This window comes from Pseudomonas sp. MWU12-2345, from assembly GCF_023242385.1.
GTDB classification, from domain to species: Bacteria; Pseudomonadota; Gammaproteobacteria; order Pseudomonadales; family Pseudomonadaceae; genus Aquipseudomonas; species Aquipseudomonas gingeri_D.
This window is the reverse complement of sequence record NZ_JALLJA010000023.1, coordinates 1-57,671: the sequence shown is the minus strand read 5'-3', so window position 1 is coordinate 57,671 and position 57,671 is coordinate 1. Positions and strand designations below refer to the sequence as shown.

The following is a 57,671-nucleotide window of genomic DNA, read 5'->3' as shown; positions in this document are numbered from 1 at the left end:
GCGGCTGGTGAGCATGATCACCGGCGGCGGTACTTCCATGTGCTCACGGGTCCAGCGCAACAGCGCCAGGCCGCTGAGGTCCGGCACCTGCCAGTCGAGAATCAGCAGGTCGAAGGTTTCCCGGCGCAACTGACGCAACAGGTCCTCGCCGCGCTCGAAACCGTGCAGGGTCCAGGGGGCTTCCCCGACACCGGCCATCTGGCCCAGGGTCTGTTCGACCCGGCGCAGTTCGGCGGGTTCGTCGTCGAGTATGGCGACACGCATGTCTGGAGCGTTCTCCTGGCTTAACGGCGGATGTGTCTCTCAAAAGGGGACTCTACAGGCTATTTCCTACGCGAAGGTCTGTAAGTCGGCTGTCAAATCTGAACAATTCTGGCGATTTCCTCAAGGACCGGTGACGGCTGGCTAGGCTGATGTCAAATGGCTTTTACCCGGCGTACCGCGGCCTTTGTGGGGGCAGGCGCAGGGTAACGATTTGCACGGTCAAGGAGAAGGATCCATGGGCAGTCCCTTTCGTTTCAGCGCTTTGCCATCCTGGGCGGCGCTCGGGCTGTTATCCGGTTTGAGCCTGTGTCTTGGTTTCGGTTTTGTCGTCGGGCTGTTCCATTACGGGGCTGCCCGTCCCTCGCTGGTTGCCGACCGTTTACCCGTGGTGCCCGAGGGCAGCTGGATAGCGCCATTCTCCGCACCGACGCTATGGACCACCGGTGAGGTCATCACCCCACGGGAGCAGCCGCGCTGGGTGTTCTGACCGGCAAGGGCAATTCTGAACAAATCTGACAGATTCGCCGAGCACCGCCGTTTTACCCATAGAGTAGCTCCAGCACTGAAAGGGGCACTTTGGAGCAAGTCCGACCCACGGACGGGTGGCGGTTCGGATCCACACGGACCGCCGCCAAGGGAAGCCAGGATGCCTTCCCTTGGCCATTTTTCCGTCACGCCCCGGTGTGCATTCATACAAAGCAACACAGTGTGGCCCGGCCAATTGGGGGCGCTGTGGCATGATGGGCCCGGATGGTTGTGTGCCGTCGTTCCTTTACTTCGATCCTGCTCCCTCCAGAGCCTGAGCGGCCAAGCCCATGAGCGAACGCTTTCTTTCGCACCCGTATTTTCCTGCTCTCCCGTCCCGTCCGAGCCTGCTGCTCGGCATTGTCTTATGCCTGTTCGGCCACGCTGCCCTGGCGGCCACACCGGCCCTGCGCGCGCCTTACCTTGATCGCGAACAACAATGCCGTCCGCAGCCTTTTCCGGCGGTGGTGCTGCACCTGGCGGGCGAGGCCTGGAAGCTGGATGCCAAGGGCAAGCCGCTGGCGCTGGAAGAAGGGATGAGCCTGGAGGAACACGAAGGGGTGAGAACCTCGGGCGATGCCTTTGTCAGCCTGGTGCTGGGCGACGGTTCGCGGATCGTCCTGCCGTCCAACTCGCAGGTGCGTTTGCAGCTGGACGAGACGCAGTCGATCCCGCAGATACAGCTCGAACAGGGTCAGGTCGAGTCCTATGTGATCAAGCGCATCAGCGAACATGATCGCTTCCAGATTCGCACCTCGGTCGGCGTGCTCGGGGTGCGCGGTACGCACTTTCGCACCCGTAGCGAAGAGGGGCAGTCTCTGGTTGAAGTGCTCGACGGCCAGGTCGCGGTGAGTCGCGCCGAAGCGTCGCCGGCACCCGGCAACAAGGCGCGGGACAAACTGCCCGTTGCGGCTGAGCCCGCGGTCAGGGTCAACGCCCGACAGGGCCTGAAGATCCAGGACCAGGGCGAGCTCAAGCCGGTCGACCTGCTGGCGGCTCCACGCCTGCTCGGGCAGGACGGCCAGCGTGGCGACAAGCCGATCTGGCAACTTTTTCTCCAGCCCCTCGACGGCGCCCGGCGCTATCGCGCGCAGGTCGCTACCGACGCGGCGTTTCTCAATATCAAGCAGGAACGTTTTTCCAGCACCCCGGATATCCGTTTCAGTGGTTTGCAGGCGGCGTTCTACCATGTGCGGCTGTCGGCATTCGACGAGCAGGGACTTGAGGGCCAGACTGGGGTCTACGATATTTACTACTGGCCCAGGACGGTTCATGAGCAATAGCTGCGGTATCCGGCGTCCATGAGGTTGTGGCGACGGCACGAGGGACGCGAGCCGACGCAGGCACAACGGCTGTTTCGTGGTTTGTTGCGCGAATGGCTGCTGGTGGGCCTGTTGTTGCTGCCGCTGACCGCCGTGCTCTCCTTGAGCCAGAACCTGGCGTTCAGCCATTTTCTCTATGACCGGTTGAGCCGCCTGAGCCCCTTGCCGGTCGATCCACGGATCCTCCTGGTTACCATCGATGACCGCAGTCTTGAGGCCCTGGGGCGCTGGCCCTGGCCGCGCAGCGTGCATGCCGAGCTGCTCGAGCGCTTGAGCGCCGTGCAGCCCCGGGGTGTGCTGTTCGATGTGATTTTCAGCGAGCCGGAGGCTGCGGGCAGCGGCGACGAGCGCCTGGCCCAGGCCCTGTGCCGCGCCGGCAATGTGGTCTTGCCGCTGTTGCGCGAAGGCGTGCCGCGCTTTGCCACGGCGCTGGGCGAAGTCGGGCCGATCGAACCGCTGCGACGTTGCGCCAGGGCGGTCGGCCATATCAATGTCGAAGCGGATAACGACGGCGTGGTGCGCGGGGTATTCCTGCGCGAAGGTCCGGTCCACCAGCCCCGTGAGCAGTTGGCCTGGCTGGCCTATCAGATGGCGCTGCCGGAGGCTGAGCGGCAACCGATGCCCGGTGCCGGAAGTGTTTCCGAGCTCCACGGATGGCAACGGCAGAACGCCATCTTGGTGCCCTTTATCGCGGCGGCTGGCGGCTTCCCCAGCGTGCCCTATATCAGCGTGCTGCGCGGTGAGGTGCCGGCGACGCTGTTGCGTGATCGGCTGATCCTGGTGGGCGCGACCGCACCGGGCCTGGGGGATCGCTATGTCACGCCGGTGTCCGAGCAGGCCGGCACCACCGCCGGGGTGGAGATCCAGGCGAACCTGCTCAATGGCCTGTTGCAGCAGCGCAGCATTGTCGAGCTGGCGCCACTGCCGGGCATGCTGTTGTCGGTGTTGGCGGTGGCCCTCCTGCTGGGCGGGCTGTTGTTGCGTGCGCGTTATGCGTTGTGGCTGACGCTCGGCAGCATGGCCGCGGTGCTGCTGGCAGCCTGGGGGTTGTTGCGGTTCGGCCTGTGGTGGTCGCCGGCCGCCAGCCTGAGCGGTTTTTTGCTGGCTTACCTGATCTGGAACTGGCGGCGCCTGAGTGCGGTACTGGCTTACTTTGGCTGGGAATTGGCCCGTCTGAACGACGAGCCCAGGGTGCTGCCCGAACGGCGCCGGGTCGTGGTGCCCAAGGGTGATGTGTTGCAAGGTCGCATCGCGGCGTTGGAACAGGCCCTCGGGCGTACTCGCGATACCCGGCGGTTTATGGCCGATGGCCTGGAATGCCTGCCCGTGGCAACGTTGATCACCGACACCCAGGGCCAGGTGCTGCTCGCCAACCGCAGCGCGCGTGACCTGCTGGGACCCATGCTGGTCGGTGAGGACTGGCTCGATTGCCTGGCGGGCCTTGGCTTTCCCGGTGTTGGCGGGCCAGTGCGGCCAGCATTGACCGAACTGCCGAGCCAGGAATTTCGCGACAGTCGCCAGCGCACCCTGCACCTGGACCTGGCACCGCTGCGGTCAACGGAAGATGAAGTCACCGTCGGCTGGCTGTTCAGCCTGGCGGACCTGAGTCTTGCACGTGAGGCCGAGCAGCAACGGGCGACCTTGTTGCGCTTTCTGTCCCATGACCTGCGGGCGCCGCACTCGGCGATCCTGGCACTGCTGGAAGTGCAGCGCGCGCAGCACGACGATGCGCCGCTCTATCACCAGATCGAACAGCAAGTGCGCCGGGCCCTGGGTCTGACCGAGGCTTTTGTGCAGTTGGCCAAGGCCGAGTCGGAGGCTTACACCTTCGAGCCGGTGCTGTTCGCCATGCTGGTGCTGGACGCCTTCGACCAGGTGGCCCCTTTGGCCCAGCTCAAGGGCATCGAGCTGCGCCATCGGCTCGACGAGGTCGATGAAAGCCTGGTGCGGGCCGATGCCTCGCTGCTGACCCGGGCGCTGTTCAACCTGCTGGAAAACGCCATCAAGTACAGCCCTTCCGGCACCTTCGTCAGCCTCGATGTAACGGTAGCGGAGCATGAACTGACCTGCAGCGTTGGCGATCAGGGGCGGGGCATCGGCGCACAGGCATTGCCGCAGCTTTTTGAACCGTACAAACGCTTTGCCGGCCCTGACAACACCGAAGGCCTGGGGCTGGGACTGTCGATGGTCAAGGCGGTGATCGACCGGCATGAGGGGCGTATTCACTGCGCCAGCGTCGAGGGCCAGGGCACGACGTTCACGCTGTGCCTGCCTCTCTGGCAGGACTGACCGCGCGTTGCCCCAGGTCTTTTTAGTGAGCACCGACTGAATACGTATTGAGCTTGTTTTTTTGGTCTACCCTTCGAGAACGACAGGCGGGCGACGTTTTCGACTGCTGTCGCTAGGCTCCCCTGTGTGTCTGCATCAGGCAGGAGCATTGAACTCCGGCTGTCATTGGGGAAATGGACGATATGCCGCGTAATGCTCAACTCTGCCTCGGGGGCAGATTGCACACGTTGCTGGGAGTGGCGTTGTGCAGCCAGTTGCTCTGGCCCCTCAATGCCTTCGCCGATACCGCCTACGACCAGCTTATCCGGCAGGCCCGTGACGGCAGCTACACCCCGGCGCTGGTGCTCTTGCGTCAATTGCCGGCCGCGCAACAATCCGCCGGCCAGATCAGCGATCACTTGCAGATCGCCAGCTGGGCCGGGCTGGATGCCGAAGTGGTCAGTGTCTATGAAACCCAGGGTGCCCAGCGGACCTTGCCGACCCAGGCCCTGACCGCCGTCGCCCGCGCCTATCGCAACCTGAAACGCTGGGATGAGGCCGAGCGCCTGTATCGCCAGGCCCTGGAGCGTGAGCCGCAGAATGCCGACCTGCAACTGGGCCTGGCGATTACCGAGGCCGATGGCGGTGACCCCCAGGACGCGGTGCGCCGGGCGCGCGAACAGGTCGACAAACAACCCAACGACCCGGCCCGCCGCATGGCCCTGGGGTATGCGCTGACCCGCTCGGGCGCTAACAGTGATGCTTTGTTCGAGTACGACCAGGCTTTTATCCGGGCTTCGGATAAACCCGAAGTGATGCGTGAATACCTGTTCGCCCTGGAGCGCGCGCGCCTGCCGGAGCCGGCCCTGCGCCTGGCCCAGCGGCATCCCGGGCTGATCGACGCGGCCGCGACCCGGCGCCTCGAAGGCGAGCTGGCGGCCGAGCGGGTCCGCCTGGCCGAGCTGCCGACCCGAACCGAACAGGAACGTTTTGTCGTCGCCGATCGTGCCCTGGCCGACTACGACCGCTTGCTCGCGGCCTGGTCCGCGGACCCGCAGGCCCATGATGATGTGGTGCACTGGCGCATCGATCGCCTGGGTGCGCTCAAGGCCCGCTCGCGCAATGCCGAGGTGCTGAGCGAGGCGCAAAAACTGATCGATGAAGGGGTGACGATCCCACCCTATGCCCAGCGCTGGATTGCCTCGGCTTACCTCGCGGTGCGCGAACCGGAGAAGGCCGTGGCGTTGTATCGGCAGATTCTCGCGGCACCCAGCGCGGACCCCATCGACCAGGCGGGCGATACCTCGGCGCTGGTCTATGCCCTGGTTGAAAGCGACCAGCCGGAAGAAGCCCGCGTGTTGGCGGATGCCCTGGCGCTCACCGTACCGCCGCGATTGCAGCTCAAGGGCGTGCCGGGCGGTGTTCCCAACGATGCCTGGCTGGATGCCCAGCAGTTGGCGGCGCAGATGGGGCAGCACAACGGCGATCTGCCCGCCAGCGAGCAAGGTCTGGAGGCGCTGGTGGCACAGGCGCCAGGCGAGGTCGGCTTGCGGGTGGCCCAGGCCGATATGTACCTGGCCCGTGAGTGGCCACGGCGTGCCGAGGCCTTGAACAAGGAAACCGAAAGCGAGGCGCCGCGTGACCTGGGGTTGGAAGTGGCGCAGGCCAACACCGCCCTGGCATTGCAGGAGTGGCGCCAGCTCGATGTGCTCACCGACGACGTTGCCGCACGGTTTGCCGAGAGCCTGCAGGTCCAGCGCCTGGAGCGTCTGCGCGAAGTCCATGACATGGCCGAGTTGCGGGTCGAGGCCTATACCGGCAAGAGTTTCGGTGGCGGCGCCGCCGGTGCCGGTGCGGTGACCGGCAGTCGCGACTACGGCATTGAAAGCACGCTCTACAGTCCGCCGATCAATGAGGACTGGCGGTTGTTCGCCGGGGCCGGTTACGCCTTTGGCCGCTTCACCGAAGGAGACGCCCGACGGCGCTGGCAGCGGCTTGGCATCGAAGATCGGACCCGTGACATGACCCTGCAGGCCGAGGTCTCCAACCAGTCCTACGGCTATGGCGACAAACTCGGCGCGCGCCTGGCGGCGGCTTTCGATATCAATGATCACTGGCAATACGGCGGCAGCCTCGAACGGCTGTCGGCAGCGACGCCGTTGCGCGCCTTGAACAGCGACATCAGCGCCAATTCGGCGAGTGCATTCCTGCGTTGGCGCGCCGACGAAAGCCGCGAGTGGAAGCTGGCGGTCACGCCTTCGCATTTCAGCGACGGCAACAATCGCACCGAGGCCCTGCTTACCGGACGCGAAGGTATCTACAGCACGGCCCATGTGCAGGTGGACCTGGGCCTGGAGGTCGGCACCAGCCACAACAGCAAGAGCGAAGACGTGCCGTACTTCAACCCCAAGTCCGACTTCAGCGTGCTGCCGACGGTGAACGTCAATCATGTGCTTTATAGCCGCTACGAAACCCAGTGGAGCCAGCAATTCCAGGTCGGTGCCGGGACCTACAGCCAGCGCGATTATTCGACAGGCGCCGTTGCGCTGCTGGGGTATGGCCAGCGGGTGAGCTGGAACGATGTGCTGGAGGCCGGAGCCAACCTGAGTTGGATCAGTCGGCCCTATGACGGTGACCGCGAACGCGACGTGCGGCTGACCGTCGATCTGACCTACCGTTTCTAGAAGGGGATGATGATGCCTTGGATCACGCGTTGCATCCTGTTGCTGGGAGCCTTGCTGATCGGTGCCTGTGCCCAGAAGCCGGTCGAATTTGTCGCGCCCGCGCAGCGTAGCGTGCCGATCAATGAAGCGCCCTGGCCGAAAAATCATTTTCTCAGCCTGACCTACCATGACATTGAGGACCGCGACCCGGACCAGGCGGTGGTTGCCGTGCGCACCGAACGCTTGCTCGAGCAACTGGCGTGGCTCAGGGAGAATGGCTATCGGCCGGTGACCGTGGACCAGATCCTGGCGGCGCGCAAGGGTGGGCCCGAGTTACCGCCAAGGGCGATTCTGCTGACCTTCGATGACGGTTACGCGAGTTTCTACACCCGCGTGATGCCGCTGCTCAGGAGCTATCAATGGCCGGCCTTGCTGGCCCCGGTCGGCGTCTGGATGGATACCCCGGCGGATAAACCGGTGGATTTTGCCGGTGACATGCGCCCGCGCTCCATGTTTCTGAACTGGGCGCAGATCAAGGAAGTAGCATCCTCGGGACTGGTGGAAATCGTTGCGCACACCAACGCCAACCACCACGGCATGCTCGCCAATCCCCAGGGCAACCTGCAACCGGCGGCGGCGACCCGGCGTTACGATACGGCGACCGGTCGTTATGAAAGCGAGGCCGATTTCGAGGCTCGCACGCGCGCGGATGTGCTGGCCATCTCGGCGAAGATTCGTGCGGCCACCGGTTATTCGCCGCGGGTCTGGATCTGGCCTTACGGCACCGCCGATGGCACTGCGTTGAAAGTCATCAAGGAGCAGGGCTACCAGATCGCGCTGACCCTGGACGACGGTATCGACAGCCTCGACCAACTGATGAACAGCCCGCGCCTGCTGGTGGCGGCGGACCCGGATGGGGCGCACTACGCCAGCGCTGTTGTCGCGGTGCAGAACCGTTTGCCAATGCGCGTGGTGCATGTCGACCTGGATAATGTCTACGACCCGAACCCGGCCCAGCAGGAAGCCAACCTCGGCATGCTGGTCCAGCACGTGGCGGATATGGGCGCCAATACCGTGTTTCTGCAAGCGTTCGCCGATCCGGCGGGGGACGGCCTGGCGCGTTCGCTGTACTTCCCCAACCGCCATCTGCCGATGCGCGCCGACCTGTTCAATCGCGTTGCCTGGCAACTGCACACCCGGGCCCACGTCAAGGTCTTCGCCTGGATGCCGGTGCTGAGTTTTGCCCTGGATGAAAAGCTCCCCCGGGTGACGCGTTGGGACCCGGCCAGCGGGCAGGTCTCGGTGGACCCGAAACAATACAAGCGCCTGTCGCCGTTCGACCCGAACGTACGGCGGATCATTGGTGAGATCTACGAAGACGTGGCCCGGCTGACCTCGGTCGACGGCATTCTCTACCACGACGATGCCGTGTTGTCCGACTTCGAGGATGCCAGCCCGCAAGCACTACGGACCTACGCCGCCAACGGCCTGCCGGGCACCCTCGGCGCCCTGCGCGGCGATCCGGCGACACTGCAACGCTGGACGCGGTTCAAGAGCCGTTACCTGATCGATTTCACCGCCGAACTCACCGCGAGGGTCCGCGCCATTCGCGGCCCGCAGGTACAGACCGCGCGCAACCTGTTCACGGAACCGGTGATCGATCCTCAGAGTGAAACCTGGTTCGCCCAGAACCTCGACGACTTCCTCGCCAGCTACGACTGGACCGTGCCCATGGCCATGCCGCTGATGGAAGGGCAGAGCGAGAAACAGGCGGGCGACTGGCTGGAGGGCCTGGTCGGCAGGGTCAAGCAACGCCCGGGCGCGCTGGATCGCACGGTGTTCGAGTTGCAGGCCCGGGACTGGCGGCAGAAGCCGGCGACGGACCTCGACGGTGAACTCCTGGCTGAGTGGATGGGACGACTCAAGCGCCAGGGCGCCAGCAGTTTTGGTTATTACCCGGACAACTTCCTGGATGGCCGCCCGGCTGTGCAGGCCGTGCGCCCGGCACTTTCCAACAAGTGGAATCCCTAGATCATGATGGATCGAATCCTGGCTCTGGTCGTCCTGGCGCTCGTCCTGGGGTTTCCCCTCGGCGTGATTTTTCTGGTCACCGGGCAATTCCTGATGGACTTCGTATTTTTCTACCCGTTGTTCATGTCGGGTTTGTGGATGGCCGGCGGTTTGTACTTCTGGCTGCACTGGGAACGCCACTGGCCCTGGGAAGCCGATACCTTGCCCCCGGCGCTGGCGGGTGAGCCGCTGATCTCGATCCTGATCCCTTGCTTCAACGAAGGGGACAATGTTGCCGAGACCATCGAGGCCGCGCTGGCCCAGCATTACCCGAACATCGAAGTGATCGCCATCAATGATGGTTCCAGCGACAACACCGGCCCGTTGCTCGACAGCCTGGCACTGCTCGACTCACGTTTGCGGGTGATTCATCTGGCGCAGAACCAGGGCAAGGCGGTGGCCCTGCGCATGGGCGCCGTGGCGGCCCGCAGCGAGTACCTGGTGTGCATCGACGGCGACGCCTTGCTGGCACCGCACACGGCGGCCTACCTGGTGGCGCCGCTGTTGCAGAACGTGCGCCTCGGCGCCGTCACCGGCAATCCGCGGATCCGCACCCGCTCGACCCTGGTCGGACTGGTCCAGGTCGGTGAATTTTCCTCGATCATCGGTTTGATCAAGCGCACGCAGCGGGTCTTCGGGCGGATTTTCACCATCTCCGGGGTGATCTGCGCCTTCCGCCGTACGGCGCTGGACCGGGTGGGCTACTGGAGCCCGGACATGATCACCGAAGACATCGATATCAGCTGGAAGCTGCAACTGGATCACTGGAGCATTTTCTACGAGCCGCGGGCGCTGTGCTGGATCCTCATGCCGGAGACCCTGCGTGGGCTGTGGAAACAGCGGTTGCGCTGGGCCCGGGGCGGCGCGGAGGTCCTGTTCAAGAACATCCGGGGCATCTGGCAGTGGAACCATCGTTACCTGTGGCCGCTGTTGTTCGAGTACTGTCTGTCGACCGGCTGGGCCTTCACCCTGCTGTTGTCGATTGTCTTCTACTGCATGGGGCTGTTTATCGAAATGCCGGCCTCGATTGCCGTGCACCGCATCGTGCCGCCGGCCTTTACCGGGTTGCTGCTGGCAATGGTCTGCCTGGGGCAGTTCGCGGTCAGCGTGCTGATCGACCGCCGCTACGAAAAAGACCTGTGGAAAATCATGTTCTGGGTGGTCTGGTATCCACTGGTGTTCTGGTTCATCAGCTTCTTCACCACCCTGGTCAGCTTTCCCCAGGTGCTGTTCCGCCAGAGCGGCAAGCGGGCGCGCTGGGTCAGTCCGGACCGGGGGATCAAGCCCGTCGATGACGACAAGCAGAAGGTGCGGTCATGAAAATCATCAGAACCCGCCAGCGGCCGTTCATGGTGCTGGTGGATGTGGTCCTGACCGTGCTGGCCTGGGTCGGGCTGTGGTACCTGTTGATCCAGGGGTTGATACCATTGTTCGACGGGCATACGGGGCCGCGGATCGATATCTCGTTCTTCGACGCCGTCAATACCCTGGAGGTTTATCTGTGGGTCGGCCTCTTGAATGCGGCGGTATTGATTGCCTGGGCGCGTTATCAGCAGCGCAAGAGCCGTGGTTTCAGTCGGCGCCGTTTGCCCGCGCCGGTGGTCGGGGATGAGGGCTTGAGCCGCAGTTTCAAGCTCAGCGAGGACAACTTCGCGCGGATGCGCCAGTCGGCGACGATGATCGTGCATCACGATGAGCATGGTGGGGTGCTTGAAGTGATTACGCCGCTGTATCGCGTTGAGCCGCAGGAACAGCCGCTGGCCGCGCCTGCGATCATCCAGCTGCCATCGGAGGATGACGGCAGTCGCCCGTCGCTGTAGCGCCGGTTCGCGGTGAGGCCCGAACCTTAACTATCTAGTGCACGGGGACGTCGTTTCGCGCTCTACGCTTTTCCCTTTTTCCATGGAACAAGGGAAATCCTATGAAAACCTCCGTAGCGGACCCTCCCGGGGAGGCCGTCGAGCCGGTAGCGGTTTTACCCGATCCCCGTGGCGCCACCCTGGAGCGCCTCGCTGAAAAACTCGGCGAACGTATCGCGACCGCGCAACGCCCCAGCCTGTTGCTCAATCGGCTCCAGGCGGCGCTGGTGCGTGGGCACGATAGCCAGCACCAGCTCTGGAAGCTCTTCGCGCAAGCGCCGCGGATCGGTGCGTTGCTCAAGCAGATCCTGACCGAGGCCTTCGGACACGATCCGCACCAACTGGTGTTCGCCCCGCCGTTGCATTCCGGCGACGGCCAAACGGCGCGGACCCTGGCGCAGGTGGCCATGTCGCTGTTGCGCAATCCGTTCCTGTCCCTGGTACCGGGTCATGCCGTGCGCCTGAGTCTGGCTGACGAACCGGAGAGGCTTTTGGCACTGGACCCGGAGCAGGTGCTGGCACGTCTGAAGCGCTTGGGGTTGTCTTCCCGTTTCGACACGGCCCTGCGCGGCTATTGGCATGAGCCGGCGTGCGATAGCCCTCTGTCACGACGCGAGCGCCTGATCGAGCTGCACAAGCTGCAGTTTCACGACAAGGCCCTGTTGGCCTATGGCACTGATGCCTTGTCCGCTGCCGGATTCAACATGCTGATGGGCCTGCTGGACGCACCGACCCCGCAAGCGCGGGCGCTTGCCGGCGGTCGCTGGGGGCGACTCAGGGTGTCGGAGCTGGTCTGGCCGGGAAAGGGGGCGGCAACGGTGGTCTTGAGCGGCGCTTTGCACCTGAGGGGTTCCGGTAGCGCCGAGCGGGGGAGGCAGCTGATTTTCGTGCCTGGGGTGTTGGAGGAGTTTTTCGAGTTTGCCAGCCACGCCGAGATGCAACACCGGCTCGCGGCGCTGTTCAACGAGCCGGGGAATTATCGGCCCTGGCAGTTGCTTGCGCTGCAAGAGCGCCATCAGTTGTTCCCCCAACCGGATGGCCCAGCCCTGGCTTACCGTTTCCAGGAGGGGGCCGAGCTTGGCGGCGATGCCCTGGCCCACAGCGCCCTGAGCCGGCTGGATACCCAGTTGGCCAACGAGTGGGCCGCCGCGTTGTTGCTCAACAGGGCGTATATGCTGCCCGATGGGGTGGTCGATGTCGGGCGCCTGACGCCGCTGCAGGCGGTGGACGCCATGCAGGAGTCGCGCACGGCGCTGACCGGCTTGCCGCCCCTGAGGACGATGCTTGCACAAAGGCTTCGACATGATGAGCGTCGTCGGAGGCTGGAAATCAGCTTCGGCAGCCTGGACGCTGATCTTCCCGTGCACCTGCGCCAGGGCAAGGTTCGGCAGCAGGAGCTTGGTCTCCTCAAGCTGCTCGATGAACAGGACCCCGGACGCGACACGCTGGCCTATAGCGAGTTGTTGACACGCCACGCCCTTTGGCGACAACAGCTGGTTTATGTCCAGGGCCTGTTTCAGGGCAGGGACCGATACGGCCAGTCCGAATTCTGGAACACCCGGGATCGGGCGGGGGACGATCTTCCAGACAAGTTGCTCAAGGGGCGCTGGCAGGGACTGTTGCACGAGGCGAAGATGCAGCATCAGCTCGGGATGATTGATCAGGAGGAACTGGCGCGGGTGCTTGATGTGCTGCCACAGGCGTTGGCGGACGTGCATATGGGCAATGAGACAGAAGTCGTCGCGATCAGCCTGGGGCCGCTTGACTCAGGGTGGTCGCTGACGGGCGCTTGCGTCATCAGTACCCGAGCGGCGCTGGCCGATCCGCGCTCGAGCGTATCGGCACTGCTGTTTGTGCCGGGGCGGCTGGGCGGACTGCAACGCTTCCTGACCCTAGACGGCCTTTCGCAACAGTTGGACGTCAGCTTGCGTAGTCCGGAGTGCGAAAGTCTCTGGCCGTTGATTGCCCGGGACCGGCGTGGCGAGGCACGTCGCTGGGTGCGAGGGAGGCCCGGCGGTGAGCGGATTCCCATCCACTATCAAGCGATTGAAGGGGATGCCCTGCAACAGGGACTCCAGCAACAGATCCAGGATCACCTGCGGGTCTGCCGGTTGATCGAGGACGGCTTGCGGCCGTTCTCGGAAATCGGCGACGCCCGCAGTTCCCTGCAACTGCTGGCCCATGAGCTGGAGGAGAATCTGGGCGTGCCGGACCACGATGCCCGCGAGCGCGCGTTGGACAATATTGCGCTGCTGCGGCTCGGTGCGAAGCAGGCGCAAGGCCTTCCCGACTGGCTGCCCACGGCGACCCGCGCGATCCGCCAGCAGTACGCGCGACTGTTGGCCCGCTATCAGAGAAATATGCATGCCCTGGAGCTCAAGCTGAAACGCCAGCTACCGGACCTGGACGACTTTGCCCGGGAGAGCATCATCGAACAGCTCAAGCGCGATGGTTTTTACCCGGAACTGGATATCGACAAGCCGCTGTTCGACCTTCCCGACAGCGTCGAGCGGGTGTGGGCCGGGCATCCTGAACGCACGGTGGGCGAGGCGGGTCCGAAGACGGTGGTCAGCGAGGGGCGCACGACCTACAGCTTCTTGCGCCTGGCCCTGGAAAACCTCGATCCGCAAGCGCCCGCGACCAAACGTCGGTTGCAGCATGGACGAATACTGGATCGCACCTGGCAACAGCGACTGACGCCGGATTATCTGATGGCGACGATTTCGGCACTCGATCTTGGCGGCCACTACGACACCCTGATCCAGCGGGCTTTTTACGGCGTCGATAATCCCGGGGTCGAACCGCTACGGGCGTTCGATCAGGTGCTGTTGTATCGGCTGGTCAGGCAGCGGGCCCGAATGGAATTGTTCAGCGCTCGGCAACAGGGGCTCAGCGACTGGGCCGCCGAGACTTTCGAGAGGGCCCTGAATGCGGAGTCTGCCGCCGACCTGCGCACCGAGTACCTTGAACTCGAATTGCACTTTGTCACCTTCGCCGGCCGGGGTTTTGCCTGGGCTCGGCATGTGGGCAATGCCGTGGCCATCCACGACAAGGTTTCTGCAAGAACGCTCATCTATTTGCCGGGCGCTCCCCATGAGCAGGTACTGACCGAGTACACCGACCTGGCGACGGCGCAACGGGCACTGGTCAATATCGAGCGGGCGCCGCAGCGGGTGGCGGATATTGTGCAAAGGCTGGCGGCCGGTTGGGAGGCAGAAGTCATCGAGGCTTATCCCGCCGAGCAAGACCCGGAGGCGCTGCGCTCAAGGCTCCTGGCGCCTGCGCGCGATGATCGGCGGCCAATCGGCCTGACGCCTTTGGGGGCAGGTCCGATTGCCATGGTCAAACCCACTTTGCTGTTCAAGGCCATCAAGAGCTGGTGGACGAGCGAGCCGGAGCAACCCGTGCCGGATTCCGCGGCGTTGGAAAAGGAGATCAGGCGCGAAATCGCCGAAAATCCCGGACGCTGGTTGCGGCTCAGGAAAACCCAACGCTGGGACCTGTCGTTGGTGCTGGCGCATGCCTTTGTCCTGCGGGCGCAGCAACGGGCCCGGACAGTCTCGAACTCGGCTCGACAATTATCCCAGCTGCGCGAGTTGCATGAACGCGAACAGCGCTCGGCCTACTGGCTCAGGGTGTTGTCGGTGGTGCCCGTCGTCAGTATTGGGGTCAATGTCCGGGAGACGGCCGTGGCGTTGCGTCGATTTCACCGCAGCGGTGATCCGCGCGATGCCCTCGAGCTTTTCAAGGCGGCACATATGACGTTGGTCGATGCCGTGCTGACCTTCTACCCGTTGAGCAAGGGCGCCGGCGTGGCTTCCCGGCCGTTACGGGTCGGTCATGGGGGCTGGTCGCGTGCGGCCTTACGGACCCTTGATCGTCGGCAGAGCCTGTCTCACAAAGGCGCGATAGCCCTGAAAACGAAGGTTGCCCCAAAACCCAAGCCCCTGCTCCCCGGCTATGACGCGAAGATGCCCCCCGACGATGCGGTGGCCCTGCACGGTCCGGCCAATGCCGGCAGCTATGCGAAAAACGGGGTGCAGTTCATCACCGACGGCAGCACCAGCTATGAGGTCTACCGGCCGAAGGGCGAGAGTGCCTTGCGCTTGAAGAAAACCGCCGTACAGGACAATGAGCTGATTCTGTATATCCGCGAGCCGGGCGAACACCTGTTGCGCGCCGATGCGCCCGAGCCGCAGCCGGGTCCCAGTCGCGCGATGTGGCAACCCTGGACGCGGCCTGCGTTGCCGGAGTCCGCCGGTGCGCCCGTGCTGCAACTGGAATGGATGACCCGCCGGCCGGCCGTGTTGCCCGTGGATTGGAAGACCCGGGGATTGGTCCTGGAAAGCGACCAGGTCGTGGAGTTGTCGGCGAGCCGGGGGCTGTATGCACGGCGGGGGGCTGAACACGTTCGACTGCTGAAGATCGATGATCGTTATTTCGAACTGCTTCCCGATGGTTCCGGGGTTCACCCCGATATTGTTTTTCTGAAACGTCCCGTTCCGTTGTCTGCCCATGCCGAGGCCGACTTCAACCTTTGGTGGACGCGCCTGGACGAACAGCCGGTACCGGCTACTTTTGATCCGCGCAGCCAGAGCTGGACAGTACGTTCCGCCTTGTTCAACGAGCCTCTGGAGCAGTCCCTGGCGCAACCCCTGGCGGGCATGACGCCGGTGAGCCTGCGCAAGACGGCCCGTCGGTTGATCGAGCGAACCGATATGGAGTATTCGTCGGCCACGGCGACCCGGATGGTCGCGCTCAAACGCACGCAGGAAGCCTGGAGCTCGCGGGGCGTGCGCATGGATGTGCTGCTGCGCGAACTCGATGCCCGGCCCCTGGGACAGACTTACCTGCGCATCGGTGGTGCGGCCGATACAGGGGGCTTTTCCCGGTTGGACTTCGATCCGCCCCAGGCCGTTAATCCCCGGCTTTTCGACGCCAGGGGGGCGGCCCGTATTGCCGAGTTGGCCTCGAACAGCGAGAACGCCGTGATCGACATCTTGCATCGTCATGGCTTTGTCGTGACCGAGGTCCCGAAATCCCAGTCCTTCAATACGGTCAACCTGTTCTGTACTCACCCGAACTCGGAGCATCTCTACTACATCATGCTCAAATGGACCGACAAGCGTTCGATACCCATGACCCGCTACCAAGGGGGCCCCCGACAGTTGACGGATGGCTGGTTCAACCGACATTTCGATTTGAGGCCGCTGGGTCAGCGCGCGCTGCTCAAGCCGGTCAAGGAGGCCATGGAGCAGGGGCGCCTGGTGAAGCTGATCGCGGGGCTGCAGCGCTCGGGGGATACCGGGCAGGTCACGGTGTATTTTACTCGGGTGGTCTAGGGGGTCAGAGGGCTGCGGCCATGGTTGTTGCCGGGAGGGCTTTAGCCTTTATAATCGTCCTTAACACGGCCCCTCTCGGTTGATGCGCTTTGGTGCTGAGACTGCTCAGGGGTTTTTTATTGCCTGGATTTTTCTGCTTACCGGCATGCCGCTGCCAGTAGTGGTCGACCCCCATACCCTCCAGGTTAAGTTCGAGGTGGGACAAGCTTGGGAAGTCCTTTGACGGCCATTTGACTGAAGTGCCCAGAGTCACCGAGGAAAGCCTTAAAACCCAGTAGATTCAGGGAGCTGGGAAAAAGCGCTCATTTGACCGGAAGGTATGTCTTTAGACGAACAGCCCGAGGGAGCGGGCCTGCGGCGGACTATCAGTAAGGTTTGATTTCCGACTGTGCTTCGGTGCGATATCGGAGGGCCTGATTTAGTGGCTGCCTCGGTCAGAACCGGACCTGCAAACAAAAATGCCCCGAATCAACGATTCGAGGCATTTTTGTTTGCAGATGGTGCACCAGGCGGGATTCGAACCCACGACCCCTGCCTTCGGAGGGCAGTACTCTATCCAGCTGAGCTACTGGTGCTTATGCGGGCGACATCATACCCATGTCGGCTCGGGGCGTCCATTCAGGTTTTGTCGGGAAATTCTCTTCTTCGGTTTTCCGCGCTCATGGCCCCGGCCCGCCTCGGTTCGAGCAGTCCGTCTGGTAATCGCCGCCTTCGCGATTTCCAGGGACATCGCGAAGGCCCTGACTTCACGTTGATCAGAAAAACCCGGCAAAAGCGCCATTTTCGTTCTTTTTTTCGAACAGACTATTGTCCTTTACCCCCATTGATCCTAGGATTCGTTTGAGATTTCAAACGCTCTTGTCTGGGTGCTGAACCGCACGGCAATCTCATGTGCGCTATTTATGTGCTTCGGCCCGGTGAATGAATTTCCTGACGGCAGCCTCCAAGGCGCCTTTCTACAATCAATAATTCGCTGCGCATCAGCGCGGTGCTGTTAAGGAAAGCCTACATGCAGCTCAAAGACACCCAGTTGTTCCGCCAGCAAGCCTATATCGACGGGGCTTGGGTCGATGCGGACAATGGTCAGACGATCAAGGTCAACAACCCGGCCACGGGCGAAATCCTGGGGACCGTGCCGAAGATGGGCGCCGCCGAAACCCGTCGCGCCATCGAAGCCGCTGACAAGGCCCTGCCGGCCTGGCGTGCCCTGACCGCCAAAGAGCGTGCGAACAAACTGCGTCGCTGGTACGAGCTGATCATCGAGAACCAGGACGACCTGGCCCGCCTGATGACCCTCGAACAAGGCAAGCCATTGGCCGAAGCCAAGGGCGAAATCGTCTACGCCGCTTCCTTCATCGAATGGTTCGCCGAAGAAGCCAAGCGCATCTACGGTGATGTGATTCCCGGCCACCAGCCGGACAAGCGCCTGATCGTGATCAAGCAGCCGATCGGTGTCACCGCCGCCATCACCCCGTGGAACTTCCCGGCCGCGATGATCACCCGTAAAGCCGGCCCGGCCCTGGCCGCCGGTTGCACCATGGTGCTCAAGCCCGCTTCGCAAACCCCGTTCTCGGCCTTCGCCCTGGCCGAACTGGCCCAGCGTGCCGGTATCCCGAAAGGCGTGTTCAGCGTGGTTTCCGGCAGTGCCGGCGATATCGGCAGCGAGCTGACCAGCAACCCGATCGTGCGCAAACTGTCCTTCACCGGCTCGACCGAGATCGGTCGCCAACTGATGGCCGAATGCGCCAAGGACATCAAGAAGGTTTCCCTGGAACTGGGCGGCAACGCGCCATTTATCGTGTTCGACGACGCGGACCTGGATAAGGCCGTCGAAGGCGCGATCATTTCCAAGTACCGCAACAACGGCCAGACCTGCGTCTGCGCCAACCGCTTGTACATCCAGGATTCGGTCTACGACGCGTTCGCCGAGAAGCTGAAAGTGGCGGTCGCCAAACTCAAGATCGGCAACGGTCTGGACGAAGGCACCACCACCGGCCCGCTGATCGACGAGAAGGCGGTGGCCAAGGTCCAGGAACACATCGCCGACGCCCTGAGCAAAGGCGCGACCCTGCTGGCCGGCGGCAAGTCCATCGAAGGCAACTTCTTTGAGCCGACCATCCTGGTCAACGTCTCCAAGGACGCCGCCGTGGCCAAGGAAGAAACCTTCGGTCCATTGGCGCCGCTGTTCCGCTTCAAGGACGAAGCCGAAGTGATCGCGATGTCCAACGACACCGAGTTCGGCCTGGCTTCCTACTTCTACGCCCGTGACCTGGGCCGTGTGTTCCGTGTGGCCGAGGCCCTGGAATACGGCATGGTCGGTGTCAACACCGGGCTGATCTCCAACGAAGTCGCGCCGTTCGGCGGCATCAAGGCCTCGGGCCTGGGCCGTGAAGGCTCCAAGTACGGCATCGAAGACTACCTGGAAATCAAATATCTCTGCCTGGGCATCTAACCCGGTCAGGTGGTTCAGCGAGAGGGGCACGAGAGCGCTGCTCCTGTCGCGTTTCAAACGACACTTCAGTGTGGCCGGAACGCTGTACCAGTCGATCATCGTATGCTGGTGCAGTGCCTCCCTGCCGCGTCATCCTTGAACCACGCCGCCCGATGAGCGGTGAATGAGGACACCATGAGCAAGACCAACGCATCCCTGATGAAACGCCGCGAAGCCGCTGTACCCCGCGGCGTCGGCCAGATCCATCCGATCTTCGCCGACCACGCGAAGAACGCCACCGTGACCGACGTCGAAGGTCGTGAGTTCATCGACTTCGCCGGCGGTATCGCCGTGCTGAACACCGGTCACCTGCACCCGAAAATCATCGCCGCCGTGACCGAGCAGTTGAACAAGCTGACTCACACCTGCTTCCAGGTCCTGGCCTACGAACCCTACGTAGAGCTGTGCGAAAAAATCAACGCCAAGGTTCCGGGTGATTTCGCCAAGAAAACCCTGCTGGTCACCACCGGTTCCGAAGCCGTGGAAAACGCCGTGAAAATCGCCCGTGCCGCCACTGGCCGCGCCGGCGTGATCGCCTTTACCGGTGCCTACCACGGTCGCACCATGATGACCCTGGGCCTGACCGGTAAAGTCGTGCCTTACTCGGCCGGCATGGGCCTGATGCCTGGTGGCATCTTCCGCGCGCTGTACCCGAACGAACTGCATGGCGTGAGCATCGACGACTCCATCGCCAGCATCGAACGCATCTTCAAGAACGATGCCGAGCCACGTGATATCGCTGCGATCATCATCGAGCCGGTCCAGGGCGAAGGCGGTTTCTACGTCGCGCCAAAAGAATTCATGAAGCGCCTGCGTGCCCTGTGCGACCAGCACGGCATCCTGCTGATCGCCGACGAAGTGCAAACCGGCGCCGGTCGTACCGGTACCTTCTTCGCCATGGAACAGATGGGCGTTGCCGCCGACCTGACCACCTTCGCCAAATCCATCGCCGGCGGCTTCCCGCTGGCCGGTGTCTGCGGCAAGGCCGAATACATGGACGCCATCGCTCCCGGCGGCCTGGGCGGCACCTACGCCGGTAGCCCGATTGCTTGCGCCGCGGCCCTGGCCGTGATGGAAGTGTTCGAGGAAGAGCACCTGCTGGATCGCTGCAAAGCGGTCGGCGAGCGCCTGGTGACCGGTCTGAAAGCGATTCAGGCCAAGTACCCGGTGATCGGTGAAGTGCGTGCCCTGGGCGCGATGATCGCGGTCGAGCTGTTCGAAGGCGGCGACAGCCACAAGCCGAACGCAGCGGCTGTGGCCCAGGTCGTGGCCAAGGCCCGTGACAAGGGTCTGATCCTGCTGTCCTGCGGTACCTACGGCAACGTATTGCGCGTACTGGTTCCACTGACCTCGCCGGACGAGCAGTTGGACAAAGGCCTGGCAATCATCGAAGAGTGCTTCGCCGAACTCGCCTGAGTTGTGACGCGATAGACAAAAAGACCCGCTCCGGCGGGTTTTTTTGTTTTATGAGATCGCAAGAGTGGCTTTTGGCTGTATCTGCCTGTGCGTATTGACTAATGTGTCAGGATTGCTCTCGGAGAGTGCTTGATGACCGCTGTGGATCTACCCGCTGTACCCCGTGTGTTGATTGCCGAGGCGGAGCCTTGGTCACGGGACCTGCTCAAGCAGGTGCTGTTGAACGTGCGTTGTGATGCTCGACTGGAAATCTGTGCCGACGGTCACCACGCGCTCGAGTTGCTCAGCGAACGGGCGTTCGACCTGGTGATCGCCGACTGGGAGTTGCCGGGTGTCGATGGCCTGAGCCTGCTGCGCGGTCTGCGCCAGAAAAAGCGCACGCCACTACTGCCGTTCATTCTGGTGGGCTCGCGCAATGACGTGGCCAGCGTGCGGGAAATCCTGCCGCTGCAACCGACGGCCTACCTGACCAAACCCCTGAATATGGAAAGCCTGACCCAGCGCCTGCAGGATCTGCTGCTGGACGCCGGGCAGGCGGTCTCGTGCGAAATTCCGGCCCTGGCGCCGGGCATGACCGTGGCGAAGTTTCTCGAACGACGCCGCGAGGAGTCGGACGGCGCGCCGTTGATGGCCGACGTGCAGGTGGCGGTCAATCGCAGCCTCAATCCCGGTGGCCTCGACTTGAAGGTGTTGGAGCAGGAAATTCGCACCGACCCACAAATCACGGCTGTGCTGATCGCCGCCGCCAACAGTGCGGCCCAGCATCACGGCAGCGGGGTGCAGACCCTGGCCCAGGCATTGCAGCGGCTTGGCGCGGCGCAGAGCATGAACCTGATCCTCGGCCTGACCCTCAAGCGCAGCGCCCGGCTCAGTGATGCGGCCCTGGGCGACTACGCCGAACGCTACTGGAATCTGTCGCTGCACACGGCCGAATACGGCCACTCCCTGGCGCGCTTGCTCGATCTGGATCACGAGCGTTGTTACTGCGCGGGCTTGTTGCATCGCCTGGGTGACCTGGCTTTGCTGCGTTGTCTGCAGGAATGGTTGAGCGCCGGTGGTGAGCTGGATGATGAACTGATCGGTGAATCGCTCTATGCCTTTGGGGCTGCCTTCGGTTCGGCGCTGCGCACGCGCTGGCGCCTGCCGCTGGAGCTGCGGGAGCTGATTGCGGCGGTCTACCAGCTCGGTGGCGGGGTTTACTCGCGCGAGGCCCTGGTGATGAGCCTGGCGGCGCAGATGGCACGGCTGACGCCCCATGAGGGCGTCGAAGAAATCGCCAAGAGCCGCACGGCGCGTTTGCTCAAGGTCGGCTTGCCGGAGCTGATGCGTTTGCGCAAGAACTGATCGTCTCTACGCCAGTACGATCTGGTTCTTGCCCTGGCGCTTGGCCTGGTACATGGCGCTGTCCGCCCGGGCGAACAGCGGGTCGAGGGTTTCGTCCTGCGGCGTCAGGTTGGTCAGGCCCTGGCTGACGGTGACGCCGAAGCCCTTGCCGTCGTGGTTGAAGCTCAGGCGCTGGATCTCCCGTTGCAAGCGCTCGGCGATCTGCAGGGCCATCTCCGGTGCGCAACCGGGCAGCAGTGCGGCGAACTCCTCACCGCCAATGCGTCCGAACAGATCGCCCATCCGCAAGGCCCCGCGCCCGGTCTCGGCGATCCGTTGCAACACCACGTCGCCTTCGGGATGACCGTAGGTGTCGTTGATCTGCTTGAAGTCATCGATGTCCAGCAGCAGGAACGCCAGGGGCGAGTCCTGCAAGCGGGCTTCTTCGAAGGCGCGATGGGCACTGTCGAAGAAGTGCCGGCGGTTGCTGCTGCCGGTCAGCACATCGGTGGTGGCCAGGCGCTGCAACTCGTCTTCCAGGGCTTTCTTCTCGGTGATGTCCTCGGCGATACCGACCACGATCACCCGCTGGCCCGGCTCGGCGTGGCGACTGATAAAGCATTTGTCGCTGAGCCAGCGGATCTGTCCGTCAGCGCTGATGATGCGGTACTCGCGGTCTTCCACCGAACCCTTTTCCAGCACTTGGGCCAGGCTGCGTTCGGCGTAGTCGAGATCGTCGGGGTAGATGCTGTTGCGCCATTCGCTGTAGTCGGCCAGCAGCAGGCCGGCCGAGCGGCCAAAGATCCGCTCGTAGGCGGGACTGACGTAGAGCATCTGCTGGCTGTTCCAGTCCAGGGCCCAGAGCACTGCATTGACGCTGACCAGTAGCGAGCTGAAGAGTTGTTCGCGTTCGCCCAGGCGTGCGACTTCGGCCTGGGCGTGCATCAGGGCCAACAGGGTTTCAGCGGCTTTTGGCCACTGTGGGAGGGAAGGCGGTTTTGAGTTCTTGTTGACCATCGGCACTCATCTCACAGGGCGTGCCGACCGTTATGGCGGCACGGCCACGCTACGGCCCGCCGGGATGGCGACGTGCTTTTGAGATAGGGCCAGGGCCGCTAAGTTCCGTTCGGCGCGCCCTGGGGGAGAGCGCGCCGATCAACGGTGTCAGGCGACCGAGGGACGTAGCGAGTAGGTTTTCAGTTGGTCGGCAAAGTCGCGCAACGACTGGATGCCGCTGGCTTCGGCTTCGTGGACCCAATCCTTGATCGCGGCGAGCATGTCATGGCCATTTGAGCTGGTCTTGACCCAGATCTGTTGCAGGGCCAGGCGTTTCTCGTAAATTACCTTGAGTGCCTGGCTGTGGGCGAGCATGGTTTCGATGCGCACCTGGTGATTTTCGCTGAGCAGGCTGGTTTCCCGCGACAGCAGGCGCTTGGCGCGGTGGAACTGATGGCGGACCGAATGATCGACCTTGGCCAGCTCCTGTTGCACCAGCGGTGCGATCACCAGCTTGCGGTACTGGGCCATGATCTGGAAGCGGTTGTTGAGGATCGCCATGGCGGTGTCCATGTCCAGGTGACCCTTGCCTTCGACCCGGTGGGCGATGGGCGCGACACGCTGTACCTTGGCCAGGCCCAGGAAGCTGAAGACCTTGATCCAGGCCCAGCCCAGGTCGAATTCCCACTTCTTGACCGACAGCTTGGCCGAGTTGGGATAGGTATGGTGGTTGTTGTGAAGCTCTTCGCCGCCGATCAGGATGCCCCAGGGCACCAGGTTGGTGGCGGCATCACGGCATTCGAAGTTGCGGTAGCCGATCGCATGGCCCAGGCCATTGATCACGCCGGCGGCCCAGAAGGGAATCCACATCATCTGGATGGCCCAGACGGTGATGCCGATGGCGCCGAACAGCAGCAGGTCGATCACCGCCATGATGGCGATGCCGAGCAGCTTGTAGCGCGAGTAGAGGTTGTTCTCGAGCCAGTCGTCCGGGCAGTTCTTGCCGTAGATGCGCAAAGTCTCGGGATTGCTGGCCTCGGCCCGGTACAGTTCGGCACCGGTACGCAGGACCGTGGACAGGCCGAGGATCACCGGACTGTGGGGATCGTCGACGGTTTCACATTTTGCGTGATGTTTACGGTGGATAGCCGTCCACTCGCGAGTATTCTGTGCCGTGGTCAGCCACAGCCAGAAACGGAAGAAGTGTTTCAGGCCAGCATTGAGCTCCAGGGAGCGGTGGGCCGAATAGCGGTGCAGATAGACCGTGACGCCGACAATGGTCACGTGGGTCATCAACAGGGTGACCGCCACTGTTTGCCAGGCTGACAGGTCAAGAAAACCGTTGTACCACATAGGCTGTATGGCCCTCGAAAAAGTAAAGAACAGCCCGTGCATTATCACCGAGCCCACAGAGAAAACCAGTCGCTGTTTCAGATAAGAGTGGCGGGATGTTTCTTACTCTATAATTCCGGCCAGTTTGTAGGGCAATTTGGCGTTTCTAGAGGGATTTAGCACTGTTTATGTCGATTTCAACCCGTAATGCTCTGAAGTCAGGCCTGTTGTACCTGCTGCTGTCGGTCCTCTGGATCCAGCTCAGCCAACGCCTGTTGAGCAGCTTTTTCGATGACCCCGAACAGTTGGTGCAGTGGCAGATCGTTCGCGGTTACCTGTGGGTGAGTGTCAGCGCCGTGCTGATTTTCCTGATCCACACCCGTTACCAGCGTTTCGGCCAGGCCGTCCCGGACTTGAAGCCCAGGTCCGAGGATCGCGAGCGCTTGCGACAGGCGGCCGCGGTATTCGATTGCACTCGCGAGGGCGTGCTGGTCACCGACAAGGACGGCTTGATCGTCCACGTCAACCGCGCCTTTGTCGCCATTACCGGTTATCAGGAAGCCGAGGTGCTGGGAGAGCGGCCGAACCTGTTCAAGTCCGGTCGGCATTCGGCGGAGTTTTACCAGAAGGTCTATCAGACGCTGGACGCCACCGGCGAGTGGAGCGGCGAGATCTGGAACCGGCGCAAGAGCGGCGAAATCTACCCGCAATGGCAGACGATCCGCGCGATTCGCGACGATTTTGGCCAGCTCAGCCAGTATGTCGCGGTGTTTTCCGATATCAGTGCGATCAAGGACTCGCAGCACGAGTTGGCGCAACTGGCCAACTACGATCCCCTGACCGGCCTGCCCAATCGCCTGCTGTTCACCGACCGCGCCTCCCAGGCACTGGCCTCGGCGCAGGTGCACAAGCGCGGTTGTGCCTTGCTGCTGATCGACCTGGATCACTTCAAGATCATCAACGACAGCCTCGGCCACAATGTTGGCGACCAGTTGCTCAAGGCGGTCGGCGAGCGCCTGCAGCACCTCTTTGGCAGCGGGATCAGCCTGGCCCGCCTGGGCGGTGACGAGTTCGCCGTGCTGGCGGAGAACTGCCCGCAGGTGGTGCAGGCGGCGGCCCTGGCGCAGCGGGTGATCGAGGGTTTGAAGGAGCCGTTCCAGCTCGACGGGCATCAATTGTTCATCAGCGCCAGCATCGGTATCAGCCTGTTCCCCAGTGATTCGCTGAATGCCGAGCAATTGCTGCGCAATGCCGACTCGGCCTTGTTCAAGGCCAAGAGCGCGGGGCGCGAAGGTTATGCGTTGTATACCGAAGAACTGACCGCCCACGCCCAGCATCGGGTGGAAATGGCCGGTGAGTTGCGCCGGGCGCTGGAGCAGGACGAGTTGCGGGTCTATTACCAGCCGGTGCATGACCTGAGCAACAGCCGGCTGATCGGGGTCGAGGCCCTGGTGCGCTGGGAGCATCCGCAGCGTGGGCTGGTGTCGCCTGGCGAATTCATTCCGATTGCCGAGCGCACCGGGCTGATCGCCGAGATCGATGCCTGGGTCATGGAGCAGTCCTGTCGGCAGATGTGCCAGTGGTTGCAGGAGGGTGTGGAGCTGTCGTTTATCGCGGTGAACGTCTCCAGTCGTCTGTTTGCCCGTCGCGAGTTGTACCAGCAGGTGGCGAAGGTGCTGGATGACACCGGGCTGGACCCGGCGCTGCTGGAGCTGGAAGTGACCGAAAGCGCGGTGATGGACGACCCCGAGGTGGCGTTGGAACAACTGCATCGCTTGCGCGAGTTGGGCGTGAGCCTGGCGATCGATGATTTCGGCACCGGGTATTCCTCGCTGCTGCGGCTCAAGCGGCTGCCGGTGCAGAAACTCAAGATCGACCAGGGTTTTGTCGCCGGTTTGCCTTGGGACGAAGACGATGCGGCGATTGTCCGGGTGGTCATCGCCCTGGCGCAGAGCATGGGCATGCAGGTCCAGGCCGAGGGCATCGAGCAGGCCGATCAGGCGCGTTTCCTGCTCGATCAGTCCTGCGACCTGGGGCAGGGCTACTGGTTCGGACGGCCGATGCCGGCGGATCAGCTCGACTGGCAGCGTGCGCCGGTGATTGCCTGATTATTTCGAGTTTCAGGTTGAACGCGGCCCTGTGGCGAGCGGGCTTGCCCCCTCGCCACAGTGGCTCGCTCACCCCTTGGAATGCTTCAGCCACCGCTACAACCCGCGCCACTTCTGATAATGGCATTTGGTTATATTAAAATTCTTAAATAGTATTTTTAAGAATAACTTCCCCTGTCTAAGATTGCCCTCACGCCACAAGCAGTGCCCCACTGCCGGGGCAACTCTCATTTCAGGAGCACGACCATGAGCGCATCTCTGCGTAGCGTTGACGGCCAGGACGAAGCAACCATTCTGCGTGAGATCCAGAGCGCCTTGCGCGATCTGCGTTTCGGTGCCGTCGAGATCACGGTCCACAACGCACAAGTGGTCCAGATCGAGCGCAAGGAAAAATTCCGTCTGCAAAACCCGGGCACCAAACCCAGCTGAACCCCGCGTCTTCCTCTGTTCAAGCAGAGGCCCGACTGGATAACCGGAGGGCGTCATCTCCCCCCCCAGTCAAAACCAGAGCGTTCGAGCCCGAATGCGGGCCGCAAGCGCCATAAGAAAAAGCCAATACACCAAAATTTTCGGGAGCTTCACCATGTCGTCGATTCGCCGTTACGCCCTGGCTGCGCTCGCCAGTGCCGTGTTTGCCGGTTCCGCCGTTGCCAAGGATTACGAGCTGCTCAACGTGTCCTACGACCCGACCCGTGAGCTGTACCAGGACTACAACGCCGAGTTCACCAGCTTCTGGAAGCAGGCCCACCCCGGCGACAACGTGAAGATCCAGCAATCCCATGGCGGTTCGGGCAAGCAAGGCCGTGCCGTGATCGACGGCCTGCGCGCCGACGTGGTGACCCTGGCCCTGGCCGGCGACATCGACGAAATCGCCAAGCTGGGCAAAACCCTGCCCGAGGACTGGCAAAAACGCCTGCCGGACGCCAGCACCCCCTACACCTCGACCATCGTTTTCCTGGTGCGCAAGGGCAATCCCAAAGGCATCAAGGACTGGGGCGACCTGGTCAAGAAAGACGTCTCGGTGATTACCCCGAACCCGAAAACCAGCGGCGGTGCGCGCTGGAACTTCCTCGCCGCCTGGGCCTACGGCCTGAAAGCCGGCGGCAGCGAAGCCAAGGCCCAGGAATACGTGAAAGAGCTGTTCAAGCACGTGCCGGTCCTCGACACCGGCGCTCGCGGCTCGACCATCACCTTCGTCAACAACGGTCAGGGCGACGTGCTGCTGGCCTGGGAAAACGAAGCCTTCCTGGCCCTGAAGGAAGACGGCGGCGCCGACAAGTTCGATATCGTCGTGCCGTCCCTGTCGATCCTCGCCGAGCCACCCGTGGCCGTGGTCGACAAGAACGCCGAGAAAAAGGGCAACACCGAGATCGCCACCGCCTACCTCAAGCACCTGTACAGCCCGGCCGGCCAGGAGATCGCGGCGAAGAACTTCTATCGTCCACGTGACGAGAAGATCGCCGCCAAATACGCACAGCAGTTCCCGAAACTGGACCTGGTGACTATCGACAAAGACTTCGGCGGCTGGAAAACTGCCCAACCGAAGTTCTTCAATGACGGTGGCGTGTTCGACCAGATCTACACGGCGCAATAAACCGTGAATTAAGCAGCCAGCACAGAGCCCGCATTCACCTGCGGGCTTTGCGTGTCAGTTCCGTTAACCAAGGACTTTTATGTCACGTCGTATCTCCCCCGTCATACCCGGCTTCGGGCTGACGCTGGGCTACACCTTGGTGTACCTCAGCCTGATTGTGCTCATCCCCCTGGCGGCGATGTTCGTGCATGCCGCCCAACTCACCTGGGATCAGTTCTGGGCGATCATCTCGGCACCGCGGGTTGTTGCAGCGCTGAAGCTGAGTTTCGGTACCGCGCTGTACGCCGCGATCATCAATGGCATCATCGGCACGCTGCTGGCCTGGGTGCTGGTGCGTTATACCTTCCCCGGCCGCAAGATCATCGATGCGATGATCGACCTGCCGTTTGCCTTGCCCACCGCCGTGGCCGGTATCGCGCTGACCGCGCTATACACGCCGGCAGGCCTGGTGGGGCAGTTCGCCGCCGACCTCGGTTTCAAGATCGCCTACACCCCCTTGGGCATCACCCTGGCGCTGACCTTCGTCACGCTGCCGTTCGTGGTGCGTACCGTGCAGCCGGTGCTGGCCGATATCCCCCGGGAGATCGAAGAAGCCGCCGCCTGCCTGGGGGCCAAGCCCTTGCAAGTGTTCCGCTACATCCTGGTGCCGGCGTTGCTGCCCGCCTGGCTGACCGGTTTTGCCCTGGCCTTTGCCCGGGGTGTCGGTGAGTACGGCTCGGTGATTTTCATCGCCGGCAACATGCCGATGAAAACCGAGATCCTGCCGCTGCTGATCATGGTCAAGCTCGACCAGTACGACTACACCGGCGCCACCGCCATCGGCGTGATGATGCTGGTGGTTTCCTTTGTCCTGCTGCTGCTGATCAACTTGCTGCAGCGGCGCATCGAACACCCATAAGGAGGCGCGGAACATGTCCCAATCGTCTATTTCCGCCGCGTCCTCGGCCAACGCCGCCCGTCGTGGCAGCGCCGTGTCGCGACGTATCCTGATCAGCCTTGGCTGGCTGGTGTTCTTCCTGTTTCTGCTGCTGCCGCTGTTTATCGTGGTGTCCCAGGGCTTGAAGAATGGCCTCGGCGTGTTCTTCAGCGCGATCCTTGAGCCCGATGCGTTGTCGGCGTTGAAGCTCACGGTGATCGCCGTGGTGATTTCGGTGCCGCTCAACGTGGTGTTCGGGGTCAGCGCCGCCTGGTGCGTGAGCAAGTACTCGTTTCGTGGCAAAAGCATCCTGGTGACGCTGATCGACCTGCCGTTCTCGGTCTCGCCGGTGATCGCCGGTCTGGTCTATGTATTGATGTTCGGCGCCCAGGGCTTCTTTGGCCCATGGCTGGCGGATCACGATATCCAGATTGTCTTTGCTCTTCCGGGCATCGTCCTGGCGACCATCTTCGTCACCGTGCCGTTCGTCGCCCGTGAGCTGATCCCGCTGATGCAGGAGCAGGGCACCCAGGAAGAAGAGGCCGCGCGCCTGCTGGGCGCCAACGGCTGGCAGATGTTCTGGCATGTCACCGTGCCGAACATCAAGTGGGGCCTGATCTACGGCGTGGTGCTCTGTACCGCCCGGGCGATGGGCGAGTTCGGTGCGGTGTCGGTGGTCTCCGGGCACATTCGCGGGGTGACCAATACCCTGCCGCTGCACGTCGAGATCCTCTACAACGAATACAACCACGTGGCCGCGTTCGCCGTGGCGAGCCTGTTGCTGATCCTGGCGCTCTTCATCCTGCTGCTCAAGCAGTGGAGCGAAAACCGAATCAACCGCCTGCGCGCCGCTGCGGCGGAGGAATAAGTCATGTCGATCGAAGTCCGTAATGTCAGCAAGAACTTCAACGCCTTCAAGGCCCTGGACCGCATCAACCTGGATATCCACAGCGGTGAGCTGGTGGCGCTGCTCGGCCCGTCCGGTTGCGGCAAGACCACCCTGTTGCGGATCATCGCCGGGCTGGAAACCCCGGACGAAGGCAGCATCGTGTTCCACGGCGAAGACGTCTCCGGCCATGATGTGCGGGATCGCAACGTCGGTTTCGTGTTCCAGCACTACGCGCTGTTCCGTCATATGACGGTGTTCGACAACGTCGCCTTCGGCCTGCGTATGAAGCCGAAGAACCAGCGTCCGAATGAAAGCCAGATCGCGACCAAGGTCCATGAACTGCTGAACATGGTGCAACTGGACTGGCTATCCGACCGTTACCCGGAGCAGTTGTCCGGTGGCCAGCGCCAGCGGATCGCCCTGGCTCGAGCCTTGGCGGTGGAGCCCAAGGTGCTGCTGCTGGATGAGCCTTTCGGCGCGCTGGATGCCAAGGTCCGCAAGGAGCTGCGGCGCTGGTTGGCGCGGCTGCACGAAGACATCAACCTGACCTCGGTGTTCGTGACCCACGACCAGGAAGAAGCGATGGAAGTCGCCGACCGTATCGTGGTGATGAACAAGGGTGTGATCGAGCAGATCGGCTCTCCGGGCGAGGTGTATGAGAATCCGACCAGCGATTTCGTTTATCACTTCCTCGGTGATTCCAACCGCCTGCACCTGGGGGACGACCAGCATGTGCTGTTCCGGCCCCATGAAGTGTCGCTGTCGCGCCATGAACTGGAAGACCACCATGCGGCCGAGGTACGTGATATCCGTCCGCTGGGCGCGACGACCCGGGTGACCTTGAAGGTTGAAGGCCAGAGCGAACTGATCGAAGCCGAAGTGGTGAAGGACCACGACAGCCTGATCGGCCTGACGAGGGGGGAGACCTTGTTCTTCAAGCCCAAGGTCTGGCAGAAGCAGGCGAGTCTCTAAGGGCACGACGGAACCTGTAGGAGCCTGGCTTGCCAGCGAAGCTTTTGGCGGTCTTGAGGGCCCTTTCGCGGGCAAGCCCTGCTCCTACAGTCTTCTGTCGTTCGCTCATTGTGTGTACGACACGACACTGTAGGAGCAGGGCTTGCCCGCGAAGAGGCCTTTACAGGCGCCGGCTATTTCAAACGGCCGTCCGCTTCTCCCGCAACCGCACCGCCCCCACCCGCGCCTCGATCTCATGCTTGAGGCCTTGCCGCAGCCCGAGCAAAAACAACAGCTCCGCCACCACGAACAACGGCCCGACGATCAGCCCGCTGAGATCGTCGACAAACGCCGGCTTGCGCCCTTCGTAGTAATGCCCGACGAACTGGATCGCCCAGCCGATCACGAACAGGCCGATTCCGCTCGCCAACCACGCCAGCGTGGCCTGCGCCGCAAGGATTTGGCCCACCCAAACGGATAGGCCGAGCAGCACCGTCATCAGCAGTCCGAGGGCCAGTTCCAGGCGCAGATAAAACACCGCCGAGACCACCGCCAAAAGTACCGCGGGACTGATCCCGAGCCCGGCCACCGGCCATTGCGGCCGTGACAGCAACACCGCCACGGCGACCACGATCAGGGGAATGCCGATGAAGTGGCTGGCGATATTGCGCGGGTCACGGTGATAGTCCGCGTATTGACTGAGATGCTCGACGAGGTTTTTCATTGTTATTCCTCCTGTAGGGTTATGGGATCATGCCCTGCGTGAAATTTTTACTCTGTCAGCTACACGACAATTGTCTCGGAGTTCTCATGGATGTATCTGCCTGGCGCTCGCGCCTGCTGACCGGACACTGGTTCAACCATCTGCCCGCTCACTTGCAGGATAGCCTGCTCGCCGCCGCCAAGGGCCGACGCCTGACGCCTGGCCAGCGCCTGTTCCAGCGCGGCGATCCGCCGTGCGGGCTGTACGCGGTGCTGGAGGGTTCGGTCAGGGTCGGTGCCGTCAGCGAGAAGGGCAAGGAAGCCTTGCTCGGGGTGATGGAACTGCCTTACTGGTTCGGCGAGATTTCCCTGTTCGATGGCCTGCCGCGGACCCACGACGCTTATGCCGTTGGACATACCATCCTGTTGCAGGTGCCCCAGGACGTGTTGCTCAAGTTGCTCGACGAACACCCGGAATACTGGCGGCAGTTCGCCCTGCTGATGAGTCAGAAACTGCGCCTGACCTTTATCGGCCTGGAACAGTTGAGCCTGATGCCGGCACCGGCGCGCCTGGCGCATCGGCTGTTATTGATTGCCGAAGGCTATGGGGAATTGAACCGTTCACGGCAATTGCTCGAGGTGTCCCAGGAGCAGTTGGCGGCGATGTTGTCGCTGTCGCGCCAGACCACCAACCAGATCCTCCAGGATTTCCAGCAGCAGGGGATTCTGCGCACCAGCTATGGCGGGATCGAGATCCTCGATCTGGAAGGGCTGCGGGCTACGGCCAGCGCCTGAGTCGCTCTTAGCGCAGCCCGTCGCGAAACTGCCCCGGGGTGATCCCGGTCCAGCGCTTGAACGCCCGGCTGAAGCTGCTGGTGTCGGCAAAGCCGAGCAGGTAGCTGACTTCGCTTAGCGAACACTGCGGGTCACGCAGGTGCAGCAGCGCCAGGTTCTCCCGACACTCGTTGAGCAAGGTGTCGTAGCGCGCGCCTTCATCGGCCAGGTGCCGTTGCAGGCTGCGCAGGCTCTGGTGCAGCGTCTGGGCGATGCGTTCCGCCGACGGTTCGCCTTCCGGCAACTGGGCCTCGATGGCTTCACGCACGCGGCGCTCCCAGGTCAAGGGCTTCAATTGCGCCAGGGTCCGGTTGAGCACCGTCTCGTTGTGCTCGGCCAGTTCCGGGTTGGCGTCGTCCAGGTGGCTGTCGAAATCGCTGCAGGCGAACTCCAGCCGGTCCTCCTCGGCGGCGAAGAACACTGGCGCGCGGAATACCGTGTGCCAGGGTGTCGGATCGGCCGGTTCCGGGCGTCGCAGATACACCGCCAACGGTGCGTAGTCGCGGCCCAGGCGGTTGCGGCAGGTGCGCACATAGATCGAAACAAAGGCATCAATGGCTTCGGGTGCCGGTGCCGGGCTGTCCTTCGGCACTTGCAGGCGAAAACGATAACGTTCGCCCTCGCGGCTGAGCTCCAATCCCAGGGCATCGCTGACCACTTGGTGATACCGCACGATCCGTTCGAACACCTCGCGCAGGCTGCCGCTGGCCACCAGTGCGTAGCCGAGGGCGTGGAAGGTGGTCGGACTGACAAAACGCGAAACCCGCAAGCCGATGGCCGGGTCGCCGCTGCTGGCCACGGCCAACTCCCACAGGCGGGTGGTGGCCGACAGCGGGTAGCGGGCGTTGGGGTCGTCCATCAATTGCGGGTCGAGCCCGGCTTGGTGGCACAGGGCGGCGCTGTCGAGGCCCAGGGCGTCGAGCTGCTTGCGCAGGGCGCGGGTCCAGCTGGAGAGCGAGGTCGGTTCAGGCATGTTGGCGTATCCGGTCAACGGGTTGGCGTTCGCGGCTACGACCTCTGATGCTGCAACGGCGCAGGATACGAACATCAATAACCAGAGGATGGAATCATGGATGGTGTTTGCGCAAGTCCCGAACGCATGAATGCACAACAACGATCCGGCTATATTCGTGAAAAGGTCATGGCCCGCGGCGTCGAGTTGCGCCGGCGTTACCCGCTGTTGGACCATCAGGACGCCCTGGGCACGGGCATTCTGGCGTTTGCCCTGGCCGGCATGATTGGTTCGGCGGTGCTTTATGTGGACGGTTATCTGGCCGGATGGGCGTGTTTGTTACTGAATGCTTTTTTTGCCTCGCTGACCCACGAGCTGGAACACGACCTGATCCACAGCATGTATTTCCGCAAGCAGCGGGTGCCGCACAACCTGATGCTGGCGCTGGTCTGGCTGGCGCGGCCGAGCACCATCAACCCCTGGATTCGGCGCCATCTGCACCTCAATCATCACAAGGTTTCCGGCACCGAGGCGGACATGGAAGAGCGCGCCATCACCAATGGCGAGCCGTGGGGGATTGCCCGCCTGCTGATGGTCGGCGACAACGTCATGTCTTCGCTGATCCGCATGCTGCGGGCCAAGACCTGGACCCACAAGTTCAGCATCCTCAAGCGCACACTGAGGGTCTATGCGCCACTGGCGTTGCTGCACTGGGGCGCGTGGTACGTGTTTCTCGGGTTCCACGCGGCCAACGGGATCGCCGGTCTGCTGGGCAGCTCCATCGACTGGTCGGCCCATACCCTGGCGGTGATGCAGGTGATCGATATCGCGGTGGTGGTGATCATCGGGCCGAATGTGCTGCGGACCTTCTGCCTGCATTTCGTCAGTTCGAACATGCACTACTACGGGGATCTCGAGGCGGGCAACGTGATCCAGCAGACCCAGGTGCTCAATCCCTGGTGGTTGTGGCCGTTGCAGGCGTTCTGCTTCAACTTCGGCAGCACCCACGGGATTCATCATTTCGTGGTCAAGGAACCGTTCTATATCCGCCAGATGACCGCGCCGGTGGCACATAGGGTGATGGCCGAGATGGGTGTGCGTTTCAATGATTTCGGGACCTTCGGACGGGCCAACCGGTTTGTCCGGCCAGAGCGCCAAAGCCCGCAGGAAGTGAGCTCGGCGCAAGGCTGAGGGGCTCCTCTCAGCAGGCAATAAACGTCAGGGGCAGGTCGCGAATCTGCTCGGGAACCGGCGTCTGGTAATGGCCGTCGCTGGTCAGCTCGTGGAGCAGTTCCTCGCGCAACTGGTGAAAGTCGAAGCTGCTGCGTTGGCGCGGATGGGGCAGTGCGATCTCGACCACCTGCTTGATCCGCCCGGGACGCGGCTCCATCACCACCACCCGGTCGGCGAGGAAAATCGCTTCTTCGACATCATGGGTGACCAGCAGTGTGGTGATCCTGGCCCGGGCGCGAATGGCCAGGAGTTCGTCCTGCATCTGTTGCCGGGTCAATGCGTCGAGGGCGCCGAAGGGCTCGTCCAGCAACAGGATGCGTGGACTCGCCACCAGCCCACGGGCAATCGCCACGCGCTGGGCCATGCCACCGGACAGCTGGTGCGGGTAGGCGCGAGTGAAATCTCCCAGGCCCACCAACTGGATGAAGTCATTGATGCGCTGCTGACGCTCAGCCTTGCTCAGCGGTTCGTTGACCAGGCCCAGGCCGATATTTTCCTCGACCGTCAGCCAGGGAAATAGCCGGTGTTCCTGGAACACGATGCCGCGCTCGCTGCCGATGCCGTCGACCGCCTTGCCATCGACCCGGATCTCACCACGAAAGGCTGTGTCCAGGCCGACCAGCAGGCGCAGCAAGGTGGATTTGCCACAACCGCTGGAACCGACAATGGCGACGAACTCACCCTCGGCGATATCCAGGCTGAACTCATGAATGGCTTCCAGCTCGATGCCGTCGACATCGAAGGATTTGCCGACCTGGTTGAAGCTGACAATCGGAGCGTTCATGCGTGTCTCCAGCGGGTGGCGCGGGTTTCGAGGTGTTGGCCGAGCAGGTTGATCAGCGCGCCGGTAAGGCCCACCACAAGCATGCCGCTCATGATCACGTCCATGCGCAGCAACTGCTGGGCGCCGATCATCAGCGCGCCGATGCCGCCGTTGGACGGCATGAAATATTCGGCGCCGAGGGTGCCGAGCCAGGCATAGATCAGGCTCAGGCGCAGCCCGGCAAAAATCCCCGGCGCGGCACCGGGTAGCACCAGCTTGCGCAGCCGCTGCCAGAGACTCAGGCGCAGCACTTGCGCGGCCTCGGTCAACTGCGGCGAGAGGTTGGCGACACTGCGTTGGGTGGCGATAAACAGTGGGAAGAAGGCGGCGAGGGCGACGAACACGGACTTGGCCAGCTCGCCCAGGCCGAACCAGGCAGTGATCAGCGGTACCCAGGCGAAAATCGCGATCTGGCGCAGGGCCGACAGGCTCGGGCCGAGCAGCCGTTCGCCGGTTTTCGACAGCCCCAGCAACAGCCCGAGGCCAAAGCCCAGCGAGCCGCCGAGGAGCAGCCCGGCGAGGGTCCGTTGCAAGCTCAGGCCCAGGCTGGTGGGCAGGCTGCCGTCGAGTGTCCCGCGCCAGGTGCTGTGCAGCACCGCCAGTGGGCTGGCCAGGATATTCCCGTCGACCCACTGCTGGTCGCTCGCCACTTGCCAGAGCACCAGCAGGATCAGCAGCAGCAGCCAGGGTTGCAGGCGTTGCCAGCCGTGATAGCGCGGGCCGCGGGGGATCTGCGCCGTGGCCGGGTGCGGCCAGTGCACCAGGCGTCGGTCGAGCAGGCCGATGCCACGGTCCATCAGCACGCCGAGCACACCGATGACCAGGATGCAGACGAAGACGATATCGAGCATGAACAGTTGCCGGGCATAGACCATCAGGTAGCCGATGCCTTCGCTGGAGGCCAACAGTTCCACGGCCAGCAGCGAGGTCCAGCCAGCGGCCAGCGCCAGGCGCAGGCCAGCCATGAACGCCGGCAGGGCAGCGGGCAGGATCAGCCGTCGGATCAACAGATACGGTGGCAGCCGCAAGACCGCCGCGGCTTCGCGCAGCCTGGGTTGCGCATCACGCACGCCGACCAGGGTGTGCAGGGTCACCGGCACCACGATGGCCTTGATCAGCACCACCAGCTTGAGCACTTCGCCGATGCCGAAAAACACCATGAACAGCGGAATCCAGGCCAGGGTCGGGATTTGTGCGAGGGCACTGAAGGTGGGAAATACCCAGCGTTCTGCACGTCGACTGAAACCCAGCGTGGCACCGAGCAGGGCGCCGATGCCGACGCCCGCCAGCAAACCCCGGAACAGCCGTTGCAGACTTATCCACAGATGCCCCCACAGTTCGCCGCCGGCCAGTTCCACGGTGCTTTGCCCGACCAGCGAAGGCGGCGGCAGGATCTGCTCGCTCATCCAGTGTTGCCGGCTGGCAACCCACCACAGGGCGGCCAGCGCCAGTGGCAACAGCCAGGGCAGCAGACGCGGACTCAGGCTGGGCCAGCCACGGCGCTGCCCGGACGGCGGCAGCGCCAGCGGCAGGCTGAGGAGCGAAACACGGGCCATGGCAGACCTCCGTTGTCGGTTTTCCGGGCAATGCACGGCACTGAATTGAATATGCTTGTTCGGTCTATAAAAAATCTTATCGATTCTATTGGGAGATAAGAGAAGCCATTTAAGGCTTGTGCAGGGCACGCATCCAATGCATTTGAAGAATATTTTCGATGCGTTTTATGCATGCCGCTCCAGGACCCTTGTTTCAGCGCTTATATTCCTTAAAGTTACTAAAATGTGAATTATCAGTATTTTATTGTTATGCATGGCTATGCCTACCTTCAGCGACTCGAAGCCCGTTGCCAAGGAGCACCACCCATGAAAACCCTGTTCAAAGGCAGCCTTGCCCGCCTGTTCGCCACCACCGCTCTAGCGGGCGTCCTGGGCGCCCTGTCGCTGTTGGCCACGGCGGCCGAGGTCAAGGAAATCCGCATCGCCGTGCCCGACCTGAGCGCCGGCACCGAGCACAGCGGCGGCGGTGTGGTGGATGTGCTGCGCAGCCGGCAGATCTTCGAAAAGGCCTTTGCCGACCAAGGCATCAAGGTGCAGTGGAGTTTCTTCAAGGGCGCAGGGCCAGTGATCAATGAAGCCTTCGCCAACGGCCAGGTGGATTTCGCCTACCTGGGGGACCTGGCGGCGATCATCGGCAAATCGAACGGGCTGGATACCCGGCTGTTGAGCGCGACGGCACGCGGGGTCAAGCAATACCTCGGCGTGGTGCCCGGCTCGGGGATCAAGACCCTGCAGGACCTCAAGGGCAAACGGGTGGCGGTGTTCCGTGGCACCGCCAGCCAGCTGTCCTTCGATGCCGCACTGGCCAGCCAGGGCTTGAGCGAGAAGGACTTCAAGGTGATCAACCTGGATTTCAGCGCGGCGGTAGCGGCGTTGGCGGCCAAGCAGATCGACGCCTCCTGGGGCAGCTCGAACCTGACGGCGTTGCAGGCCAAGGGGCTGGCTGAGTTGCCGGTGAGCACCAGGGATCTGGGCGGTGCCGGGAGTATCCAGAGCGTGCTGGTGGGTTCCGGCGCCTTTGTCGATGCGCATCCGGACGTGGTCGACAAGCTGCTCAAGGCCCAGCAGCAAGCGGTGGAGTGGCTGACCCAGGATGGCAACAAGGACGCCTATGTGCAGTTGGTGTCGGGGCTGGCAAGTTATCCACAGGTGATTTTGCAGCAGGACCTGAAGGACGAGAAACTCAGCGAGATTTTCCCTTCGCAACTGGACCCGGTGTTCCTTGGTAAATTGCAGGGTTCGGTGGACCTGGCGTCCCAGCAGAAGCTGATTCGCAAGCCGTTCAAGGTGACGGATTGGGTGGCGCCGAATCTGGCGGCGGCGGGGATCTAGACCGCAACCCTGTCCTCCTGGGTATCCACTGCCACCAACGTCTCGATCATCGCCCGCGCCGCCGGTGACAGCCGGAACCCGGTGCGGCTGACGATCCCGCAGCGGGCGTTCATGCTCTCGATGTTCTGCGGCAGGTTGCGCCAGTGCAGCAGCACCAGCGAGCCCTGTTCCACGTCCTCGATAAACGCCTCCTGGGTGCCGACGCCAATCGCATTGGACTGCCGGACGATCTTCACCAGCGCCGGAAAATGCTCGGTCTCGATATTCGGCGAAAAATCCGTGCGCCCGCTGAGGTTCGCCAGCAGCTTGCGGATGCCCGGCGGAATCAGCGTGGTCGCCAGCGGATAGTCGAACATATCGTTGGTCGACAGGCTTTCCTTGGCCAGCAACGGATGCCCCGGCCGGCAGAAAAACACCCCGCGCTTGGGCGTCAGCGCCTGGGTCTGGAAGTTCGGATCGGCCTCGAAATGGCGGATGTCGGCGATAAAGAATTCGATTTCCTCGCGACTCAGGCTGCGGCTGAGCTTTTCCCAGTTATCCACATGGAATTTGGTCCTTACTTTCGGGTGGGCATTGATAAACCGCGCCACCGCCTCCGGTACCAGTTTCACCGCCGGCGCCGGGCCGCAGCCGAAGCGCAGCTCACCGGCATCGAGCTTGGTCATCTGGGTCACTTCGGCACTCAGCAGCGCCGCGCCCTGGACCAGGGTCAAGGCATGTTGCAGCACCACCTGGCCTTCTGGCGTCGGGCGCAAATCCTTGTTGCCACGGTCCACCAGCACGCAGCCGAACTCCTGTTCCAGCCCCTGGATACTGCGGCTGAAGGCCGGTTGGGTGATACCCATGGCGTCCGCCGCGCGGACAAAACTGCGGTGTTCATTGAGGGCGATGAAGTAGCGCAGTTGGCGAAGATCCATATGCTTTCCTGGCATCCGAAAAATAGCTCGAAGGCATTTGCGACGAGCGAGGCTTGAGGTTTTAAATGCAAGCTCTTATTCCGTCAACGAAGCATACGTATATCTATTAGATCTAAATTGAATATAGATAGAGCGTTGTTTCGCGACGGCTCAAACCGTAAGCAGTCCGACGAGGGTTCACCCATGAGCAATGCCGCACTTGCTGTAAAACCCGTTGTGCACACGCTGGATATTCATCCGGTGGCCGGTCGTATTGGCGCCGAGATCCGTGGCATCGAGCTTTCCGGCGAGCTGGAGGCCGGCGTGATCGAGGCGATCCAGCAGGCGCTGGTGCAGTACAAGGTGGTTTTCTTCCGGGGCCAGACCCATCTCGATGACCAGAGCCAGGAGGCTTTTTCTCATCTGCTCGGCGAGCCGGTGGCGCACCCGACGGTGCCGGTGCGTGACGGTACGCGTTATCTGTTGGAGCTGGACGGTGCACAGGGCCAGCGGGCCAATTCCTGGCACACCGACGTGACCTTCGTCGACGCCTATCCGAAAGCCTCGATCCTGCGTTCGGTGCTGGCGCCGGCCTCCGGCGGCGACACGGTGTGGGCGAATACGGCAGCGGCATACGAGGAGCTGGCGCCGGAGTTGCGCGAGCTGGCGGACAAGCTCTGGGCGGTGCACAGCAACGAATACGACTACGCCGGTTCGCGGCCGAATGTCTCGGCGGAGAAGCTGGAGCGTTACCGCCAGATCTTCACTTCGACGGTATACGAGACTGAGCATCCGGTGGTGCGGGTGCATCCCATCAGCGGTGAGAAGAGTCTGTTGCTGGGGCACTTCGTCAAACGTATCAAGGACTATTCGCTGGCGGACTCGGCGCATTTGTTCAACCTGTTGCAGAGCCATGTGACGCGTTTGGAAAACACCGTGCGCTGGCGCTGGCAGAGCGGCGATGTGGCGATCTGGGATAACCGTTCGACCCAGCATTACGCAGTGGACGATTACGGCACCCAGGAGCGCATCGTGCGGCGGGTGACGCTCAAGGGCGAAGTGCCGGTGGGCGTGCATGGGCAGCGGAGCCAGACGATCAAGGGGGCTTGAGTTTGCGGTGACAGGTGAGGTCATGTGGTGAGCGGGCAAGCCCGCTCGCCACATTGAGATCACACTTGGCTGGCGGCCCTCAAGGTTTCACCACACCCCGATCTGCACCACCTTCTCCGCCTCCGGCTCGCCATAACGAAAGCGCTGCCCGCGCAGATCGATTTCCTGATGGCTGATGGTGGTCCGGCGTTTCAACCCGCGCAGCCACTCGAACAGATACCCCAAGTGCTCTTCACGCACCGCCGCCAAGGCCGGATCGGCCCCCAGGTCATGCAGTTCCTGCGGGTCGTTTTCCAGGTCGAACAACTGCGGCCGAAATCCGTCATACGCCAGGTACTTCCAGCGCTCGCTACGGACCATGGTCATCCGGCAACGATCGATCGATTGCGCCAGCCGCTCCCGGGCCGGGGCCTGGAAGGCATAGTCGTATTCGGCGATGGCATAGCGGCGCCAGTCCGGTTGCGCCCCGTGCAGCAGCGGCACCAGCGACCGTCCCTCCAACCGATGTTCCGCCGACGGCAGACCCAGTGCTTCGAGAAACGTCGGCAGCGCATCGATGGTTTCCACCAGGCGTTCATCCACCGTACCCCGGGTACTATCCGCCGCCGCCCGCGGGTCGCGCACGATCAATGGCACGCCGACCGCCTGCTCCAGCAGGAACTCCTTTTCGCCGAGAAAATGATCGCCGAGAAAATCCCCGTGATCGCTGGTGAACACGATCAGTGTGTCGTCCCAGTGGCCGCTGCTTTCGAGCACGTCGAACAGTCGCCCGAGCTGGTCGTCGACCTGCTTGATCAGGCCCATATAGGTCGGAACCACATTCAGCCGCACCTCGTCCCTGGAGAAATTCAGGCTTTCCTCATGCTGGCGGAAGGCGCCGTAGACCGGGTGATCACTAGCCGCGCCCGGTGCCGGACGGACCGCCGGCAGCACCTGCTCGCGTCTGTACAACGCGTGGTACGGCGCGGGGGCGATATAGGGCCAATGCGGTTTGATATACGACAGGTGCAGGCACCATGGCTGCTCGCCCTGTTCGCTGATGAAGTCGATGGCGCGGTCGGTGGTGTAGACCGTTTCCGAGTGTTGTTCCGCTACTCGCGCCGGCAAATGGGCGTGGCGCATTTGCCAGCCGCTGAGGATCTCGCCGTTTTCGCCTTCGGCGGCGTTGGCCCAGTCATGCCAGGGGTTTGTGCCGTTATAGCCGAGGTCGCGCAGGTAATGGGTGTAGGGCGCCGACTCGCGTTTATCGGCGAACAGCGGGTCATCGGGGTAGATGCCGTCGTGGCGTGAGTAGGCTTCAAAACCGACTTCGTTGAAGGGCTCGGCCTGAAGGCTGTCGGGGTCGATGGCCAGTCGCTGCAGGGCGTCGAGATTGGGCGTGGCGTGGGTCTTGCCGACCAGGGCGGTGCGGATGCCGTGGGGCCGCAGGTAGTCGCCGATGGTCAGTTCTTCCAGCGGTAGCGGCACGGCGTTCCAGGCCACTTGATGGCTGCTGACGTAACGCCCGGTATAGGCCGACATCCGCGACGGCCCGCAGATGGTGCCCTGGGTGTAGGCGCGGCTGAAGCGCACGCCGGCGGCGGCCAGGCGGTCGATATTCGGCGTGTGCAGATGGGGGTGGCCGTAGCAGGACAGATAATCGCGACGCAGTTGGTCGCACATGATGTAAAGCACGTTGCGCACGTGGGGCATGGAGGTTCACCGCAGCGGAGGACAAGTGAGGGATTTCGCGTTTTGGCGCGATTTTCGGCAAGCGCATTTGGCGACTGTTTTCTATGCATGGTGTGCATGGGGTGAGTCTCGCTCAGACAGCCATTTGCTCCAGGCTGCACACCTCACCCACCTCCAGCGCATCCTCGCTCTTGATCTGCTCGATCATCGCCTCGGCCAGCGGCGACAACCGATACCCGGCCCGGCTGACAATCCCATACCGCGTATACAACTCCTCCAGATCCTCCGCCAACCCCTCGATCTTCAGCCTTACCAACCCGCCACGGGCGTACTCCCAGGCATCGCTGTTCTCACCGCAGATACCAATGGCATCCGATCTCAACACCACCCCCAACAGGCTGAACGCACTTTCACACTCCACCTGCGGAGTGAAATCCGGGCGACCGCTGAGGTCGACGATCACCTTGCGCAAGTTCGGCGGACGAATCGTCGAGGCCAGGGGATAACTCAGCAATTGCCCGGCCGTCACGCTCTCCTGAGCCGCCAGCGGATGCCCGGCCCGGCAGCAGAAATACCACTTGCGTGGCCGCAGGCGCTGGGTCAGGTAATCCGGGTTGGCCTCGAAGCTGCGGGTGTCGGCGACGAAAAATTCGAACTCATCGTTCAACAGCCGTTTGCTCAGGCTCTGCCAGTCATCCACCTGGAACTGCACCCGGGCTTTCGGATAGCGCCCGATGAAGTGGCCGATGGCCCGTGGGATCAACCCCGAGGCCGGCGCCGGCCCGCAGCCGAAGCGCACCTCGCCGGCCTCCAGGCCGTTGAACTGGCTGATTTCATTGGCCAGTTGCTGGGCGCCGCTGACCAGTCGGCGAGCATGTTCGAGCAACACCTGGCCCTGTTTGGTCGGCGCCAGGTCCTTGCGTCCGCGATCCACCAACTGACACCCGGCGCTGTGTTCCAGAGCCTGGATGCTGCGGCTGAACGCTGACTGCGAGAGGTTCACCGCCGTGGCCGCGGCGACAAAACTGCGCTGCTCGGCGAGGGCGATGAAGTGACGGAGTTGACGCAGGTCGATATGCATTTTTCACATGGAAAATATCGGGGAAATGCATTGGCTATGCATTACGTCGATTCCTTATAAAGGCAATCTCTTATGCAGTAAATATCTGTAAAAACATAAATAAATAACTTTAAAGAATATACGGAATGTGTATTTTTTGACCAGGAGCCGCCCATGAATTCGTTCAATTTTGCCTTGCATCACCCTTCGCGGCGGCTCAAGCGCTTGCCCCTGGCCCTGTTGCTGGCGGGGAGTGCCAGTTGGTCTCTGGGCCAGGCTGCCGAGAGCGAAGCACCGCCGGACCCGGCACCCGTGGCCAGTACCAGCAAGCCCAAGGCCGACAGCGGGCAGTTGGAAACCGTGACCGTCACCGCCCGGCGCCGGGAAGAAAGCTCCCAGAGCGTGCCCGTGCCCATCAGCGTGATCGGTGGCCAGGCCCTGGAAAGCCAGCGGGTCTATCGCATCCAGGATCTGCAGCAACTGGTGCCCAGCGTCAACGTCGCCTACATGCATGCGCGCCAGTCCAGCGTGTCGATTCGCGGCTTGGGCAACAATCCGGCCAGCGATGGCCTGGAGGGCAGCGTCGGGCTGTATATCGACAACGTCTACCTGAGTCGTCCGGGCATGGCCGTATTCGACCTGATGGATATCGAGCAACTGGAAGTGTTGCGCGGTCCCCAGGGCACGCTGTTCGGCAAGAACACCACTGCCGGGGTGATCAATATCAATACCCGGGCGCCGAGTTTCACGCCCGAGCGCAGCATTGAAAGTTCGGTGGGCGAGGATGGTTATTTCCAGACCAAGGGCACGATTTCCGGCCCGATCACCGATCAGTTGGCCGGGCGCCTGTCGGCCTATCGCACCAGCAGCGATGGCGATATCAAGAACGAATACAACGGCCATGAGCTGGACGGCGGCTCGCGGGACGGCTTTCGCGGACAGCTGCTGTTCAAGCCCAACGAAAACTTCAACCTGCGCTGGATCGGCGACTACAACGAAGAAGACTCCAGCGCCGGGACCCGCGTGCTCTACAGCACCGGCCCGACCATCAATGGCGTGAACCTTTACCAGGCGCGGGCTGCCGCGGCCGGGGCGACCCTCGCCGATGGTCGGAATCGGGAAGTGAATCTCGACGGTCAGCAACACGTCGGGGTGTTCCAGGGCGGCACTTCCCTGGAGGCCAACTGGACCCTGCCCAACGATTTCACCCTGACGTCCATCAGCGCCTATCGCTGGTGGAACTTCACTCCGCGCAACGACGACGGGCTCAACGTCCCGGCCGCCTACAACTCCGGGGTCTCGGTGGAGGATACCCAGTGGTCCCAGGAGGTGCGCCTGGCCTCGCCCACGGGTGGGTTCTTCGACTATGTGCTGGGGGCGTACTACTTCGGCTCGAAGCTGGATAACCAGAGCTTCAGCTACTACGGCCCCAAGGCGGATATCTGGAACGGCACCCCCACGGGCGCGTTGAACAACGTCACCAGCATCGGCAACGGGCATATCGACACCGACAGTTTCGCGCTCTTCGCCCAGGGCACCTGGCACCTGACTGAGCGCCTCGACTTCACCGCCGGCCTGCGCGGCAGCTACGAGGAAAAAAGTGCCTGGGTGACCCGCGATGCACCGGTTGGCGGTGCAGCCGTGACCGGTGCCGCCGCCACGGCCCGAGCCGGCCGTGCCGGTGCCTATGACTCCGGTAACCTGAGCCTGTACAGCATCAGCCCGTCGGGCCTGCTGAACCTGAGCTATCGCTTCACCGACGACCTGTTGGGTTATGCGACCCTGTCCCACGGTGAAAAATCCGGTGGTGTCAGCCTTGCGGTGGGGACGGCCCCAACGGCCGGTGCCGGCTCGCTGCTGGTGGGCAGCGAGCGCGCCAACAACGCCGAACTGGGTTTCAAGAGCACCCTGTGGGACAAGCGCCTGCAGCTCAACGCCAACCTGTTCTGGACCCAGGTCAACGGATACCAGACCAACGCCTATGACTACGACACCCGTGTGCAATACCTGACCAACGCCGGTTCCGTGCGCTCGCGCGGGCTGGAAGTGGAGAGCACGCTGATTCCCCTGCGCGGCCTGACCCTCAATCTCAACGGCTCCTATAACGATGTGCGTTACATGTCCTACAAGGATGCGCCGTGCGCGCCCGAGGTCGCCTTGCAACCCGGGGCGCCGGCTTCCTGCGACCTTACCGGGCACCAGGTGGCGGGGGCGTCGAAGTGGATTGCCAACGCCAATGGCGAATACAAATGGAACCTGGATAACGGTTGGGAAGAATACGTCACCGGCAGCTACGCCTTCCGCTCCAAGGCCGCCGGTACGGTCGAGGACTCCGCCTATGGGCAGATTCCCAGCTATGCGGTGGTCAACCTGTCCACCGGCTTGCGCGGCGATTTCAAGCAGGGTCAATGGGATGTGTCGTTGTGGTTGAAGAACGCCTTCGACAAGACCTACTACACCACCCTCTGGACCGGCGGCAATGGCGGCTATGAAGGACTGCTCGGCACGCCGCGGACCCTCGGGGTGACCGGGCGCTATGACTTCTGAGTCCATTCAGTGAAGAGTTGGTTATATACAACTCATCCGCCAAACAAGTTATTCACCATGCTCATGGTTCATATAGCCAATCGATTGATAAATAACCGGTGGTGCAATTGGACAGACGTTACAAGTCCAACCATGCTGGGTGTCGTGAGTTTCAGGAGAACCTCACCTTCAGTGGAAGAGTGTATTAACGACATAAGGAGAACGCATCATGTCGAGCATCAATGGAACTTATGTAAACGCCAACTCTGACGCCAGACTGGTCGTGACCGACGGTAACGACTCGAACGGTTCCTTCAGCGGGCAGATCACCCAGGCCGGTGTGAACTACAACGTGACCGGCCACTACCACTTCCAGAACAGCACCGGCCAGCCCACGATCATTGCCTTCACTGGCTACAATGATGGTCACGGCTATGTCACCTTCGCCGCCTTCTCCCCCGACCACAACTACGGGCGACTGAGAGCGAGCGGTTCACGCAGCACCTTTGACGGCCAAGTGGTCGGTCTGGGTGGCGAGTTCGTCAAACAGTAATAAAGGCAACACACTATACTGCCAGGCCAACGAACGGGTGAGTGGCGGATGCTGCTCATCCGCTCGAAGTACTGGCGGTATGTTTTGTCGTCTGTGTTAATTATTAAATACGCCATTTTATTGTTTGTACTTCCCTCTTTCTTACATCCGAATCCTTCTTTCTGTTTCTTTGTCATCCGCGCGGTTGCCCGTGTGGTGATCGCCGCCGCGTGTTTGAAATCGCTCATCAAGTGGCGGTTTCGGGCCTTGAAGGCATGCCTTGAGCGAATATTTTCAATGCCTGAAAAGCATGGCTTTCCGGGCGATTGGCTGGAGCCCTTGAAACACACGGCCTTGAGCGGGGCACTGAAAATCAATATTCATTTTTGTTCTATGTATAATTTTAAATATTGCTTTAAGGCCTAAGCAGCCTCCGTGGATCATCGGCACCTCGACGCCGCCAAGCGCGCCTCGACGATTTTTTGCTGAAGACCGCAGGAGTTATTCAATGGGCAATGTCCAGACCGCTGCCAGTGCACATGAGGTGCGCAGGCAACCGGCACCGGGTGGCGAGTTGGTCGACCTCGGCCGGCCCCACCGCGCGCCGCTGGGGCAATTGCGTCTGCAGAAAGTGCCCAAGGGCATCCTCAGCCGACGCGAGGCGATCTTGCTCGGGGTGTTCGCGCTGGTGCTGCATGGCGCGGTGATCTACTGGCTGAGCCAGAAGGAAACCCCGGTGCTGCCGGTGGTGCCGCCGGAAATCCCACCGATGACCATCGAGTTCTCCCAACCGGCTCCGCCCGTGGTTGAACCGCCGCCTCCACCCCCTCCGCCTCCGCCGCCCCCACCGGTGGTCGAGCCGCCGCCGCCAGTGGTCGATGAGCTGGCGGCCAAACCGCCGCCGCCCAAGCCGGTGCCCAAACCCAAGGTCAAGCCGGTGCCCAAGCCTGAGCCGAAACCTGCGCCCAAGCCGGTCGAGCAACCGCCCGCGCCGCCAAAGCCAGCGGCTCCGGCAGCGCCACCGGCGCCGCCGACGCCGGCACCGGTGACCCCGGCTTCGGCCAGCGCCGCGTACCTGAAGAACCCGGCGCCGGAATATCCGCAGCTGGCTCAGCGTCGCGGTTGGGAAGGCACGGTCTTGTTGCGGGTGCAGGTCCTGGCCAGCGGCAAACCGGGCGAGATCCAGATTCAGAAAACCAGTGGTCGCCAGCAACTCGACGACGCCGCGCTGGCAGCGGTCAAGCGTTGGAGCTTTGTCCCGGCCAAGCAGGGCGATGTCGCCCAGGTCGGCTGGGTCAGCGTACCCATCGACTTCAAGATCCACTGATCGGCACCCAACGCGCTAAACGCTTCCACAGAGGGAACACATCATGACGTTACTGGCATCTCCACTCCAATCCATCGAAAGCGCGGTGATCTGGCTGCTGGTGGTCTTCTCCGTCGCCACCTGGGGCCTGGCCCTGCTCAAGGGCGTGCAGTTCGGCCGCCTCAAGGCCCAGGATCGCAAGTTCCACAAACAGTTCTGGGCCGCTTCCAGCCTCGACTCGGCCGCCGAGCTCAGCGAAACCCAACCGGGCGCAGCCGCTCGCGTGGCCCAGGCCGGTTATGCCGCGATCCAGGTCGGCGATGCGCCCCACGCGGCGGATCTGAGCCAGGCGATCAATCATCAGGACCGTCTCGAACGTGCCCTGCGCCAACAGATCGTGCGGGAACGACGCTCCCTGGAAACCGGCCTGGCGGTAGTCGCCAGTATCGGCAGCACCTCGCCGTTCATTGGTCTGTTCGGCACCGTGTGGGGGATCATGGAAGCCTTGAAAGGCATCAGCGCCGCCGGGTCCGCGAGCCTGGAAACCGTTGCCGGTCCGATCGGTGCCGCGCTGGTGGCCACCGGTGTCGGGATCGCCGTCGCGGTGCCGGCGGTGCTGGTTTACAACTATTTCCTGCGTCGCCTGAAGCTCACCGCCGCCGACCTCGATGACTTCGCCCATGACTTCTACAGCCTGGCGCAGAAGAGTTCGTTCCGCGTGCTGATCCACCCGACGGCGAACAAAACCGCCGCCCAGGGCGGTGCGCAGAAAGTGAAGGAGGCGTCCTGATATGGCCTTCTCGACCCAGGACAGCGATGAGGTATTGAGCGAGATCAACGTCACGCCGCTGGTGGACGTGATGCTGGTGCTGCTGGTGGTGTTTATCGTCACCGCGCCGCTGCTGACCAATGCGATTCCGATCAACCTGCCGAAGACCGAAGCCGTGGCGCCGGTGGAGCAGAAGGACCCGCTGGTGGTGAGCATTGATGGCAGCGGCAAGCTGTTCCTCAACAAGGATGAAATCAAGCCCGAGCTGCTGGAGTTCAACCTCCAGGCGGCCAAGGCCAAGGATCCGGACCTGCGGGTGCAATTGCAGGCCGACAACGGCGTGAACTACGGCGAAGTGGCGCGGGCCATGGCCTCCATCGAGCGGGCCGGGATCACCAAACTTTCGGTGATTACCGCGCGCTGAACGCAACAGATCCTCGAGTTTCTTGGGCCGTCTCCTTGGCAGGGTGCGGCCCTTTTTTATTTCCACGGAGCAACTGGCAAATGCAGAACCTGTGAGCCGGCTTGCCGGCGATGGCGGCTGGATAGTCGATGCAGGACTTACGGGCCTCATCGCCGGCAAGCCTGCTCCTACAAAGGATTCGCGTCGACAAGGAGTGATTCGCAGGTCCTTATATTTCTTTATGGTCTTAATAAATAGCTTCTTATTCCTTAACGAATATAACTCTCCTCCCTATACTCGATCGGGAACGCAAACGCTGGAGGAGGTGTACCCCATGCGCAACGAGTCGATTCGTTATCTGATCGTGCCGGGCTGGCAAGGATCGCCAGAAGATCATTGGCAAACCCACTGGCAGAACAGCCTGCCCAACAGTGCGCGGGTGGAGCAGGCCGACTGGCTGACGCCGCGCCGCGAAGACTGGGTCGCGGCCCTGGCCGAAGCCATTGCCGCGGACGATACGCCGGTGATCTTGATTGCCCACAGCCTGGGTTGCATCACCGTTGCCCACTGGGCGCAAACAGCGCCGTTGCACCTGCTGCGCCAGGTCCGTGGTGCATTGCTGGTGGCCCCGGCCGATGTCGAGCGTCCCGCCTGCGCCCCGGCCTTGCGTAACTTTGCGCCGATTCCGAGCGACCTGCTGCCGTTTCCGAGCCAGATCGTCGCCTCCGACAACGACGCCGCCGTCAGCGCCCCGCGGACCCTGGAACTGGCCCGCGACTGGGGCGCGCAAGCGAGCATCCTCAGCGGTGCCGGGCATATCAATGTGAAGTCCGGTCACCAGCGTTGGGAACAGGGTTTTGCCTACCTGTACCGCCTGCAGACCCGAATGGAACAGCATTCCCTGCGTCGCGCCTGAATTCTTTCTTTTGCTTGAACGCCCACTGCCATTGGTGGTTTGGGGCGGGAGCCTGCCATGAGCCTGCATGAAACCTTCGGTCAGCCGCTGCTGACCTTTCCCGATTCGGAAAAAAGCCCACTGAGCATTCGCGCCAAGGCGCTAGTGTTCGTCGACCCGCGTTCGCGGCAACTGCGTGAAGAACTCGAAACCCTGGCGCCCAAGTCGGTGCCGGTATTGATCCGTGGCGAGACCGGGACCGGCAAGGAGTTGCTCGCCCGGCATATCCACCGTGCCAGCGACCGCACCGGGTTGTTTGTTTCGGTGAACTGCGGCGCCATCAGCCCGACCTACGCTGATGCCGAACTGTTCGGTTATGCGGCGGGGGCCTACAGCGGTTCGGCCAGCAGTCGCGCCGGCTGGTTCGGCTCGGCCAATGGCGGCACCTTGTACCTGGACGAGATTGGCGACCTGCCGTTGCCGATCCAGGTGAAGTTGCTCGCCGCCCTGGAAAATCATGAAGTCACCCGGGTCGGCGCGCCGCAGCCGAGTCCGGTGGATGTACGCCTGGTGGCGGCCACCAGCATCGACCTGGCCCAGGCGGTGGCGGTCGGTAAATTCCATGAGCGCCTGTATCACTACCTCAGCGAAGGCCGGCTGGAGTTGCCGGCATTGCGCGAGCGGGTCGGCGATATCCTGCCCCTGGCCGAGTATTTTCTCGGTATCTACAGTCAGCGCCTGAGCCTGCTGGTGCCACTGGTCAGCGAAAGTGCCCAGCGTGCTCTGGAGCGTCACAGCTGGCCGGGCAATACCCGCGAGCTGGAGAATGTCATTCACTTTGCCTTGCTGGTCAGCAGTGGCGACGAGATTCTGCCGGAGCACTTGAACCTGCCGGCACCCCTGGCCTTGATCGAGCAATTTATCGGTAGCAGTTCCCCTGAGGAACTGGCGGCACTCAAGCGCCTGCTGGATAGTGCTGTATGAACAAAATGGAATATGAAGATGAATAAAAGATATTGTTCTGGAATAAAAAATATCGGTATCTTCTGCCCCACGCCAGCGATATCACTTTACTGGCACCTCTCTCTCAAGGCTGTCGTCGATGACGACCGTGATCTTCGATAAGGACACTGCATGAAAAAGGTTCTGTTGTTTACCGCATTGGCGGCTGCTCTGGCGGCAGGTCTGGCCCAGGCCGGCGAGAAACTGGTCGTGGCGGCAACGCCGATCCCCCATGCCGAGATCCTCGAGCTGATCAAGCCGACCCTGGCCAAAGAAGGCGTGGACCTGGAAATCAAGGTCTTCACCGACTACGTACAACCGAACACCCAGGTGGCCGAGAAACACCTGGACGCCAACTACTTCCAGACCAAGCCGTACCTGGATGGCTTCAATAAAGGCAAGGGCACCAACCTGGTCACCGTGATCGGCGTGCACGTCGAGCCTTTCGGTGGTTACTCGAAGAAAGTCAAAAGCCTGGCTGAGCTGAAAGACGGCGCCACCGTGGCTATCCCGAACGAAGGCAGCAACAGCGGCCGTGCCCTGCTGCTCCTGCAGAAATCCGGTCTGATCACCCTGAAAGACCCGACCAACGCCCTGTCGACGCCCAAAGACATCGTCAAGAACGACAAGCACCTGAAGTTCAAGGAACTGGAATCGGCCCTGCTGCCACGGGTTCTGGATCAGGTCGACCTGGACATGATCAACACCAACTACGCGCTGGAAGCGGGCTTGAACCCGGCCAAAGACGCACTGGTGATCGAAGGTGCCGATTCGCCTTACGTGAATTTCCTGGTAGCTCGTCCGGACAACAAGGACAGCGACGCGATCCAGAAACTGGCCAAGGCCCTGACCAGCCCGGAAGTGAAAGCATTCATCGCCGAGAAGTACAAAGGCGCGGTATTGCCGGCGTTCTGATTCGCGAAGAACCCCTTCCAAGGTTTGAACGCCGACGAGCAACCAGCGTCGGCGTTTTTTATTGCCCGCTCGGTTGTTTTCTCACTGCTCGGCGCAATGCCATCAATAGCTTCACGATGTCTTGTGGATCGAGCTTTTCCGGCGCTTTTGCCTGAACCATATAGTCTTCCTTGTTATGGGCTGGCCATTGAGCGGGCCATGTTCGTCCGTGCTTGGAGCGCCCATTGGGTAAAAAGATCCGTATTGCGGTGCAAAGGAAAGTAGCCGCCCGCTGACTATCCGGCAAATCAGTCGGGCGGGTTTTAACCCAGGGTCAGTCCGGCCAGTTCCAGGCCGGCTCATCGAGCCTGTCCTGGCCGACAACCCCGGTCTGTCCGAGAATTTTTTCCAGGACGATGGCGTTGCACGCCGGGTCCTGCTGCAACGCCGCTATCAGGCGGCTGGCATGGGACACCACCCACAGCTGGCAGTGCTCCGAAGCCTGTACGATCAGGCGCGCCAAGGCCGGCAGCAGGTCCGGGTGCAGGCTGGTTTCCGGTTCGTTCAGCACCATCAGGGTCGGTGGCCGGGGCGTCAGCAACGCCGCCACCAGCAGCAGATAACGCAAGGTCCCGTCCGACAGCTCGGCAGCCGACAGCGGTCGCAGCAACCCTTCCTGATAGAACTCGATGGCAAAGCGCGCACCTTGCAACGGCGCGATCTCCAGCCGTGAGCCAGGAAAGGCATCGCTGATGGCCGCGTGCAGGGCTTCGGCGTCGCCGACTTCGATAATGGTCCGCAACGCCGCCGCCAGGTCGCGACCATCGTGATGCAGCACCGGCGTGCGTGTACCCAACTGGGGCTGGCGTACAGGCGCGTCGGCATCGCTGCGAAAGTGATCGTAAAAACGCCAGCCGCGAATGCTCTCACGCAGTAACAGTACTTCCGGCGAACCGCGCAGATTGCCGACCTGATCGAACAGGCTGTCGAAGCTTGGCGTGTGTTGCGCCAGCACCTCCCAGCCACGCCCTTCGCGGGCCTTGACCATGGGCCCGGAACGTCCCACCAGCAGGCTGGCCGGGCGATACAGGGCACCGGCCCAGATGCATTCGCGCTTGATCTCCGGGTCCAGGGAAAAATACGAACTGCTCGGCTCCGGCAAGCCGAGGGAAATGGCGTAGCTGAAGTCCTCACCGGCAAACCCCAGGCGCAGGCGCTTCGCCCCCTTGCGGACCTGGCCTTCAATGGCCACTTCACCGTTGCGCATGCGCCGGCTGATGGTCTCCGGCCCCGCCCAGAAGGTCGAATCCAGCCCGCCTTCACGCGCCAGTGCGTTGACCACCCCGCCCTGGGCGGTTTCCGCCAGCAGGCGCAGGGCGCGATAGAGGTTGGATTTGCCGCTGCCATTGGGCCCGGTGATCAGGTTCAGTCGACCCAGCGGCACCACCAGTTGGTTGATCGAGCGGTAGTTGGCGACCGCCAGGGTCTTGAGCATGAAAAGCGTCCTGCGGGGTGAGTTGAGTTGTTGGTGTGCAGTGAGGGAACCCTGTTCTACGCTAACAGTCGTAACCGCACTGGCGAAACTGTATTACGCAAAGGAGCGTGCATGAAGGGGCATCGAACACAGTGGATGGTCGCCCTCGGCCTGGCAGCGCTCTTGAGTGGATGCGGTCATGACAAACCGCCTGAACCCGAGCGGCCGCGGGTCTTCGTCGAGCAGGTGCAACGCAAGGATTTCGGCGCCGCCGTGACCCTGACCGGCGATGTCCAGGCCCGGGTCCAGACCGACCTGTCGTTCCGTGTCGGTGGCAAGATCATCCAGCGCTCTGTCGACGTCGGCGCGCGGATCTCCGCCAAACAGGTGCTCGCCAAGCTCGACCCCAAGGACCTGCAAACCCATGTCGACACCGCCCAGGCCGAGGTCAATGCCCAGCAGGCGCGGGTGCAGCAGACCAGCGCGGCTTTCGTCCGCCAGCAGAAGCTCCTGCCCAAGGGGTATACCAGTCGCAGCGAATACGACTCGGCCCAGGCCGCCTTGCTGAGCAGCAAGAGCGCGCTCGCCGCGGCCCAGGCACAGTTGGCCAATGCCCGTGAACAGCTGGGTTACACCTCGCTGATCGCCGAGGCGCCCGGGGTGATCACCGCCCGCCAGGCCGAGGTCGGGCAGGTGGTGCAGGCGACCATGCCGATCTTCAGCCTGGCCCGTGACGGCGCGCGCGACGCGGTGTTCAACGTCTACGAGTCGCTGCTGGTGGAGCCGCCCGGCGACCAGAGCATTACCGTGACCCTGCTCGACAACCCGGCTATCCAGGCCACCGGCAAGGTCCGTGAAGTGACCCCGGCGGTCTCGGCCCAGAGCGGCACCGTGCAGGTCAAGGTCGCCCTCGGCGCGCTGCCGGCCGGCATGGACCTGGGCTCGGTGGTCAGCGCCACCGTCACCGCTCCCGGCAAAGCCAGTATCGAGCTGCCCTGGTCGGCCCTGACCAAGGACATCAGCGAGCCGGCCGTGTGGCTGGTGGACGATAGTGGGAAGGTCAGCCTGCACCGGGTCAAGGTCGGACGCTACCTGACCGGCCATGTGATCATCAGCGACGGCCTCCAGGGCGGTGAAAAGGTGGTGATCGCCGGTGGGCAGTTGCTCCATCCGGACATGCTGGTGGAGATCGCCGCGCAACCGGCCAAGGGAGCCCAGCCATGAAGCGCCTGTCGCTGGTGTTGCTGAGTGGCGCCTTGCTGGTCGCCTGCTCGAAACAGGAGCCTGCCCCCGAACCGGTACGCCCGGTGCTGTTCGTCGAGGTCACGCCGGCCCTGGAACAGAGCCTCGGGCGTTTCGCCGGGAGCATCCAGGCGCGTTATGAAAGCACCCTGGGTTTTCGCGTCTCGGGACGCATTGCCCGGCGTTATGTGGATGTCGGCAGCGAGGTGGCGCAGGGCGCCTTGCTCGCCAGCCTCGATCCCACCGATCAACAGAACCAGTTGCGCGCCGCCGAAGGCGATCTGGCGCGGGTCCAGGCGCAGTGGATCAACGCCCAGGCCAATGCCCGACGCCAGCAGGAGCTGTTCGACCGTGGTGTCGGCGCCCAGGCGCAACTGGACGTCGCCCAGACTGACCTGAAAACCACCGGAGCTTCCCTGGAGCAGGCCAAGGCCTCGGTCAGCCAGGCCCGCGACCAGCTCGGTTACAGCGAACTGCACAGCGACCATGCGGCGGTGGTCACCGCCTGGAAAGCCGAGGCCGGCCAGGTGGTCAGCGCCGGCCAGCAGGTGGTGACCCTGGCGCGTCCCGATATCAAGGAAGCGGTCATCGATCTGCCGGCCGCCTTGGCTGATCAGCTGAGCGAGGGCGTCGAGTTCCTTGTCGCCAGCCAACTTGATCCTTCCGTCAACACCACCGCCCGACTGCGAGAAATCGAGCCCCAGGCCGACAGCGCCACCCGCACCCAACGTGCCCGGCTGACCCTGGCCGAGACCCCGGCGGCATTTCGCCTGGGCAGCTCCATCAGCGTCACCCTCAGCTCGGCCATTGCGCCACGGACCCGCCTGCCCCTTTCGGCCCTGCTGGAAAGCGAGGGCCAGACCCGGGTCTGGATCATCGACCCGCAGAGCCAGACAGTCGCATTGCGTGAGGTCCGGGTGCTCAGTCGCGATGCCGACGGCGTGCTGCTGGCTTCCGGCGTCAAACCCGGCGAACGGGTGGTGAGTGCCGGAGTGAACAGCCTGAAACCGGGGCAGAAAGTCAAAGTCGCTGAGGAAAAAGCCCAATGAAAGGGTCCTTCAACCTGTCCGAGTGGGCCCTCAAACACCAGTCGTTCGTCTGGTACCTGATGTTCGTCGCGCTGTTGATGGGGGTGTTTTCCTACATAAACCTGGGGCGCGAGGAAGATCCGTCCTTCACCATCAAGACCATGATCATCCAGACCAAATGGCCCGGCGCCACGGTGGATGACACCCTGGAACAGGTCACCGACCGCATCGAGAAAAAACTCGAAGAACTCGACTCCCTGGACTATGTGAAGAGTTACACCCGGCCGGGCGAGTCGACGGTGTTCGTGTTTCTGCGTGACACCACCAGCGGCAAGGACATCCCGGAGATCTGGTACCAGGTACGCAAGAAGATCGACGATATCCGCGGTGACTTCCCCCAGGGTATCCAGGGACCGGGGTTCAACGACGAGTTCGGCGATGTATTCGGTTCGGTCTACGCCTTTACCAGCGACGGCCTGAGCATGCGTCAACTGCGCGACTACGTGGAACAGGTGCGGGCGCAGATTCGCGATGTGCCGGGCCTGGGCAAGATCCAGATGATCGGCGCGCAGGACGAAGTCCTCTACCTGAACTTCTCCACCCGCAAGCTGGCCGCCCTGGGCATCGACCAGCGCCAGGTGGTGCAGAGCCTGCAATCGCAGAACGCGGTGACCCCGGCCGGGGTGATCGAGGCCGGGCCGGAGCGGATCTCGGTGCGGGCTTCCGGGCAATACGCCTCGGAGAAAGACCTGGAGGCGGTCAACCTCAAGCTCAATGACCGTTTCTACCGTCTGGCCGATATCGCCGAGATCAGCCGCGGTTATGTCGACCCGCCGACCCCGCTGTTTCGCTACAACGGCCAGGCCGCCATCGGCCTGGCCATCGCCATGAAGAAGGGCGGCAATATCCAGGACTTCGGCAAGAGCCTGCATGCGCGCATGGACAGCCTGACCGCCGAACTGCCGGTGGGCGTCGGCGTGCACAAGGTCTCTGACCAGGCCGAGGTGGTGGAGAAGGCCGTCGGCGGTTTCACCAGCGCCTTGTTCGAAGCGGTGATCATCGTGCTGGTGGTGAGCTTTATCGCCCTCGGCATGCGTGCCGGGCTGGTGGTGGCCTGCTCGATCCCGCTGGTGCTGGCGATGGTCTTCGTATTTATGGAATACAGCGGCATCACCATGCAGCGGATCTCCCTCGGCGCCTTGATCATCGCCCTCGGCCTGCTGGTGGACGATGCGATGATCACCGTGGAGATGATGGTTACGCGGCTGGAGAAGGGCGACAGCAAGGAACAGGCGGCGACGTTCGCCTACACCTCGACGGCCTTTCCGATGCTGACCGGTACCCTGGTGACCGTGGCGGGCTTCGTGCCCATCGGCCTCAATGCCAGTTCCGCCGGGGAATACACCTTCACCCTGTTCGCGGTGATTGCCGTGGCGATGCTGGTGTCGTGGGTGGTCGCGGTGCTGTTCGCGCCGGTGATCGCCGTGCATATCCTCAGTGAGAACGTGAAGGTCCATGGTGGCGAACCGGGACGTGTTGCCCGGGTGTTCAACGCCGGTTTGCTCTGGTCGATGCGCAATCGCTGGTGGGCCATCGGCCTGACGGTGCTGGTGTTTGCCTTGTCGGTGTTCTGCATGCGTTTTGTGCAGAACCAGTTCTTTCCGTCCTCGGACCGCCCGGAAGTCCTCGTTGACCTCAACCTGCCGCAAAACGCCTCGATCAACGAAACGCGCAAGGCGGTGGACCGGCTTGAGGCGAGCCTCAAGGACGACCCGGATATCCTGCGCTGGAGCAGCTATATCGGCGAGGGCGCGGTCCGTTTCTACTTGCCCCTCGATCAGCAATTGCAGAACCCCTACTACGCGCAGTTGATCATCGTCAGCAAAGGCCTGGAGCAGCGCGCCGCGTTGATCGAGCGGCTGAACAAGCGCCTGCGGGAGGATTTCGTCGGCATCGGCAGCTTTGTCCAGACCCTGGAAATGGGCCCGCCGGTGGGGCGGCCGTTGCAGTACCGGGTCAGTGGCAAGGACATCGACCAGGTGCGCAAGCATGCTATCGAGCTGGCAACCATCCTCGACAAGAACCCCAATGTCGGCGAAACCATCTACGACTGGAACGAGCCGGGCAAGGTGCTGCGCATCGATATCGCCCAGGACAAGGCGCGGCAGTTCGGTTTGTCATCCGAGGATGTGGCGAGGCTGATGAACAGCATTGTCAGCGGTTCGCCGGTGACCCAGGTCAAGGACGATATCTACCTGATCAACGTGGTCGGGCGGGCGGTGGACAGTGAGCGGGGCACGCCGGAAACCTTGCAGAACCTGCAGATCGTCACGCCCAACGGGGTGTCGATTCCGTTGCTGGCGTTCGCCACGGTGCGTTATGAACTGGAGCAGCCGCTGGTCTGGCGCCGTGATCGCTTGCCGACCATCACCCTCAAGGCCGGGGTGCGTGGCAACTTGCAGCCGACCGATCTGGTCAAGCAGTTGAAGCCCGATATCGACCAGTTCGCCGCCGGCTTGCCACCGGGTTACAAGGTGGTCACCGGCGGTACGGTGGAGGAGAGCGGCAAGGCCCAGGGGCCGATTGCCAAGGTGGTACCACTGATGCTGTTCCTGATGGCGACCTTCCTGATGATCCAGCTGCACAGTGTGCAGAAGATGTTCCTGGTGGCCAGTGTCGCACCGCTGGGCCTGATCGGCGTGGTCCTGGCGCTGGTGCCGACGGGCACGCCGATGGGCTTTGTGGCGATCCTCGGGATCCTCGCGCTGATCGGCATCATCATCCGCAACTCGGTGATCCTGGTGACCCAGATCAACGAGTACGAGAGCAATGGTTATGCGCCGTGGGATGCGGTGGTGGAGGCGACGGAGCATCGACGTCGACCGATTTTGCTGACGGCGGCGGCGGCGAGCCTGGGGATGATCCCGATTGCCCGGGAAGTATTCTGGGGCCCGATGGCCTACGCGATGATCGGTGGGATCGTGGTGGCGACGGTGCTGACGCTGATGTTCCTGCCGGCGCTGTATGTGGCGTGGTACAGGGTTCGGGAGCCGGAGCAGGAGGTCCGGTAGAAACGTTTTTTCGGGTATGTCCCGATATCCC

44 protein-coding genes and 1 tRNA gene (1 of these 45 running past the window's edge) are annotated in these 57,671 nt (G+C 62.6%); 33 read left to right on the top strand and 12 right to left on the bottom strand.

Annotated elements, in window-relative coordinates; genetic code table 11:
• Nucleotides 1–264 carry the 5' end (the start) of a response regulator transcription factor gene (locus M5C71_RS30125; protein ID WP_103496026.1) on the bottom strand. The gene continues 450 nt to the left of window position 1, outside the view, so only the first 264 of its 714 coding nucleotides appear in the window; it begins with the start codon at nt 262–264; its stop codon lies off the left edge, out of view.
• A gap of 235 nt (nt 265–499) precedes the next feature.
• Here M5C71_RS30125 and M5C71_RS30120 point away from each other — a divergent pair, with 235 nt between their 5' ends.
• From M5C71_RS30120 to M5C71_RS30085, 8 genes are all read left to right on the top strand, one after another.
• Nucleotides 500–751, top strand: coding sequence for a hypothetical protein (locus M5C71_RS30120; protein ID WP_177104173.1), 252 nt, complete (start codon nt 500–502; stop codon nt 749–751).
• Between the two features lie 328 nt (nt 752–1,079).
• On the top strand, nt 1,080–2,072 hold the full coding sequence (locus M5C71_RS30115; protein ID WP_248769437.1) for a FecR domain-containing protein: 993 nt from the start codon (nt 1,080–1,082) through the stop codon (nt 2,070–2,072).
• A gap of 18 nt (nt 2,073–2,090) precedes the next feature.
• The gene (locus tag M5C71_RS30110) at nt 2,091–4,400 is read left to right on the top strand and encodes a CHASE2 domain-containing protein (protein WP_103496023.1); all 2,310 of its coding nucleotides are present in this window, start codon (nt 2,091–2,093) and stop codon (nt 4,398–4,400) included.
• 182 nt (nt 4,401–4,582) lie between these two features.
• Nucleotides 4,583–7,063: a poly-beta-1,6 N-acetyl-D-glucosamine export porin PgaA gene (gene pgaA, locus M5C71_RS30105; RefSeq protein ID WP_248769436.1), complete on the top strand. Its 2,481-nt coding sequence runs from the start codon at nt 4,583–4,585 to the stop codon at nt 7,061–7,063.
• Between the two features lie 12 nt (nt 7,064–7,075).
• On the top strand, nt 7,076–9,073 hold the full coding sequence (gene pgaB, locus M5C71_RS30100; protein WP_248769435.1) for a poly-beta-1,6-N-acetyl-D-glucosamine N-deacetylase PgaB: 1,998 nt from the start codon (nt 7,076–7,078) through the stop codon (nt 9,071–9,073).
• A gap of 3 nt (nt 9,074–9,076) precedes the next feature.
• Nucleotides 9,077–10,432, top strand: coding sequence for a poly-beta-1,6-N-acetyl-D-glucosamine synthase (pgaC, locus tag M5C71_RS30095; protein WP_248769434.1), 1,356 nt, complete (start codon nt 9,077–9,079; stop codon nt 10,430–10,432).
• A complete protein-coding gene (pgaD, locus tag M5C71_RS30090; RefSeq protein WP_248745483.1) occupies nt 10,429–10,932 on the top strand; it encodes a poly-beta-1,6-N-acetyl-D-glucosamine biosynthesis protein PgaD in 504 nt (167 codons plus the stop codon). Before pgaC ends, pgaD begins: the two co-directional genes overlap by 4 nt.
• Before the next feature lie 101 nt (nt 10,933–11,033).
• Entirely contained in the window at nt 11,034–16,313 is a 5,280-nt protein-coding gene (locus tag M5C71_RS30085) for a DUF6543 domain-containing protein (RefSeq protein ID WP_248769433.1), read from the top strand.
• 498 nt (nt 16,314–16,811) lie between these two features.
• Here M5C71_RS30085 and M5C71_RS30080 read toward each other — a convergent pair.
• A tRNA-Arg gene (locus M5C71_RS30080) sits at nt 16,812–16,888 on the bottom strand.
• Nucleotides 16,889–17,322: 434 nt separating this feature from the next.
• Between M5C71_RS30080 and gabD the strand changes: the two genes are divergently transcribed.
• The 3 genes from gabD (at nt 17,323) to M5C71_RS30065 (ending at nt 21,564) form a co-directional block, all read left to right on the top strand.
• Nucleotides 17,323–18,765, top strand: coding sequence for an NADP-dependent succinate-semialdehyde dehydrogenase (gabD, locus tag M5C71_RS30075; RefSeq protein ID WP_100942648.1), 1,443 nt, complete (start codon nt 17,323–17,325; stop codon nt 18,763–18,765).
• Between the two features lie 174 nt (nt 18,766–18,939).
• On the top strand, nt 18,940–20,220 hold the full coding sequence (gene gabT / locus M5C71_RS30070) for a 4-aminobutyrate--2-oxoglutarate transaminase (protein WP_100942647.1): 1,281 nt from the start codon (nt 18,940–18,942) through the stop codon (nt 20,218–20,220).
• Nucleotides 20,221–20,352: 132 nt separating this feature from the next.
• Nucleotides 20,353–21,564, top strand: coding sequence for an HDOD domain-containing protein (locus M5C71_RS30065; protein WP_103496018.1), 1,212 nt, complete (start codon nt 20,353–20,355; stop codon nt 21,562–21,564).
• Between the two features lie 6 nt (nt 21,565–21,570).
• Here M5C71_RS30065 and M5C71_RS30060 read toward each other — a convergent pair whose 3' ends face one another.
• Nucleotides 21,571–22,560: a sensor domain-containing diguanylate cyclase gene (locus M5C71_RS30060; RefSeq protein ID WP_103496017.1), complete on the bottom strand. Its 990-nt coding sequence runs from the start codon at nt 22,558–22,560 to the stop codon at nt 21,571–21,573.
• A 147-nt stretch (nt 22,561–22,707) separates the two neighbouring features.
• On the bottom strand, nt 22,708–23,892 hold the full coding sequence (gene desA / locus M5C71_RS30055; protein WP_103496016.1) for a delta-9 fatty acid desaturase DesA: 1,185 nt from the start codon (nt 23,890–23,892) through the stop codon (nt 22,708–22,710).
• Between the two features lie 167 nt (nt 23,893–24,059).
• Between desA and dibA the strand changes: the two genes are divergently transcribed.
• The 6 genes from dibA (at nt 24,060) to M5C71_RS30025 (ending at nt 30,350) form a co-directional block, all read left to right on the top strand.
• On the top strand, nt 24,060–25,979 hold the full coding sequence (gene dibA, locus M5C71_RS30050) for a phosphodiesterase DibA (RefSeq protein ID WP_248769432.1): 1,920 nt from the start codon (nt 24,060–24,062) through the stop codon (nt 25,977–25,979).
• Nucleotides 25,980–26,225: 246 nt separating this feature from the next.
• Nucleotides 26,226–26,408: a sulfur starvation response protein OscA gene (gene oscA / locus M5C71_RS30045; protein ID WP_094469701.1), complete on the top strand. Its 183-nt coding sequence runs from the start codon at nt 26,226–26,228 to the stop codon at nt 26,406–26,408.
• A 154-nt stretch (nt 26,409–26,562) separates the two neighbouring features.
• Entirely contained in the window at nt 26,563–27,573 is a 1,011-nt protein-coding gene (locus M5C71_RS30040; RefSeq protein ID WP_177104289.1) for a sulfate ABC transporter substrate-binding protein, read from the top strand.
• 79 nt (nt 27,574–27,652) lie between these two features.
• Nucleotides 27,653–28,471, top strand: coding sequence for a sulfate ABC transporter permease subunit CysT (gene cysT / locus M5C71_RS30035; RefSeq protein ID WP_152741797.1), 819 nt, complete (start codon nt 27,653–27,655; stop codon nt 28,469–28,471).
• Nucleotides 28,472–28,484: 13 nt separating this feature from the next.
• Nucleotides 28,485–29,357, top strand: a complete 873-nt coding sequence (gene cysW, locus M5C71_RS30030; protein ID WP_248769431.1) for a sulfate ABC transporter permease subunit CysW — start codon at nt 28,485–28,487, stop codon at nt 29,355–29,357.
• A gap of 3 nt (nt 29,358–29,360) precedes the next feature.
• A complete protein-coding gene (locus M5C71_RS30025; protein ID WP_152741796.1) occupies nt 29,361–30,350 on the top strand; it encodes a sulfate ABC transporter ATP-binding protein in 990 nt (329 codons plus the stop codon).
• A gap of 178 nt (nt 30,351–30,528) precedes the next feature.
• On the opposite strand, the gene M5C71_RS30020 is transcribed toward M5C71_RS30025, so the two are convergent.
• Complete coding sequence (locus M5C71_RS30020; RefSeq protein WP_248769430.1) at nt 30,529–31,053, bottom strand: Mpo1-like protein; 525 nt, start codon at nt 31,051–31,053, stop codon at nt 30,529–30,531.
• A gap of 86 nt (nt 31,054–31,139) precedes the next feature.
• Here M5C71_RS30020 and M5C71_RS30015 point away from each other — a divergent pair, with 86 nt between their 5' ends.
• Nucleotides 31,140–31,826, top strand: a complete 687-nt coding sequence (locus M5C71_RS30015; RefSeq protein WP_103499032.1) for a Crp/Fnr family transcriptional regulator — start codon at nt 31,140–31,142, stop codon at nt 31,824–31,826.
• 7 nt (nt 31,827–31,833) lie between these two features.
• On the opposite strand, the gene M5C71_RS30010 is transcribed toward M5C71_RS30015, so the two are convergent.
• Nucleotides 31,834–32,838, bottom strand: coding sequence for an AraC family transcriptional regulator (locus M5C71_RS30010; protein WP_248769429.1), 1,005 nt, complete (start codon nt 32,836–32,838; stop codon nt 31,834–31,836).
• 96 nt (nt 32,839–32,934) lie between these two features.
• Between M5C71_RS30010 and M5C71_RS30005 the strand changes: the two genes are divergently transcribed.
• Nucleotides 32,935–34,008 carry a fatty acid desaturase gene (locus tag M5C71_RS30005; protein ID WP_248769428.1) on the top strand — a complete coding sequence of 358 codons (1,074 nt, stop codon included), beginning with the start codon at nt 32,935–32,937 and terminating at the stop codon, nt 34,006–34,008.
• A 10-nt stretch (nt 34,009–34,018) separates the two neighbouring features.
• Here M5C71_RS30005 and M5C71_RS30000 read toward each other — a convergent pair whose 3' ends face one another.
• Together M5C71_RS30000 and M5C71_RS29995 are read right to left on the bottom strand one after the other, a co-directional pair.
• Nucleotides 34,019–34,834: an ABC transporter ATP-binding protein gene (locus M5C71_RS30000; protein WP_152741792.1), complete on the bottom strand. Its 816-nt coding sequence runs from the start codon at nt 34,832–34,834 to the stop codon at nt 34,019–34,021.
• Nucleotides 34,831–36,429: an ABC transporter permease gene (locus tag M5C71_RS29995; protein WP_248769427.1), complete on the bottom strand. Its 1,599-nt coding sequence runs from the start codon at nt 36,427–36,429 to the stop codon at nt 34,831–34,833. Before M5C71_RS29995 ends, M5C71_RS30000 begins: the two co-directional genes overlap by 4 nt.
• Nucleotides 36,430–36,735: 306 nt before the next feature.
• Here M5C71_RS29995 and M5C71_RS29990 point away from each other — a divergent pair, with 306 nt between their 5' ends.
• The gene (locus tag M5C71_RS29990) at nt 36,736–37,761 is read left to right on the top strand and encodes an ABC transporter substrate-binding protein (RefSeq protein WP_177104299.1); all 1,026 of its coding nucleotides are present in this window, start codon (nt 36,736–36,738) and stop codon (nt 37,759–37,761) included.
• Here the strand turns inward: M5C71_RS29990 and M5C71_RS29985 are convergent.
• Nucleotides 37,758–38,678 carry a LysR family transcriptional regulator gene (locus tag M5C71_RS29985; RefSeq protein WP_152741789.1) on the bottom strand — a complete coding sequence of 307 codons (921 nt, stop codon included), beginning with the start codon at nt 38,676–38,678 and terminating at the stop codon, nt 37,758–37,760. The two genes, M5C71_RS29990 and M5C71_RS29985, sit on opposite strands and share 4 nt — an antisense overlap.
• 183 nt (nt 38,679–38,861) lie before the next feature.
• Between M5C71_RS29985 and M5C71_RS29980 the strand changes: the two genes are divergently transcribed.
• Complete coding sequence (locus M5C71_RS29980) at nt 38,862–39,767, top strand: TauD/TfdA family dioxygenase (protein ID WP_248769426.1); 906 nt, start codon at nt 38,862–38,864, stop codon at nt 39,765–39,767.
• 87 nt (nt 39,768–39,854) lie between these two features.
• Here M5C71_RS29980 and M5C71_RS29975 read toward each other — a convergent pair whose 3' ends face one another.
• Both M5C71_RS29975 and M5C71_RS29970 read right to left on the bottom strand, forming a co-directional pair.
• Nucleotides 39,855–41,459 (bottom strand): alkaline phosphatase family protein, encoded by a 1,605-nt coding sequence (locus tag M5C71_RS29975; RefSeq protein ID WP_248769425.1) that lies wholly within the window; start codon nt 41,457–41,459, stop codon nt 39,855–39,857.
• 112 nt (nt 41,460–41,571) lie between these two features.
• Nucleotides 41,572–42,519 (bottom strand): LysR family transcriptional regulator, encoded by a 948-nt coding sequence (locus M5C71_RS29970; protein WP_100942629.1) that lies wholly within the window; start codon nt 42,517–42,519, stop codon nt 41,572–41,574.
• 153 nt (nt 42,520–42,672) lie between these two features.
• Between M5C71_RS29970 and M5C71_RS29965 the strand changes: the two genes are divergently transcribed.
• The 9 genes from M5C71_RS29965 (at nt 42,673) to M5C71_RS29925 (ending at nt 50,846) form a co-directional block, all read left to right on the top strand.
• Entirely contained in the window at nt 42,673–45,045 is a 2,373-nt protein-coding gene (locus M5C71_RS29965) for a TonB-dependent receptor (protein ID WP_248769424.1), read from the top strand.
• Between the two features lie 208 nt (nt 45,046–45,253).
• A complete protein-coding gene (locus M5C71_RS29960; protein WP_103499036.1) occupies nt 45,254–45,577 on the top strand; it encodes a hypothetical protein in 324 nt (107 codons plus the stop codon).
• 48 nt (nt 45,578–45,625) lie between these two features.
• On the top strand, nt 45,626–45,982 hold the full coding sequence (locus M5C71_RS29955) for a hypothetical protein (protein ID WP_248769423.1): 357 nt from the start codon (nt 45,626–45,628) through the stop codon (nt 45,980–45,982).
• A gap of 82 nt (nt 45,983–46,064) precedes the next feature.
• A complete protein-coding gene (locus M5C71_RS29950; protein WP_248769422.1) occupies nt 46,065–46,883 on the top strand; it encodes an energy transducer TonB in 819 nt (272 codons plus the stop codon).
• Nucleotides 46,884–46,926: 43 nt separating this feature from the next.
• Nucleotides 46,927–47,652 carry a MotA/TolQ/ExbB proton channel family protein gene (locus M5C71_RS29945; protein WP_103499038.1) on the top strand — a complete coding sequence of 242 codons (726 nt, stop codon included), beginning with the start codon at nt 46,927–46,929 and terminating at the stop codon, nt 47,650–47,652.
• A gap of 1 nt (nt 47,653) precedes the next feature.
• Nucleotides 47,654–48,055, top strand: a complete 402-nt coding sequence (locus tag M5C71_RS29940; protein WP_100942624.1) for a biopolymer transporter ExbD — start codon at nt 47,654–47,656, stop codon at nt 48,053–48,055.
• Nucleotides 48,056–48,368: 313 nt separating this feature from the next.
• Complete coding sequence (locus tag M5C71_RS29935; RefSeq protein ID WP_103499039.1) at nt 48,369–48,950, top strand: alpha/beta hydrolase; 582 nt, start codon at nt 48,369–48,371, stop codon at nt 48,948–48,950.
• A 57-nt stretch (nt 48,951–49,007) separates the two neighbouring features.
• On the top strand, nt 49,008–49,913 hold the full coding sequence (locus M5C71_RS29930) for a sigma 54-interacting transcriptional regulator (protein WP_248769421.1): 906 nt from the start codon (nt 49,008–49,010) through the stop codon (nt 49,911–49,913).
• Between the two features lie 150 nt (nt 49,914–50,063).
• Nucleotides 50,064–50,846: a MetQ/NlpA family ABC transporter substrate-binding protein gene (locus M5C71_RS29925; RefSeq protein ID WP_103499041.1), complete on the top strand. Its 783-nt coding sequence runs from the start codon at nt 50,064–50,066 to the stop codon at nt 50,844–50,846.
• A gap of 313 nt (nt 50,847–51,159) precedes the next feature.
• Here the strand turns inward: M5C71_RS29925 and M5C71_RS29920 are convergent, their stop codons facing one another.
• On the bottom strand, nt 51,160–52,320 hold the full coding sequence (locus tag M5C71_RS29920) for an AAA family ATPase (RefSeq protein ID WP_248769420.1): 1,161 nt from the start codon (nt 52,318–52,320) through the stop codon (nt 51,160–51,162).
• Between the two features lie 111 nt (nt 52,321–52,431).
• Between M5C71_RS29920 and M5C71_RS29915 the strand changes: the two genes are divergently transcribed.
• From M5C71_RS29915 to M5C71_RS29905, 3 genes are read left to right on the top strand one after another with little or no spacing between them, the layout of a single operon-like run.
• Nucleotides 52,432–53,523, top strand: coding sequence for an efflux RND transporter periplasmic adaptor subunit (locus tag M5C71_RS29915; protein WP_248769419.1), 1,092 nt, complete (start codon nt 52,432–52,434; stop codon nt 53,521–53,523).
• Complete coding sequence (locus M5C71_RS29910; protein WP_177104313.1) at nt 53,520–54,590, top strand: efflux RND transporter periplasmic adaptor subunit; 1,071 nt, start codon at nt 53,520–53,522, stop codon at nt 54,588–54,590. Before M5C71_RS29915 ends, M5C71_RS29910 begins: the two co-directional genes overlap by 4 nt.
• Entirely contained in the window at nt 54,587–57,640 is a 3,054-nt protein-coding gene (locus tag M5C71_RS29905) for an efflux RND transporter permease subunit (RefSeq protein ID WP_248769418.1), read from the top strand. Before M5C71_RS29910 ends, M5C71_RS29905 begins: the two co-directional genes overlap by 4 nt.
• Nucleotides 57,641–57,671 lie beyond the last annotated feature (31 nt).

What these genes read in the sequence shown, in the direction of transcription:
- M5C71_RS30120 (WP_177104173.1), top strand. Translation starts at nt 500, where the DNA reads ATGGGCAGTCCCTTTCGTTTCAGCGCTTTGCCATCCTGGGCGGCGCTC.
- M5C71_RS30115 (WP_248769437.1), top strand. Translation starts at nt 1,080, where the DNA reads ATGAGCGAACGCTTTCTTTCGCACCCGTATTTTCCTGCTCTCCCGTCC.
- M5C71_RS30110 (WP_103496023.1), top strand. Translation starts at nt 2,091, where the DNA reads ATGAGGTTGTGGCGACGGCACGAGGGACGCGAGCCGACGCAGGCACAA.
- pgaA (WP_248769436.1), top strand. Translation starts at nt 4,583, where the DNA reads ATGCCGCGTAATGCTCAACTCTGCCTCGGGGGCAGATTGCACACGTTG.
- pgaB (WP_248769435.1), top strand. Translation starts at nt 7,076, where the DNA reads ATGCCTTGGATCACGCGTTGCATCCTGTTGCTGGGAGCCTTGCTGATC.
- pgaC (WP_248769434.1), top strand. Translation starts at nt 9,077, where the DNA reads ATGATGGATCGAATCCTGGCTCTGGTCGTCCTGGCGCTCGTCCTGGGG.
- pgaD (WP_248745483.1), top strand. Translation starts at nt 10,429, where the DNA reads ATGAAAATCATCAGAACCCGCCAGCGGCCGTTCATGGTGCTGGTGGAT.
- M5C71_RS30085 (WP_248769433.1), top strand. Translation starts at nt 11,034, where the DNA reads ATGAAAACCTCCGTAGCGGACCCTCCCGGGGAGGCCGTCGAGCCGGTA.
- gabD (WP_100942648.1), top strand. Translation starts at nt 17,323, where the DNA reads ATGCAGCTCAAAGACACCCAGTTGTTCCGCCAGCAAGCCTATATCGAC.
- gabT (WP_100942647.1), top strand. Translation starts at nt 18,940, where the DNA reads ATGAGCAAGACCAACGCATCCCTGATGAAACGCCGCGAAGCCGCTGTA.
- M5C71_RS30065 (WP_103496018.1), top strand. Translation starts at nt 20,353, where the DNA reads ATGACCGCTGTGGATCTACCCGCTGTACCCCGTGTGTTGATTGCCGAG.
- M5C71_RS30060 (WP_103496017.1), bottom strand. Translation starts at nt 22,560, where the DNA reads ATGGTCAACAAGAACTCAAAACCGCCTTCCCTCCCACAGTGGCCAAAA.
- desA (WP_103496016.1), bottom strand. Translation starts at nt 23,892, where the DNA reads ATGTGGTACAACGGTTTTCTTGACCTGTCAGCCTGGCAAACAGTGGCG.
- dibA (WP_248769432.1), top strand. Translation starts at nt 24,060, where the DNA reads ATGTCGATTTCAACCCGTAATGCTCTGAAGTCAGGCCTGTTGTACCTG.
- oscA (WP_094469701.1), top strand. Translation starts at nt 26,226, where the DNA reads ATGAGCGCATCTCTGCGTAGCGTTGACGGCCAGGACGAAGCAACCATT.
- M5C71_RS30040 (WP_177104289.1), top strand. Translation starts at nt 26,563, where the DNA reads ATGTCGTCGATTCGCCGTTACGCCCTGGCTGCGCTCGCCAGTGCCGTG.
- cysT (WP_152741797.1), top strand. Translation starts at nt 27,653, where the DNA reads ATGTCACGTCGTATCTCCCCCGTCATACCCGGCTTCGGGCTGACGCTG.
- cysW (WP_248769431.1), top strand. Translation starts at nt 28,485, where the DNA reads ATGTCCCAATCGTCTATTTCCGCCGCGTCCTCGGCCAACGCCGCCCGT.
- M5C71_RS30025 (WP_152741796.1), top strand. Translation starts at nt 29,361, where the DNA reads ATGTCGATCGAAGTCCGTAATGTCAGCAAGAACTTCAACGCCTTCAAG.
- M5C71_RS30020 (WP_248769430.1), bottom strand. Translation starts at nt 31,053, where the DNA reads ATGAAAAACCTCGTCGAGCATCTCAGTCAATACGCGGACTATCACCGT.
- M5C71_RS30015 (WP_103499032.1), top strand. Translation starts at nt 31,140, where the DNA reads ATGGATGTATCTGCCTGGCGCTCGCGCCTGCTGACCGGACACTGGTTC.
- M5C71_RS30010 (WP_248769429.1), bottom strand. Translation starts at nt 32,838, where the DNA reads ATGCCTGAACCGACCTCGCTCTCCAGCTGGACCCGCGCCCTGCGCAAG.
- M5C71_RS30005 (WP_248769428.1), top strand. Translation starts at nt 32,935, where the DNA reads ATGGATGGTGTTTGCGCAAGTCCCGAACGCATGAATGCACAACAACGA.
- M5C71_RS30000 (WP_152741792.1), bottom strand. Translation starts at nt 34,834, where the DNA reads ATGAACGCTCCGATTGTCAGCTTCAACCAGGTCGGCAAATCCTTCGAT.
- M5C71_RS29995 (WP_248769427.1), bottom strand. Translation starts at nt 36,429, where the DNA reads ATGGCCCGTGTTTCGCTCCTCAGCCTGCCGCTGGCGCTGCCGCCGTCC.
- M5C71_RS29990 (WP_177104299.1), top strand. Translation starts at nt 36,736, where the DNA reads ATGAAAACCCTGTTCAAAGGCAGCCTTGCCCGCCTGTTCGCCACCACC.
- M5C71_RS29985 (WP_152741789.1), bottom strand. Translation starts at nt 38,678, where the DNA reads ATGGATCTTCGCCAACTGCGCTACTTCATCGCCCTCAATGAACACCGC.
- M5C71_RS29980 (WP_248769426.1), top strand. Translation starts at nt 38,862, where the DNA reads ATGAGCAATGCCGCACTTGCTGTAAAACCCGTTGTGCACACGCTGGAT.
- M5C71_RS29975 (WP_248769425.1), bottom strand. Translation starts at nt 41,459, where the DNA reads ATGCCCCACGTGCGCAACGTGCTTTACATCATGTGCGACCAACTGCGT.
- M5C71_RS29970 (WP_100942629.1), bottom strand. Translation starts at nt 42,519, where the DNA reads ATGCATATCGACCTGCGTCAACTCCGTCACTTCATCGCCCTCGCCGAG.
- M5C71_RS29965 (WP_248769424.1), top strand. Translation starts at nt 42,673, where the DNA reads ATGAATTCGTTCAATTTTGCCTTGCATCACCCTTCGCGGCGGCTCAAG.
- M5C71_RS29960 (WP_103499036.1), top strand. Translation starts at nt 45,254, where the DNA reads ATGTCGAGCATCAATGGAACTTATGTAAACGCCAACTCTGACGCCAGA.
- M5C71_RS29955 (WP_248769423.1), top strand. Translation starts at nt 45,626, where the DNA reads ATGCTGCTCATCCGCTCGAAGTACTGGCGGTATGTTTTGTCGTCTGTG.
- M5C71_RS29950 (WP_248769422.1), top strand. Translation starts at nt 46,065, where the DNA reads ATGGGCAATGTCCAGACCGCTGCCAGTGCACATGAGGTGCGCAGGCAA.
- M5C71_RS29945 (WP_103499038.1), top strand. Translation starts at nt 46,927, where the DNA reads ATGACGTTACTGGCATCTCCACTCCAATCCATCGAAAGCGCGGTGATC.
- M5C71_RS29940 (WP_100942624.1), top strand. Translation starts at nt 47,654, where the DNA reads ATGGCCTTCTCGACCCAGGACAGCGATGAGGTATTGAGCGAGATCAAC.
- M5C71_RS29935 (WP_103499039.1), top strand. Translation starts at nt 48,369, where the DNA reads ATGCGCAACGAGTCGATTCGTTATCTGATCGTGCCGGGCTGGCAAGGA.
- M5C71_RS29930 (WP_248769421.1), top strand. Translation starts at nt 49,008, where the DNA reads ATGAGCCTGCATGAAACCTTCGGTCAGCCGCTGCTGACCTTTCCCGAT.
- M5C71_RS29925 (WP_103499041.1), top strand. Translation starts at nt 50,064, where the DNA reads ATGAAAAAGGTTCTGTTGTTTACCGCATTGGCGGCTGCTCTGGCGGCA.
- M5C71_RS29920 (WP_248769420.1), bottom strand. Translation starts at nt 52,320, where the DNA reads ATGCTCAAGACCCTGGCGGTCGCCAACTACCGCTCGATCAACCAACTG.
- M5C71_RS29915 (WP_248769419.1), top strand. Translation starts at nt 52,432, where the DNA reads ATGAAGGGGCATCGAACACAGTGGATGGTCGCCCTCGGCCTGGCAGCG.
- M5C71_RS29910 (WP_177104313.1), top strand. Translation starts at nt 53,520, where the DNA reads ATGAAGCGCCTGTCGCTGGTGTTGCTGAGTGGCGCCTTGCTGGTCGCC.
- M5C71_RS29905 (WP_248769418.1), top strand. Translation starts at nt 54,587, where the DNA reads ATGAAAGGGTCCTTCAACCTGTCCGAGTGGGCCCTCAAACACCAGTCG.